The organism is Granulicatella sp. HMSC31F03 (assembly GCF_001807725.1).
Classification (GTDB): Bacteria; Bacillota; Bacilli; order Lactobacillales; family Aerococcaceae; genus Granulicatella; species Granulicatella adiacens.
Map to the genome: position 1 here is coordinate 57,672 of NZ_KV790866.1, position 57,671 is coordinate 115,342.

A 57,671-nucleotide genomic window follows, 5' to 3' on the forward strand; every position below is an offset into this window, starting at 1 on the left:
ATGGATACTACTAAACGAAGGTTGGCTTCAGCTAATTCTTGTTTAGCTTCTGTATCCCCTTCTTGAATTCGAAGAGCTAAAGCAACCTCTTCATCCGCACTAAGAAGTGGAACTCGTCCGATTTCTTTCAAATACATACGAACGGAGTCATTAATTTTTGTATTGGATGATAAAGCAGTATCATCTTCAACAGTTCCAACTTCAGCTTGTCGTTGACTTTCAACGGATAACTGATGACTTGTTGGTTCACCATTTGCATCAACAACACTAACCCCTGCATCCTCAAATTTTTGAATTAACTTATCCATTCCTTCCGCATCCAATTCAAATGGGATTGCGATTTGTGCAGATAAATCATCGTATAAAATTTGACCGAATAATTTTCGTTCTGCAAGAAGCATTGAAGTTGCTTCATTCAGTGTTTGACCTTTTTCATTTTTTTGAACTGTCATTCACCATTCCTCCATTCATTCTATTTCTTAATTGTCGTTGAATCTCCATTATTTCACGCATCAATTTCTGACGTAAAATATCATCTTTCATAAGAGCAGCACGATTCAACTCTTCTTTTTTATTAGCAAGCTGCTCTTTTAGCGAATTTTTTTTCGATAAAACATAAACTAAATCTTGAATTTCTTGTTCTGTACATTCCGGTGGAAAGTTAGACAGTTCAATTTCTGAAACAAGATTTCGGTTCAAAACATCTTTATCATCTAAAAAGAGGAAAAATTGTTGAACATCAACTTCATTCTCTTCATTCTTAAAAGATTGTAACAATAAATATAACTGTTCATAATGCGAATCAGGAAAAACGAATTCAGAATCAATTCTATTTAGATAAGTCCATGCCTGTTCATTATGAAGCAATCGATACATCAAATGTTTTTGGATATGCTCATTCTTCGTTGCAGGTTTAATCTCAACCTGGCGATTATAAGAAACTGACTCAGCGTTAGACTGCCTTTTTTGTTTTCCTAAGCGTAACCGTAATTGTTTTACCTGGTTTAAAACGGTTGAGAAATCTAAATCGAATTCATCAGCGAGAGATTTCATCGCCAAGTTCAGCTCAACTTCATTACTAATTTTAGAAAGTACTACAATCATTTCTTCGATATACTGAATTTTTTGGCTTTCTATTTGTAAAGAATATTTTTTAGAAAGAAATCTCTTCTTAAATTGGTATACCGTCTCTTGAGAATATTCTACTAAATCTTTAAACGCTTGAGTCCCTCGTTCTTTTATGAATTCATCAGGATCCAAGCCGTTATCAAAAGGAATAATCCCTATTTTAAAAGCATTAGTGTCTTGAATCATTTCTATGGCACGATTCGTTGCTTCTAACCCCGCCTTATCTCCATCATAAGCAATCAGAATTGTATCTGTAACTTTCTGTAAGCTTTGAATTTGTTCAGGAGTTAAAGAAGTCCCCATCGAAGCAACCCCAGTTTGAACACCTGCTTGCCAAGCAGAAATAACATCCATATACCCTTCAAACAAAATCACTTTATTCTGTTTTCGAATATTTTTCTTTGCCAAGTCGAAGTTGAAAAGAAAATTTCTTTTTGAAAAAAGGATTGTCTCTGGACTATTTAAATATTTTGCTTGAGATGCGAAATCATCAGAATAACCTGGTAAGACTCTTCCGGAAAAAGCAATAATTTGTCCATGTTCATTTCTAAGCGGAATCATTATTCGTTGATTAAAACGATCAAAGAAACCATTTTGTTTTTCAGAAAATAGACCTGAAGCTTCTTTTTCCTCATCCGTTAATTGTAATTCTTGAAGGACTAGTTCTAATTGTGTTCTGTCTTTTAAAGAAAAACCAAATCCGAATTCTTTTAAGGTTTCGACGGTATATCCACGATTTTCTAAATAATCAAGCGCTTCTTTCCCGCCTTTAGTGTTTAAAAGAACGTGAGAATAAAACTCAGCCGCTTTTTCATGAGCCTCATATAATTTCTTCTCTTTTCTCGGAATAATCATTTGCGTTGTTGGTAGCTCTACGTCTATATCGATGTTAGAGAGTTCAGCAACTCGAACCACGGATTCCGGAAAAGACAAGTTTTCAAGTTCTTGCATGAAATTAAAAACATTGCCACCTCTCCCGCAGCTAAAACAATGGAATAATTGTTTTTCTTCCGTCACAGTGAAAGATGGTGTCCTTTCATCGTGAAATGGACAGCGACCAAATAGACTTTTCCCTTGTTTTCGTAACTGTACAAACTGACCCACAATATCAAGAATATTCACTTGCGATTGTATGCTTTGAACCGTTTCTTTTGAAATTCTTTGACTCATAAAAAACACCCTCCATACAATACGCCTAATGATACAGCATATAATATAACATAATTCTAAAATGAATGCAATGTAATCAATTCTATTTTTCGCTCAAAACATTGTTATTATCATCTTTATAGTATATCCTTTTAACTTTCAATATACCTTATAAGTTATATTGATAAAAAGAAAAGAGCAAAGCTACTAAGCAATGCTCTCTTTTTTAATAAATTGTTCAATGAAATCCCAAGCTTTCTCTACTCCTTCTCCAGTTTCTGAAGAAAAAGTTAGGAATAAATCTTCTGGAGGTTTTCCAAATGCTTTACGGATTACACTTACATGTTTATTCCATTTTCCTCTAGGAATCTTATCACATTTTGTCATCACAATTCGATAAGGAATATTATAGTATTCAAGAAACTCTCTCATTTGAACATCTTCTTGACTCGGCTCATGTCTAAAGTCTACCAAAATAAGAACTAGTCTTAATGATTGACGAGTAGTAATATATTCCTCAATCATTTTTCCCCACTTTTCACGTTCTTTCTTTGAAACCTTTGCATAACCATATCCTGGTACATCCACAAAGTAAAACAGCTCATTGATATGATAAAAATTTAGTGTTTGCGTTTTACCAGGTTTACTAGAAGTTCTAGCAAGACTCTTTCTTTGAATCAACTTATTGATAAAGGATGATTTTCCAACATTCGAACGACCAGACAAAGCAATTTCAGGAAGGTCTCCTGCAGGATATTGTGCTGGAGAAACTGCGCTAATTGTAAATTCCGCTTTATTAACCTTCATTTTCTAACCCTTTCTTTTCTGGTATTTTAACAAAGAATAACAAAATTGAACCGATTAAGAACAAGATAACTAATGAGAATACTCCATCTAATGATTTTCCTGTCAATTGAGCAGTAATCCCTAACAATGTAGTCCCAAGAATAGATGAGAATTTTCCAAAAATGTTATAAAATCCGAAAAATTCATTTGACTGATTCGCTGGAATCAGTTGACCAAATAACGATCGACTTAAAGACTGTACCCCACCTTGAGCAGTACCAATTAAGATGGCAAGAAATAAGAAATCATTATACGTTTTAAGACCTAAAGCTAAAATACAAATAGCTACATATGTACCAATTCCAATGAATAAAGTCATTTTGTTGCCAATTTTTTTGGATAAAAATCCATAGAACAAACTAAACGGAAAGGCCACAATTTGAACGATTAACAGAATTACAATTAAACTATTCCCATCAAGTCCCATATCTGCACCAATTGCAGTAGCCATTTTAATAATTGTTCCTACTCCATCAATATAGAAGAAATAAGCTAATAAGAAAAGAAATACTTGTTTGTGTTCTCCAATATGTTTAATGGTCTTCCACAAACGGATAAAACTATCTTTTACAGGATTTTTTGGTTTCTCAATAAATGATTTTTGTTTTACATATCTCCAATAAGGGATTGTAAACACAAACCACCAAGCCGCTGTAATAAAGAACCCTACCATTACGACTGCAGTGGAATTTAATCCACTAAACTGCATGACCATCATAAATAAGATAAATGGAAAAACACTACCTATATATCCGTAGCCATAACCTGCAGCAGAAATACTGTCCATTCTATCATAGGAAGTTACATCCATGATAGAACTATCGTAGAAAATATTTGAAGCAGAGTATCCGATTGCAGACAATGTATATAGAACAAGTAAAATCATCCATTGATCACTTTCTACAAACATCATACCAACTACCGAAAATACTCCTATCAACGTACTCCACGTAAACATAGGATTTCTATATCCTTTATAATCAGCCAATGCACCTAATACGGGTGCCATAATAGAAACAATAAAAGTTGCAATCGAGTTTGCATACCCCAAATAAGCAGTAGAATCCGCTGCCGAAACACCGGCGTTAGAAGTTACCGTTTTGAAAAATAAAGGAAATATTGCTGTTGTAATCATTAATGAATAAACAGAATTAGCCCAGTCTTGCATAATCCAAGCAAATTCTTCTTTAGAATATCTTTTTTTAATAAAGGATTTTAACCCTCTCATATATCTCTCCCTCAATTCATATAGTCAATAATAAAATAGAATGAAATACCGCTTATAATACCGCATCTCATTCTATCCTACCATATATTTGTGAAATTCCCTAGGATATCAGGCGATTATCTTCATCGTACAAATCAGGTTGTCCTGTCCCTGTAACAATTGATTCAGTTACTACAACTTTAGTAATATCATTTCGACTTGGAATCTCGAACATTAAATCCATCATAACAGATTCGATAATACTTCTTAATCCACGAGCTCCAGTTCTTCTTTCAATTGCTTTTGAGGCAATAGCATCAAGTGCTTTGGGTTCAAATTCCAATTCAACATCATCCATTGCAAAGAGTTTTTGATACTGTTTCACCAAAGCATTTCTTGGTTTCGTTAAAATATTAACCAAATCCTCTTTAGATAATGGTTCTAATGCAGCAGTAATCGGAAGACGACCGATAAATTCAGGAATCAACCCAAATTTCTGTAGATCTTCTGGAATAATAAGTTGCATTAGACTTTCATGACTTGATAAATTTTTATTAGAAGATCCAAATCCAATAACTTTAGCACCTAATCGTTCTTTTACAATGGTTTCTATACCATCAAAAGCACCACCCACAATGAATAAAATATTAGATGTATCAATTTGAATCAACTCTTGATGAGGATGTTTTCTTCCTCCTTGAGGTGGGACTGAGGCAATAGTTCCTTCAAGAATTTTTAATAAAGCTTGTTGAACCCCTTCCCCGCTCACATCACGGGTAATAGAAACATTCTCACTTTTTTTAGCAATTTTATCAATCTCATCAATATAAATGATTCCCTTTTCAGCACGTTCGATATCATAATCAGTTGCTTGCAGTAATTTTAGAAGAATGTTTTCCACATCTTCCCCTACATAACCCGCTTCTGTTAAAGTAGTCGCATCTGCAATAGCAAATGGAACATTTAGAATCCGCGCAAGAGATTGAGCTAAGTATGTTTTCCCAGAACCAGTTGGTCCAATTAAACAAATATTACTTTTTTGTAATTCTACTTCGTCCTCGTCTTCATTTAATAAATGATTAATCCGTTTATAGTGATTATACACTGCTACCGCTAATGATTTCTTTGCATGTTCTTGACCAACAACATATTCATCTAACACTTTACGAATTTCTTGCGGTTTCAAGACATCAATCATTTCATCCATACTTATAGATGAAAATTCTTCATCAATGATTTCTTTACATAAATCAACACATTCATTACAAATAAATACATCAGGACCAGCGATAATTTTTTTTACTTGTTCTTGCGATTTTCCACAAAAAGAACATCTTACTTGTTTTGTTTCATCTTTATACAATCTGAAACCCCCATTCTATTTCCTGATTTCTTCTACTAAGAGTACCATAAGTCTTAATTTTCAACAAGAAAAGTTGTTTCAAAAAAAGCGCTGATTTCATATTGAAACCAGCGCGATAAACTTTCATCTATTAAGCTTCTTTCGCAGACTCTGTAATCACAGCTAATGCTTTTTTCATTGCGATATCGTTTTTCAACATATCTACTGAAACTGCTGCACGAACTGCATCTTCTTCCATACCATATTGAGCAGCTAATTCTTTTACTTCGTTAGCTACATCTTCATCAGTTGCTTCGATGCCTTCTTCTTTAACGATTTGTTCTAATACTAAATTAGTCTTAGTACGAACGTCTGCGTCTTTTTCCATCATTTTGTGTAAATCTGCTTCTGTTGTACCAGTGATTTGGTAGTACATTTCAGGAGAGATTCCGTTACGACGCATATCGTTTAAGTAATGCTCCATTTGACGGTGAACTTCGTCATGAACCATTTCATGTGGCAATTCAACGATTTCAGCATTTTCTACTGCTTTACGTAAAGCTTCATCAGCTACTGCCTCGTCAGCTGCTGCTGCTTTAGCTTCTTCTAATTCTTTGCGGAATTTTTCTTTTAATTCAGCTAATGTTTCAACTGAGTCATCCACATCTTTAGCGAATTCATCAGTTAATTCAGGTAATTCTTTAGTTTTTACTTCGTGAACTTTAACTTTGAAAACTGCATCTTGACCTTTTAAGTTTTCTGCATGGTATTCTTCAGGGAAAGTCACTTTTACTTCAACTTCATCGCCTTCTTTAGCGCCAACTAATTGGTCCTCAAAACCTGGGATGAATGAACCAGAACCTAATTCTAATGAGTGGTTTTCACCTTTTCCGCCTTCAAAAGCTTCTTCACCTAAGAAACCTTCGAAGTCGATAACTACTGTGTCACCTAATTCAGCCGCTTCTTCTTTAACAACTAATTCAGCTGCACGAGCTTGTTCTTGTAATAGGCGATCTTCAACATCTTGTTCAGATACTGTACGATCTTGTTTTTCAACAGTTAAGCCTTTGTATTCACCTAATTTAACTTCAGGTTTTACAATTACTTCTGCTTTAATTACCCATGGTTTACCTTTTTCGATAGATTCGATATCGATTTTTGGTTGAGTTACTGGGAAGATTCCAGTTTCTTCAACTGCGTTATCGTATGCATCTGGTAAAAGAATGTTTAACGCATCTTGGTATAATGCTTCTTCACCGTACATTTTTTCAAATACTTGACGGCTTACTTTACCTTTACGGAAACCAGGAACGTTCACGTTCTTTTTAACGCGGTTAAACGCTTGGTCCAAACCTTTTTTAATATCTTCTTGAGAGATTTCAAATGTTAAAACAACTTTATTAGTTTCAACTTTTTCGAATTTTGCTGTCATATTATTCCTCCATAAATTCATTATTCATCTAAAAAGACGAATGGATTTACATACTCATTTATTTTACAATACTCTTCATCTTTTGTAAAACATAATTGACCTGAATAGAATGTTTATTTTATAGGTATTTTTCTACAATGTTAAAAAAAGGTAACAAAAGTAATTGTTTTTTTCATTTTACAATTAAAATGTTATAATAGTCGCCAAAGGAGGGATAAAATGATTCAATATCCAAAAGGACAAAAACACCTAGTACAAACTACTAATAAAGCTGAAAAGCAGACTATATACAGTAGTCGTGGAATGGGTTTAGAAAATATATTGAATCAAACTAATGAACTCTATCGTATTCAAAAAAGAGCCGTCATTCATAAGAAACCTACTCCAGTTCAAGTCGTTAAAGTAGACTATCCTGTCAGAAGTGCTGCCAAAATAACTGAAGCATATTATCGTCATGCTTCTACTACTGACTATAACGGAGTTTATAAAGGAAGATATATCGATTTTGAAGCGAAAGAAACTAAAAATAAAACTTCATTTCCTTTAAAGAATATCCATGAGCATCAGTTAACACATATGAAAGAATGCACCGAGCAAGGTGGAATTTCCTTTGTAATTTTTTACTTTTCAACTTTAAAAAAATACTATTTGCTCGAATACCCAAAAATTGATGAGTATATAAAGGATGTTCATTCTAAAAGACAATCAATCCCTTTATCCTATATTCAAGAAAATGGATATCAAATTCAACTTTCACTACAAATGACTCTAAATTATTTGGATGTAGTGGATGATTTATTATAAGGAGGTCAATAAATGACTGAAAACAATACCGGCCAGTCGCGTTCATCGCAACACCGCCAACCAAAAAAGAAAGCTTCATCTCCTTCTAATAAGAAAAAAATATTAAAAAAAGTTCTTATTGGTTTAGGAGCATTTATAGGAGTTGCACTGATAGCAATCATTGCAATTTTTGCATATTATGGTTCCACTGCTCCTGAAATTAAAGCAAGCGACCTTCAAGGAGCGACTGAAACAAAAATATATGATAAAGATGGCGAACTGATCTCTTCTCTGGGTGGAGAAAAAAGAGATGTCATTACTAGTGATCAAGTTCCTCAATTACTTAAAGATGCTGTAACTTCAATTGAAGATAAACGATTTTACTCTCATATGGGAATTGACCCCATTCGTATTTTAGGCTCCTTCTTTAGAAATGCCAAAGCTGGTCAAATAACTCAAGGTGGTAGTACGATTACTCAACAATTGATTAAGCTTTCTGTCTTTTCTACAAAGAAAGAAGATCAAACGTATCAACGTAAAATTCAAGAAGCGATTCTAGCGCTTAAACTCGAACGTGAGTTTTCTAAAGAGCAAATCCTTACTTTCTATTTAAATAAAGTATATATGGCGAATAGTGTCTACGGATTTGGTACAGCTTCACACTATTATTTTAACAAAGAATTATCGGAGTTATCTCTTCCTCAAGTAGCTTTACTTGCTGGAATGCCTCAAGCACCTAATTCCTATGATCCATATGCTCATCCTGAAGAGGCAAAAGAACGCCGAGATACAGTTTTATATACAATGAAAACAAATGGAAAAATTACTAATGAACAATACGAGCAAGCTTTAGCGACTCCAATTAATGATGGACTAATTGCTCATGACAATAATGTTGATAGTTCAGATAAAGCTTTAGTCTACGATTCTTTCGTAACGATGGTTTTAAAAGAAGTTCAAGATAAAACAGGTCTTGATCCTTATAATGACGGTCTAGTGATCGAAACCACCATTGATTCTAAAGCACAACAAAAACTGAATGATATTGTTAACACAAATGACTATATCAATTATATTAACGATAAAATTCAAAGTGCTTCTGTAATGTTAGATTCTAAAACAGGTGCCGTCAGAGCTGTCAGCGGTGGTCGTAAACAAACAACTCTATTCGCTTATAACCGAGCAACTGATAATCAGAGAAGTACAGGATCTACTATCAAACCAATTATCGACTACGGCCCTGCTATTGAATATTTAAACTATTCAACTGGTCAAACGCTATTGGATCAAAAGACAACATATTCAAATGGTGTTGAACTAAATAACTGGGACTTTAGACATAATGGACCAATGACATTACGTAGAGCTCTTGTGTATTCAAGAAATACAACGGCATTAGAAGCGTTCAAGGCTGTTGGTGAAACCAATATTAAATCATTCCTGAATAATTTAGATATTCAAATTAAAAATGATGGACAAGACTATTTAGTAGAAAGTAACGCTATTGGTGCAGAAATTTCTCCAATTAAAATGGCTGCCGCTTACGCAACTTTCTCTAACGCTGGAACTTACTCAAAACCATATACGGTGACTAAAATCACTACTCGTGATGGTCAAGTTTATGAGTTTAAACCAGAACAAAAACAAGCAATGAAAGATTCTACTGCATACATGATTACGAATGTCTTAAAAGATTCGTTCACATATGGTTTTGCCACTGAAGTAGCAATTCCTGGACTTTCAACTGCTGCTAAAACCGGGTCATCAAACTACAATATTGAACAAAAACGTGCAATGGGCGCTTCTGATTATGAAGATATTATCCCAGATTCATGGTTTATCGGATATTCACCTGATTATACAATCTCAGTATGGACTGGTTATGATAATCCATACGAAAAAGGTGGTGGCGTAGATACCACTGAACAAGGATATGCTAAGCTAATTTATTATCACTTAATGAAATATATGGCTCAATACTCTAGTGGAGAAGATTGGGTTCAACCAGATAGTGTTGTTCAACAACAAATTGAAGTAGGATCAATCCCACTAAGTCTGCCTGGACCTAGAACACCAGCAAATATGATTGCTACGGAGCTGTTTGTAAAAGGAAGTACTCCAACTCAACAATCTTCAAATTACGGTGTTACAATCGAAGGCCCAACAGGGTTAAAAGCAACATACAATAAGGAAAAGAAAGAGTTAACGGTGACATGGGATCGTTATAATAATACAGGACAAGGAACTCCACAATTCAAAGTGACTGCAAATGGTCAATCACAGACTGTAACTGGAAATTCCGTTAAATTCCAGAATATTACAGGACCAAGTGTTTCTGTCTCCATTGTAGTAACCGTAGGACGTAATAGTTCTGACCCTATTACTAACGAATTCCAAATTGAACAACCTACAACGACTCAAGAACAAACAACTCGTCAATCTGAAACCACGACAGAAAATAACCGTCGTAATGATTCAAATAATGAACAAACAACTCAAGAACGACGAAACCGTTAGAATTAAGACGCAGAGAATAAAGACGTTATCCATTTCATGGATAACGTCTTTATTTATAAAAAGCTCCCTATGAATAATCATAGGGAGCCTTCTTCTAATGTCCTTTTAAAATTAAAGTACACCAATTATTTAGCAAACTCAACTGCTCTTGTCTCACGAATAACTGTAACTTTAATATGTCCTGGATATTGGAGTTCTTCTTCAATTTGATTTTTGATGTCATGAGCTAAAATTATTGCCTTTTCATCACTAATTTTGTCTGGTTGTACCATTACACGTACTTCACGACCTGCTTGAATTGCAAAGCTTCTTTCTACACCTTCGTGTTCTGTTGCAATCGCCTCAAGTCTTTCTAGACGACGAATATAATTCTCAACTGATTCACGTCTTGCTCCTGGGCGAGCTGCTGATAAAGCATCGGCTGCTGCCACAAGAACGGCAATCGTTGAAGTCGCTTCAACATCTCCATGGTGTGAAGCAATGGCATTTACAACTACTTTGTTTTCTTTATATTTTTGAGCGATTTCAGCACCAATCTCAACGTGCGAACCTTCAATCTCATGATCCAGTGCTTTTCCTAAGTCATGAAGTAAACCTGCTCGTTTAGCAAGATTTACATCTTCCCCTAGTTCACCGGCCATCACACCAGCTAACTTAGCAACTTCGATACTATGGTTCAATACGTTTTGTCCGTAACTAGCTCTAAAGTATAAACGACCTAAAATCTTAATCAAATCTGGATGTAATGAGTGAATTCCGACTTCAAATGTCGCTTGTTCACCAAACGAACGAATACGCTCATCCATCTCTTTACGAGATTTTTCTACCATTTCTTCAATACGAGCGGGATGAATTCGACCATCAGAAATTAATTTCTCTAAGGTCATCTTAGCGATTTCTCGACGAATTGGATCGAAACCACTTAAAACTACCGCTTCTGGAGTTTCATCAATAATAACATCAATTCCCGTTAATGATTCAAGCGCACGAATATTACGACCTTCTCGTCCAATAATTCGCCCTTTCATTTCATCACTTGGTAAAGTCATAACTGTTACTGTATTTTCAGAAACTAAATCAGCTGCAGATCTTTGAATCGCTTGAAGAATGATATTCTTAGCATTTTTATCTGCTTCATCTTTTGCAAGTTGCTCAGACTCTTTAATCATGATGGCACGTTCCTTACTTAACTGTTCGGTCATGTCTTTCATAATTATTTCTTGCGCTTCTTCTTTACTAATTGTAGAAATACGTTCCAATTCTTCTTGCTGTTTTGCAACTAGAGCTTCTGCTTCCTGCTCTTTTTCTGTCACTCTTTCAAGTTTCTCTTGGATTTTAGTTTCCTTTGATTCAATGGATTGTTCACGTTTTTCTAAAATTTCATCCTTACGATCCAAATTCTTTTCACGTTGAATCATTCTCTTTTCTTGAAGAAGTACTTCATTTCGTCTTTCTTTTAACTCATTTTCAACTTCAGCACGATATTTATGATTTTCCTCTTTTGCCTCTAAAAGAACTTCTTTCTTTAATCGATCCGCATCTTTTTCAGCATCTTTGATAATCATATCAGCCGATTCGCGAGCTGCTATTAACTTTCTCTCATAATTTGATTTGAAACCAACATATCCAGCAACAATTCCAATTATTAAAGCTAAGATCGCGAGGCCACCTATTACTACTGAGTCCATTGAGTCACCTCCGTCTCTATTTAATTTTAATCAAAATAAATTGCATTGATATAATTTATGGTTAAATGTGATTTAACACATAATATCATTGTATTCTTGAAATCGTTATAAGTCAATTCATTTAAGAAGAATTTTAAAACAAAAAAGTCTTTTAGTACTTAAAATACTAAAAGACTAAAGTGATTGCTATTTATTCAAAAATTCTTTTGCTGAATCATTCAGTTCAGAGACAATTTGTTGCACTTCATCTAATGTACTCACTACAGCCCCAGAAGCAAGCGGGTGTCCACCGCCTCCGTGGTTTTGAGCAATTGTATTCACAATCGGACCTTTAGAACGAAGATTTACTCTATACGTTCCATCTGGTTGTTCCACAAAAAGACCCCAACAATGAATGCCCTCTACTGTACTTGGTAATGAGATTACTCCGTGTGTTTGGTCTTCTTCAATACCATAAGTTTTTAAATGTTCCTGAGTCAATACAGTTGCTGCAACTCCATTGTCAGAAATTTCCATATTTTGATAAATATATCCTGCTAAGCGACTAACTGAAACAGGATTTGTAATCATTTGGTACGCAATTCCTGAAATATCTACATCGAATTCTAATAATTTAGAAACCATTGAAAATGTAATGGTTGTCGTCGAAGGATACAAGAAACGTCCTGTATCACCAACAATACCAGCATAAAGTGCATTAGCTGCTTCTTTTGACATTGTCCAAGTACTTTCAGCATCAAAAGCAAAACGACACAACATCTCACTTGTACTGCTTGAATCAGTATCAACAAACGAAATAGCACCATACACATCTCTATCTGGATGGTGGTCAATTTTAATCACTTTCGATGGATCTACTTCAAATGGGCAGTCAATACGTGGTGTATTCGCACAGTCCAATACAATAACAAGTGAAGCGTCAAATTGCTCTTGTGTGATCTCGTCCATTTCTCCAATATAATTTAATGAGCTAGGCATTTCACCAAGTAAATACACTGTTTTCTCTGGATAAGTCGCGCGAATAATTTCTCTTAACCCTACTTGTGACCCAATTGCGTCTGGGTCTGGTGATTCATGACGTAAGATTACAATCGAATCCGCTTTTTTAATTTCTGCATCAATCTTTTTAAAAAACTCAGTATAATTCATTATATTATAATTCCTTTCATCCAATTATTGGACTAATTTTATTGTAAACACAACACTTTATAATACTCTTATTTGAGTGTTATTTCAATCTTTCTTAAAGTTTCTTACTACCTCTTTCAACTTAGCATCCACTTCTAAAATTTGGGCTTGCGTAACAGAAGGAATACCGCACGCGAGCGTATGTCCTCCGCCGCCGAACTCTTGCGCAATGTGATTTACTATTGGTCCTTTTGAACGTAAATGAACTCTAAAGGTAGCATCCTCTTGTTCCACATACAGACTCCAAGCCAAAATCCCTTCAACAGTTCCAGGAACTGAAACTACAAGAGAGGCTAACTGGTCATTAGCTTGGAAACGACGAAGTACTTCTTTCGTTAAAACAACACTTGCCATCCCTTCAGGAGATACTTCTAAATGGCTCATAAATATACCCTGTCATTCGATTCACATTCAGCGGTTTCGTAATCATCCTATCGGCAATCCCAGACAAATCTACATCGTGTTGTATCAATTTTGATACAAGCGCAAAAGTTTTCGAAGTAGTCGACGGATATAAGAATCGTCCTGTATCTCCGATAATTCCAGCGTAAATAACATTAGCGGCTTCTCTGTTCATTTGAAATGGTGTCGTTGTATCAAAAGCAAATTCTGCCATGATTTCACTAGCACTTGCGGCCGTTGTATCCACATAACAAACCTTTCCGTAAGGTGTCACATTTGGATGGTGATCAATCTTAATCACCTCATCTACCTTCACTTCAAACGGACAATTAATGAGTTGAGGTGTGGAACAGTCCACAACGATAACCAGCGATTTGTTGAACACCTTTTGAGTGATTTCATCCATATCACCGATATACTTCAAGTTTTCGGGCATATCTCCAATAACATAAACTGACTTTTCAGGATATGCCCCTTTTATCAGCTTACTAAGTCCTATTTGAGAACCCAAAGCATCTGGGTCTGGTTTTCTATGCCTTAAGATCACGATTGAATTGGCTTTTTCAATCTCAGTGATGATTTCTTTTAATAATTCCTTGTAATTCATCATTAGTTTCTTTCCATTAATTGATTTGACATAATTGCCTTGGCAACCACCGAGTTTTCAAGTAGCACAGAAATATCAATTTTAGATACTTTTCGGCCAATATCTAAAGTTTGAATTTGAATCGCAATTTTGCTTTCAATTGGAATCATCCTCAAATAATGCATTTCCAATTGTTCAATAACCGTATTGCGACGTTGGCTGCGATGAATAAATTCTTTCGAAGCAACTGAAACCACCTCACAAAGAACCCCAAAAGATAGCATCCCTAAATTATTGGTCATCTGAGGAGTGACTGTAAAACTAAATCTCGCATTTGTTGGGTTAACTTCTATGACTTCTAGATTCTCACTCACATCATCTTCGAAAGTATTCCCTACTTGTGGTTGTCTTTGTGTTAATTGCATAGCTTTCATAACGTCACGTCTGGAGATGATTCCAATGAGTTCCATGTTATCTTGAACAACAGGTAGCATCTCCAAACCATTCCATATCATCGAATGCGCAACGCTTGCCACACTCGCATGTAACTTAGATACAGAAGGATTTTTAGTCATGATTCTTTCAATAATTAAACTATCAGATTTTCCTAATATATCTTTAGCGGAAACAACCCCTACTAAGCGATTAGAGTGATTCATAACTGGAAAACGAGAATTTCCTGTCTTTTCACTCAACTCGCGATACTCTTTAACGGTTTGATCCATTCTTAAATAATTCGTATTTTCGATATCATTATAAATATCGGCAACAATCATGATTTTCTTCTTAATCAATTGATCGGTCATCGCACGGTTGATGAGGCTGGCAACCGTAAATGTATCGTACGTTGTTCCCATCAGCGGAATTTTAAGCTCATCCGCTTTTTGAATTAATTCAAATGTTGCTTGGAATCCCCCAGTAATTAACACAGCGGCTCCTTGATTCAAAGCGAGTAATTGCGCATCTTCACGGTTCCCGATAATTACAAGCGATTCCGGTTGAATATAACGTGTCATAGCGTCTAGTGTCATCGCACCTATAACGAAACGGTTTAAGATTTTATCTAATCCTTCACGACCACCGAATACTTCCCCTTCAATTATCTTAATAATTTCTCCAAAAGAAAGTTTTTCTAGATTATCCTTTGTTTTACGTTCAATACGAATTGTTCCAACTCGTTCAATGGTCGAAACAATCCCGATATTTTCAGCTTCCTTAATGGCACGATAAGCAGTACCTTCGCTCATTTCCATATTCTTTGCAATCGAACGTACTGAAATTTTTTCTCCAACTGGCAGTGATTCAATATAACGAATGATTTGTTGATGTTTTGATGTCATAATATCTCCTCTGTATTAAAAAAATGAAACACCTAACTTAAACTGTACTATTATTGTACTAAATTTTCTTCTTTAATACTAGAGACAAAATAAAAAAACTGGTCAAAAAAGACCAGTTTTATAACAATTTCATTCTGAATATGGAGGTATTTCTTCTCCATGAGGACAATGCGTTGGATTTCCTAAAAACTCCGCTAATCGCTCTGTCATTTCAACACTTGAAGCATGTTCAAGAATTTCTGCTTGATCATGAACAGACTCTCCACTAAATCCAAGAGAATTTACAAGAAAGACTTCCCAGATTTTATGCGAACGAATCAAACGTTCTGCAACTTTAATCCCTTTTTGAGTTAATTTTGCACCTTTATAACGAATGTATTCGACCGTACCATCATGTACTAGCTTGTTTAACATTTCTGTTGTGGAAGCTGCTGAAAGGTCCAACATTTGATTGATGGCTTTATTCGTTACAAATTCATCTTTACCACCTAATTTATAGATTGTTTTAATGTAATCTTCCTTATTTGGTGTCATAAGCCATCTCCTTTCATTTCGCTTTCAGTATAGCATATTTTGCAGCTGAAAAACAGAGCAAAGAAAGAGCCTTAGGAAACTCCTAAGACTCTTTAGATTTAAAATCAATTATTTGATACGACCTGGACGTTCTTTGTATCCAAAGTATGCATCCGCAAGAATTTCTTCCATATCAGCTACCATTGGTAAACGAGGGTTTGCAGGTGAGCATTGATCTTCATAAGCAAGCATTGCAATCTCATGGATTGTAGCTAACCATTCTTTGTGGTTAACACCTTGTGCTTTGAAGTTCATTTCGATACCCACAGCTTCCCCTAATTCGTATACAGCTTTAGCAAGTGCATCTACTGCTTCCTCAGGAGTTGAAGATGGTAATCCTAACATACGAGCGATGTCTTGGAATTTTTCATCTGCACGGTAGTAGTTGTATTTTGGCCATGTAGCTGCTTTAGCAGGACGAGTACCATTGTAACGGATTACGTATGGTAATAGGATTGCATTTGTACGTCCGTGAACTGTGTGGAAGAATCCACCAACCTTATGCGCCATTGAGTGGCTCATTCCAAGGAACGCGTTAGCAAATGCCATACCAGCCATTGTAGAAGCGTTATGCATTTTTTCGCGTGATACGAAATCAGCATTTTTCACACTGCTTACTAAGTTTTCAAATACTAATTTGATTGCTTGTAGTGCCAATCCATCAGTATAGTCATTTGCAAGTGTTGAAGTGTATGCTTCAATTGCGTGAGTTAATACGTCCATACCAGTATCAGCTGTTACAAAGTCTGGAACTGTCATCACTAATGCAGGGTCAACAATCGCAATTGTTGGTGTTAGTGAGTAGTCAGCTAATGGATATTTACGGTTGTTTGCTTTATCTGAAATTACCGCGAATGGTGTAACTTCAGAACCTGTACCAGATGTAGTTGGAATACCAACATATTTTGCACGTTCCCCTAATTCTGGGAATTTAAATGCACGTTTACGGATATCCATGAATTTTTGTACTAAGTCACGGAAGTCCACTTGTGGTTGTTCGTAGAACATCCACATTACTTTTGCAGCATCCATTACAGAACCACCACCAAGTGCAACGATTGTATCTGGCTCGAAGCTCTTCATGATTTCTGCACCACGGTTTACTGTTGTGATGTCTGGATCTGGTTCTACATCTGAGAATACTTCATAAATTACTTTGTTTGGACGTAATTCTAATTGTTCAATAACACGTTGTAAGAATCCTAATTTAACCATTGCTTGGTCAGTTACGATCATTACACGGCTTACATTTTTCATTTTTTGTAAGTATTGAATTGAATCGCGTTCGAAATAGATTTTTGATGGAACTTTAAACCATTGCATGTTATTTCTACGTCTCCCTACTTTTTTGATATTTAATAGATTTACAACACTTACGTTATCCCCAACTGAGTTACGTCCGTAAGAACCGCAACCGAGTGTTAATGATGGGATAAATGCGTTATAAACGTCCCCGATACCACCAAAAGTAGAAGGAGCATTCCAAATAACACGAATCGCACGAACAACACGTCCGAATTCTTTTGCTAATTCAGCATCTTCAGTATGAATTGCTGCTGAGTGTCCTAAACCGTTGAACTCAACCATTTGACGTGCCTTTTCAATACCGTCTTCACGTGATTCTGATTTAAGTACTGCAATGACAGGAGAAAGTTTTTCACGAGTTAAAGGTTCTTTTTCGCCAACTTCTTTACATTCTGCAGCAAGAATGTTTGTTCCTTCTGGAACTGAGAATCCAGCTTGTTCTGCGATCCATGCAGCTGGTTTACCAACGATGTTCGCATTTAATTTAGCACCAGCACAGTTCTTGCTGTTTGCTTTTACGCCAAAGCAGAATTCTTCTAATAAAGCTTTTTCTTTTTTGTTTACAAAGTAAGTGTGGTAGCTCTTTAATTCTTTAACGAAATCATCGTAAATTTCTTTATCAACAATTGCAGCTTGTTCAGAAGCACATACCATACCATTATCGAATGATTTACTCATTACGATATCGTGAGCAGCTTGACGAATGTTAGCTGATTTTTCAACATAAGCTGGTACGTTACCTGCACCAACCCCAAGAGCTGGTTTACCGCAAGAGTAAGCAGCTTTAACCATCGCGTTACCACCTGTTGCTAAGATAGTAGCAATACCGTCGTGGTTCATTAAAGCATTTGTTGCTTCAATAGATGGATGTTCAATCCATTGAATACAGTTTTCAGGAGCTCCTGCTGCAATTGCTGCATCACGAACGATTTGAGCTGCATGTGCAGAACTTTGTTGAGCTGATGGATGGAACGCAAACACGATTGGGTTACGTGTTTTTAATGCGATTAACGATTTGAAAATTGCAGTTGAAGTTGGGTTTGTTGTAGGTGTGATACCACAGATAACCCCTACTGGTTCTGCGATTAAAGTTAATCCAGTTACGTCATCATCTGAAATAACGCCAACTGTTTTCGTGTGACGCAAATTGTGCACCACGTGTTCACAGGCAAATAAGTTTTTCGTTGCTTTATCTTCGAAAACTCCACGTCCTGTTTCTTCAATTGCATGTTGTGCTAATACACCGTGTTGGTCTAACGCAGCAACTGATGCTTTTGCCACAATGTAGTCAACTTGTTCTTGATTTAACAAGCGGAATTCATCTAAAGCTTTTAATCCTTTCTCAACTAATAAGTCGATTTCTTGTTGTACTTGGTTGTTTTTTTGTTCACTCACTTGTGATTTCCCCCAGTGCTTGTTATTTTTATCACATTTATATCGTACACTATTTCACATTGTTTGTAAATAGTTTTCATAGAAAAATTTTCCTTATGAAAACATATTCATTTGTTTTCATATCCCTTTCATTTTAATGTCCTAACCTATACTTTTATTCTATCTATAATTCCGAAAATATCAATACTATTTCTAAAATATTTTGCAAACCTTTACATTTAATTATAAAAGAAAAAGCTGACATTTTTGCCAGCTTCTTTCTTTAAAACAATTCACTAAGATTGATATCTTCTAATGTTATTTCTTTATTTGTCTGCGCCTCTAGTGACTCAAAATCAAAATATTCATTAATACTTAGTTGATTGATTTGAAAAATTTGTTCAAAAAGATTTTCAGGAATTTTCTTCTTCCATTTATAATCCAAAAAATAATGTGAAAGATCTTCCTTGGAAATAGTCTCATAGCCAAGTTCGTTAAATTCCATTACTTTATAATGGAACCATGTTTTATGTCTATCTTTTAAACTTTCCTTGTTCATAGACTACTCTTCTTCAGTTGCTACTTCTTCCGTACGAACTTCAATATTTGTTGGAGCTGCTGTAGGAATAACATGATGAATAGCACGTTTTTCGAATACTAAAATAACGTCTTCACAGTTTAATTCAACCGTTTGATCTTCACTATTCACTTTTTCAATGACGCCATGTAAACCTCCGATGGTAACAACGCTATCACCTGGTTTAATGGCATCCATTCTTTCCTGCATCTCTTTAACTCTTTGACGTTGTTTACGTCCAAAGAACCAGAATGCTCCACCCGCTACTACTACGTATAAAATTAATAATGTTGTTTGATCCATAATCTTTCCTCATTTCCAATGTATATGTCTTTACTTTATCAAAAAAATTAATCTATTTCTATATTCTTTAGAAATTTCTAGCATTTTCCTTGTTGAAACCATATTCTTCAAAGAACGCTTCTCTAAACTCTAATAAGTTATCATCCATAATCGCTTGTCGAACTTGTTTCATTAAGTTTAATAAGAAGTACAAGTTATGATAACTTGTTAAGCGCAATCCGAATGTTTCGTCTGTCTTAAATAAATGACGAATATACGCACGTGTATAGTTACGACATGTGTAACAGTTACATTTCTCATCTAAAGGTCGGAAATCACGTTCGTACTTTGCATTTTTGACTACAAGACGTCCGCTACTAGTCATACATGTACCGTTACGCGCAATACGTGTTGGTAATACGCAGTCGAACATATCTACTCCACGAATGACACCATCGATTAATGAGTCGGGTGAACCTACTCCCATTAAATAGCGAGGTTTATTAGAAGGAATCAGTGGGGTTAAGTAATCCAACACTTCATTCATCTCTTGCTTTGTTTCGCCAACAGATAATCCACCAATTGAATACCCAGGGAAATCAAGAGAAATCATGTCTTTAGCATGAGCAATACGTAAATCTTTATAGCCTGCACCTTGTAAGATACCAAATAATGCTTGTGTGTCTGGTGACTTATGAGCTTTTAATCCACGCTCTGCCCAACGAGTGGTACGAGCAATCGAATTTTTCACGTAGTCATGTGTATGATGAAAATCAGGACACTCGTCAAAACTCATAATAATGTCCGCACCTAATTTATTTTGAACATCGATTGAAATTTCAGGCGATAAGAATAGTTTAGATCCATTTAGATGGTTTCTAAAATGAACCCCTTCCTCTTCAATTCTACGCATATCACTAAGTGAGAATACTTGGAAGCCACCTGAATCGGTAAGAATCCCTTTCTTCCAGTTCATGAAGTTATGCAGTTTTCCTGCCTCATCTACAATATCCGCTCCAGGACGTAACCATAAATGATAAGTGTTACTTAAAATGATATTGGCACCCATTTCATCTAATTCTTCAGGAGACATTGATTTCACGGTAGCTAATGTCCCAACTGGCATAAACATCGGTGTCGGAAAACTACCATGTGGTGTAATGATTTCTCCAAGACGAGCGCCTGTATGTTTTTCAGTTTTTAATAATCTATATTTTACTGCAGGTTCTGTCATTTCATAAATCCTTTCTTCATTTCATAACTATCTAACTGTACTCTACATAGACAAAAATGTCCAATAAAAACGGGAGTCACGTACTTAATGACTCCCTTTCTACTACCAACCTTAGTCGGCAATTTTTGTATAATTGTAGCTTGGCTCTTTCAATTTCTCATCAAAGGTTACTTCTAAATTATGTCCTTGGAAAAACCATTCATCTCCAGTTTCAACAAAGTATGTAATGCCATTTTCCTCAACACTCACATAAGGTTTACTTGGAGCATCAACTTCAACAGCTAAAGAGAACCCTTCATGAATTGGACTGCATCCGTATACTTTACCTAGGAAACGAACCCCACGTTCTTTAGATACACCCATTTCTTCTTCGAACCATGCTTGTGCTTTTTTATCAATTGTTAGTTGCATTGTATCCACTCTTTCCTTTAATTTACAATCTCATTCTAACATAAAACTATAAAAAGTTAGCAAACTTTGCTCACTCATTACCTGTATATATGAAAGAAACACAGTTTAGCGATGTTAAACTTGTGAACCCATTAGATTCATAAAAAGAAATCGTCTTCATTGAATTATCAGTAGTTAATTGAATTTGATACACATTCTTGTACTTTTCTAGAGTCTGTTGTAATAATTCTGTGCCGATTCCCTGGTGTTGATACTCAGGAGTTACCAAAATATCTTGAATAAAGAGAATAGAAGCTCCATCTCCAACGGCGCGCAGTACACCAACGAGTATTCCTTCTTCATTAAACGCTGCTAATACATGAAGTGAATTTTCGAAAGCTGCTTTAAGCATTTCTGGTTTAGTTGTGTAATTGGTCCATCCTACCGCTTCATATAAAGGAAGGACATCTTCTACAGTGACATCTGGATTCTCAACATAGTGGATCATAATATTCAGCCTCTCTATTTTATTTATCGTTTATAGACCTTTCATCAAAATTATAAATAAAAAAACTGGAATCCACAATAGTGAATTCCAGTTCTGAAATTGTCTAATAAGATTAGCCAAGTTTGTTATAGTACTCAACGACTAGTGATTCGTCAACTTCAGAAGTTAACTCGTCACGTAATGGTAGACGGTTTAATGAACCTTCTAATTTATCTTCGTCGAAAGTAACGAACTCTGGACGACCATATAAAGCTTCTAAAGCTTCTTTAATGATTGTTAAGTTACGTGATTTTTCACGAACACCCACAACATCGCCAACTTGTACTTGGAATGAAGGGATATCTACGCGTTTACCGTTCACAGTGATGTGACCGTGGTTCACTAATTGACGTGCTTGACGACGAGTAGTTGCTAAACCTAAACGGTATACTACGTTATCTAAACGTTGTTCAAGAAGAACCATGAAGTTTTCACCATGTTTACCTTCTTTAATTTTGCCAGCTTTTTTGAATAAAGTAGCAAATTGACGTTCGTTCATACCGTACATATGACGTAATTTTTGTTTTTCTTGTAATTGTTGACCATACTCAGATAATTTTTTACGGCTGTTTGGTCCGTGTTGACCTGGTGCGTATGGACGACGAGCGATTTCTTTTCCTGTTCCTGAAAGTGAAATGCCTAAACGACGAGATAACTTCCAGCTTGGTCCAGTGTAACGTGACATTGAACATTCCTCCAATAATTGTTTATTTTTTTGGAGTAAAATAATCGCGAAATCTTCGATTCGTGCAGTCACTACAAGGGTTCACCTTTGCAGCCGCGGTTACTACCTTACCCTAAAGGCTAGGACTGTTGACGAGCTTCTATATTTCTGCTGCATATTTTACACAAAAAGTATTGTACCCTATTTCCTATGAAAATACAAGGATTTTACTTCACTTCCCACTCGAGAGATAAGTGGCAACATTTTTGATTATCGGATTCCAATTGGTGCAATGTTTGAACTCCATTTCCAGTTTCACGAATTTCATAAAAACTCTTAACTGTAGCTTCAGGTAAAATTTCCTTATCATATTTTACTAGAACTGATTTTAAAGAATGAGTCTTAATAAAGTCCATGCCAAGGCTATCCATCACCCAATCGAAATACTTTGCATTATTCACATGGTGATTATAATCGATATCATTCAAGCGAACGCGATACGTTTGGACACTTGCATTATCCAAGTCGATTTTTGGAACTCTTGGATTCCGACGATTATCCTTTTTATTCTCAATTGGATATTCGTTAAGCACTTCTTCATCGAGTGAGATGAGTTTTCGCTCTTTGATATTAATCATCGAAAATGTTGTTAATGCATCGACTAAAACTTCTTCCTCTTGAGATAAGATGGTATAACGACGGAACGTAAAGAACTTGTTATATCCAACAGGCTCCGTTTCGACAATAATTTCTTCTTCTAATTTAGGAAGACGATTAACCGTTAATTGGTTTTGAATCACAATCCATGAAAGACCTTTTTGATAGATCAAATCAGGATGCGCTAGACTACGTTCTTGTTTGCGAGAAGCTAACATCATAATCCCAACAACATGACTTAGTGATAACTCTCCTTTCCAATTACACTCATACGCCTTCACAACATGATTCATACGACAAATTGATTCTACCATAGTACATCCTTTCGTTATTGACTAGTTCCATACATCTTCGCTATCTGTATTCAATACTGAAACAATGTCATGCCCCTTGAATAAGATAATATAGTCGGTTGGTAAATGCATTACTTCATATAATTCTGGGTAATCTGGAAAGATTTCATACGCTTGATTTCCTTCTAGTGGTTGAGGATCAATCGTTTGATCGATTGGAGCAATATACCAAGTTTCATCATCAAAACGGTGTGCATACCACTCATCCACTTCAAAAGTATGGTTAGCAATCACTAATGGTCCATCGAAACGGAATGGAATCAGACGGCCTAATGTTTTCGTACGTTTTCCATTTTGAATCGTTTTACGAATAATATCTAGGAAATAAGAGAAATCTTCCACCCATTCATCTAATAGTTTATGTTCGTAATTTTGAACGACTACTTGGAAATCTTCCCCTTTAGGAATGACTTTCACTTGTCCATAATGAATTGGAATTAAAGTGTCGACCTCGTCCCAATTCTCCTCAAAATATTCTTCTACGAAAGTAAGCATATCTTCTGCTTCTTTTTGGTACTCTTCATCCGCCACTAAAATCAGACGGCGACCATTCACTTCACGAATAAATTCCATAAAATCTCTCCTTTCACGTTTACTAGTGTACCTCATTTTTAAAAATTTTACCTGTATCATACCCGCAAACTCTAAAAATTTGTTATACTGAATGAAAGCATGAAAGGAGCACATTGATGCAAAACAACCCTTTTTACAAGTTTTATCTAAAATCTCTTGACGAAAGAAAAGAAATATTATTCAATCATCCTACTTTGACTAGTAAAGCTAAAGAGCAACTAAACAAAGGTCTAGCGCTACCTGAATCCATCGCAAACCAAATGGTCGAAAACCAAATTGAAATATACGGCCTACCCTATGGAATCGTTCCAGAATTAATCGTGAACGGAAAAAGTTATATCGTTCCAATGGTAACGGAAGAACCTTCTGTTATTGCTGCAGCGAGCTATGCTTCAAAATTAATCAACTTAGCTGGTGGAGCCACAACGTTACAAGAAAAGCGCGAAATGATTGGAGAAATTGCCATTGTTAAATCTCCTCTAACACTTGAAGAAGTAAAAACTAAACTAGAACAACAAAGAGAATCGCTCTTTTCGATTGCGAATAATGCTCATCCTTCTATCGTGAAACGTGGCGGAGGAATTCGAGAAATATGGGTCGAAGAAAAGTCTACTGACAAAGAAGGATTTTTCATTTTCTACGTATCAGTTGATACAAAAGAAGCAATGGGAGCAAATATGCTGAACACCATCCTTGAAGCACTCGTATCACCAATTGAAGCAATGACTTGCGGCGAAAGCATTATGGCCATTCTATCAAACCTTGCAACAAACTCCGTTGTCACTGCTAAATGCGTACTCTCTCCTAGAATCTTAGATACAAGAACGACTAAAGGCGAAGAAGTTATCAGCCGAATCGTTTTAGCAAGTGAATTTTCTAAAGCGGACCCTTACCGTGCAACTACGCATAACAAAGGAATTATGAACGGTATTGATTCTGTTGTCATCGCTACTGGAAATGACTGGCGAGCAATCGAGGCTGGTGCTCATGCTTATGCAAGTTTAAGCGGACAATATCAACCACTGACAAATTGGACAAAAGATGAGGCAGGGAACTTAGTGGGTACTATCACTCTTCCTCTTCCTGTTGGAACGGTCGGAGGTTCAATTGCAATTCATCCAGGTGCACAATTTGCACACGAGTTACTCGGTCATCCAAGTGCTGTTGAACTAGCGGGAATCATTGCATCGATTGGTTTAGCGCAAAACCTTGCTGCTGTAAGAGCTCTTGTAACAGATGGCATTCAAAAAGGACATATGAGACTACAAGCGAAATCCTTAGGACTAGCAGTTGGAGCAACAGAAGATGAACTTCCGCTTCTTATGAATTTACTCGCTAAAGCACCTCACTTAAATCAAGAAACTGCCAAAGCTCTATTAGAAAAAATAAGAAAATAAAAAATAGACTTCCCTAGCTTAATGCTAAGGAAGTCTTCTTTATTTTCATTATCTTTCGTCTTCAGTGTATTCCATTAATGTGAAGATGTCGTATTCGCTAATTTTTTCGCGACCTTTTAAGTCTGTTAATTCTACTAAGAACGCTAAACCAACAACTTCACCGCCAAGTTTTTCAACTAATTTTGCAGCGGCAGCCATTGTTCCACCTGTTGCTAATAAGTCATCACAGATAAGAACTTTTTGACCAGGTTTTACAGCATCTTTGTGTAAGTGTAATTCTGCTGATCCGTATTCTAAATCATATTCAACAGCTACTGTTTCACGAGGTAATTTTCCTTTTTTACGAGCTGGCGCAAATCCGATTCCTAATTCATACGCTACAGGACATCCAACGATAAATCCACGCGCTTCAGGACCAACAATCATATCAGCACCAATTTTACGTGCATAGTCAACAATTTGTTGAGTTGCGTATTGGTAAGCTTTTCCGTTTGCCATTAATGGAGAAATATCACGAAAAATAATACCCTCTTTAGGATAATTTGGAACGCTAGCAATATATTCTTTCAAGTTCATCAAGAACTCCTCCTTTTATTTATCCTATTGCGATTCAATCCAATTTTTCAATTCTTGAAACTGACTATAATTGAATTTTTTTTCAAGCAATAATTGTTCTTTTAACTTCTTTAATAAAACTGACTCTTCCAAGTCATTCGTTTTAGGACTTGTATGAATAAACAAATGTCCGTTTTCTATTTTAACAAATTCTAACTCAAAAAACACTTTTAATATCACTCGGAATTGTTCAACTGGAATTTTTAAGAAATTAGCGACTGAGACTAATTTTTCATTGTAAGGAAGTTGTCCATGGGATTGGATATATTTATACACACTACCAAACTTGGACTTATCTGGAATTCCTGTGGTCACAACTGAGTTCTTCGTATACGCGATGATATATAGCTTTTGAGGAAATTCCATTTTAAAGAAAGTTTCCACTTCCTCCACTTTTTCAGGTAAATCAAATAACACGATCGCATTTGCGGTTGGAATCTCATTTGAGGAAACAAAAGATGAAAAATCCATCACGCTTGAATTACTTGGAATTCTTGTTTGTAGTTCTTTTAAATACACTTCGTTTGAAGCTAAATAAAGGGCATTTTCAACATCAAGATGATCTTTAGTAATCTTCGAAGTCCGCCAGTCAATAACGATTCTACCTTTCACAGCGATATCTTTCACCATTAATTGAGGAAGACGATTATTTTGCCATTCATTTATCTCTAAAGTACCAGCAATGCTAATCTTGGTATCTGGTTGAAGAGAAGCTGCCCATTCCCCTTTACTAAAGGCCATTGCTTGTAGCGTATATGTAGAATTATCTTCTTTCAAATGAAGCTTCAAATGTTTTTTATCCGCTCCTAGCAATTGAGTAGACGCCACTTGGATTCCATCTATAGAAACAACTGGTTCTGGATTATCCGTACCAAATGGTTTCAGACTTGCTAATGACTCAATCCATTCAACCGTAATATCTTTTAATGGAAGAACTTCATCAATCGTTAACGTAGCCTTCGCATCTAATAAGTCTTGATGGTCTTTAGCATATTGTTCTAGCCCATCAATAATCGTTGGAAGCATAATTGTTTCAACTGTCAAACCAGCAGCCATGTGATGTCCACCGAATTTTAAAAGATGATCTTTTACACTGGTTAACGCATCATAGAGATTGAACTCTCCAAATGAACGTCCACTACCTTTAGCAGTTAATCCGTCATCACTAATGCCTAACACAAGAGTCGGTTTACCAGTCTGTTCAACAATTCGACTCGCTACAATTCCAAGTACGCCTTCATGCCAACCTGGTTGAGCTAACACAAGTATAGGTTGATTCATTTGTTCTTGAATAAGTGGGGTGGCCTCTTCGACAATTTGATTGACGATTGACTGACGTCTTTCATTCTCCGATTGCATGAAATCAACAATACTCTGTGCTTCTTCATCGTCAAACGTTGTCAACAACTGAACACCTGGAGTAGCATCTCCAAGGCGACCTAGCGCATTTAAGCGCGGTCCAATTTGGAAACCAATCGTCTTTTCATCTAATTTATCCATTTTAACTGATAGTTTTTCTAATAATGAAACAAGTCCAATTCGTTGCGTTTGTTTCATTTGAGCGATTCCTAGTTTAGCAATCGTTCTATTTTCATCTGTAAGACTGACTAAGTCCGCAATTGTTCCAATCGCTGCTAATTCTACCATTTCTTCTGGAAACTCTCCTAGAAGCGCGTGAGCAAGCTTAAAAGTCACACCAGCACCCGATAAATCTTTGCATGGATAATTAGCCTCTGGATGACGTGGATGGACAACTGCATAAGCTTCTGGAATTTCACTTGGAATTTCATGGTGGTCCGTTAAAATCACATCACAACCATTTTCCATCGCATAACGAATTGGTTCATGCGCTGCAATTCCACAGTCTACCGTAATAATGAGCGTATGGCCTTCTTCAAGTGCGCGTTCGAACGCTGGAATATTTGGACCATAACCATCTATAAAGCGATTTGGTAAATAGTACGATACTTGAGCTCCTAGCATTTCAAGCGTTTCGTAGAGAATCGTTGTACTCGTAATCCCGTCTGCATCATAGTCGCCATAAATATGAATTAATTCTCCATTTTCAATAGCTTCTTGAATACGCCCTACCGCTTTATCCATATCGTGTAAAAGGAATGGATCGTGGATTAGATGTGGTGTTGGCGAAAGAAACTCTTGCATCTCTTCTGCTGTTTGAATTCCACGTTCCACACATAAGCGGACGAGATTTTTGGATACAGCACTTTCACTCGAAAGAGATGTTACGAGTTCTTCATCCACATTCTCTTTTAACTTCCATGCATAATTTGCAAAACTCATCGTACACCTCCTCTACTTTTTATTGAAAATACTCCCTAATAGTTTGTCTCCTATTTTCGGGAATAACACATTTAATTTACTTGCAAAGTTCATTGCTTTTGGCAAATTCACTTCACGTTTTTCTTTTGCAATTCCTTTAACAACTTCTCCTGCTACCTTCGCTGGATCTAATACTACAGCGCCTAATTGCTCTAAGTATTTTCCAGTTGGCTCAGCTTTATCAAAGAAGTCTGTCGCAATCGGTCCAGGATTCACAGTCATCACATGAATACCATATGGTTTTAATTCTAAACGCAGTGCATTCGAATACCCTAACACTCCAAATTTGGTTGCTGAATACACGGATGATTTTACTGTTGCCGATTTTCCAGCTTGAGAAGCGATATTCACAATTACTCCGCTCTTATCTTCAATAAACCTAGGTACAAAATGCTGAGTGATTTTAATTAATGTATTCAAGTTTAACTGAAGCATTTGATTAATCTCAGATTCACTTAAGTCTTTAGCATATTTAAGGTAGCCAAGGCCAGCATTGTTGATGACCATCGTAATTTTGTATTTTTCATCAAGAGTTGATAATAAGTCTTGAACAGACGCATCATCGGTTAAATCACACGAATAAATATCGACAGGTTTTGTAGTGAACGATTGGCACTCCTTAGATACTTGCTCTAGTTTATCCATATTACGAGCTACAAGAATGAGTTGCACGTCTCTTTTAGCTAATTCAATTGCGATTTGTGCACCTAATCCACCACTTGCTCCAGTGACAAGAGCCACTTGATTCGTAAACCATTTAGCATCCTTCATGATGTTTAATCCTTTCAACGGTCACAATGTCGAAGTCTTTTACAACTTGAACATTTTCAAAGATAGTTTTTGCTTCGTCTTCTAACTCTTGGGATTGTTTTCCAATATAGCGAGCACTAATATGCGTTAACAAGAGTCGTTTTACTTCAGCGTTTTTAGCTACTTCAGCTGCTTGAAGACTTGTTGAATGGAAATGACGATAGGCTTGTTGGCCTTTATCTCCTTCATACGTTGCCTCATGGACCAGTACATCCGAACGATAAGCTAAGATTTCACTAGCTTCACATTTACGAGTATCCCCGCAAATAGTTACCACACGACCTTTAATATCTGGTGAAATATAATCTTGTCCATTCACGATTGTTCCATCTTCTAGAGTAATCGTCTCCCCTTTTTTCAACTTGCCATAGAGTGGACCAAAAGGAATTCCTAACTCTTTTAGACGGTCTGCTTGAAGTTCGCCTGGTTGATCTTTTTCAGTGACACGGAATCCATAAGAAGGAATTCCATGTTCGAGCCGCTTCATTTCTACTTTAAAATGCTTATCCTCAAAAAGAAGACCTTCCTTTTCATATTCAACAACTTTTAAAGGATATCCCAATTTAGAACAAGAAGCCTGAATCGTTGTGTCGATAAAGTTCTTAATTCCTTTAGGACCAAAGAGGGTTAAATCATCTTCTCCGCCTTGGAAAGAACGACTAGTAAGTAGTCCTGGTAAACCAAAGATATGATCCCCATGCATATGTGTGATGAAAATCTTCTTGATTTTTCCTGGACGAATATTTGTATTTAAAATCTGTTGCTGTGTAGCTTCTCCGCAATCGAATAACCACACTTCATTAATCTCATCGAGAAGCTTTAATGCAATTGAAGTGACGTTTCTCATTTTAGAAGGTACGCCAGCACCTGTTCCTAGAAATTGCAATTCCATTTTAATTTCCTCTCAATGTTTCATATATTTTTTTCGCAAAGAATAGCGCTTCTTCATGAGCACCAACTTCCGTTACATACGATTTATGTGAATAGAACCAATCTTGGTCTTTGGAATACTCATTCCAGTCAAGAACATGGACATTCGAATACTTCTCACTTACAGAAGCGTACACGTTATTGACATCCTCTCTCCATGTTTTAGACGTTGTTGTCGTAACAAGGAAGATTTGTTTTTCCATACCAATTCGTTTCAATTCACGTTCCAATTGTCCTTTTGTAAAAGCACTATTAGCACCAAACATTAATACAACGATGTCATTTAATTGATTCTTCGATTTTAATTCGTTAATCGTTGAAGATAAGTCTGTTACTTGTGCAATCGTTGTTGCATGCATCACGGCATTAGGGTAAATGGTCGTGAGTTCATTGGCAATTGCAAGAAGGGATTGGTCTCCGATAAAGGTAATTGAACTATTACTACTAAAGACGGTTTCTTCACGAGTTAAACCAACCACGTTATTAATGGTTTTCAGTAATTTTTTATCCGTTTGTTGTGTATTATCCACAATTGTTTGGTTTGTATGGATTAATTCTGTAAGAGTGGCCTCTTGTTCAGACAGTTTACTTGTAGACTGTACTAAACCAACTGCTAAAATGATGAGTGGCACCGCACAGATTCCAAAGAAAATTTGTTTTCCAAAAGCTGTTTTTTCATTCAACAGCCCCATTATTTTACGGGCCATTTGAAGATAACGTCTTTTCTCAAACACTTGATACCAAACTTCTCCAAAGAAGAGAATCAGTACTAATTGGATGATGCCGTGAATTAAACTACTTGAACCAATAATGCCCATTTTTGCTTGGTATAAGACAATAATCGGTAAGAACCATAAATAATACGATAAACTCCTACGACCAATCACTGTTAATGGTTTGAAACGGAATAAAATCCCTGTTCCTACTTTTGGATGTAGGCTCATCAAAATCACAGCAGCAACTGTTAAATCAAAAAGCAACATTCCACCACGATACGTAATATCTTCGTTACGTCCGAGCGTAAATAATAAAATGAACATTAACACAATTGGGATTAAGCGTAAATATTGCTCATACGGCAATCTAGATTTATGTTCCTTTTGGAAACGATCTAAAGGATATAACAATGCCGTACATGAACCAATAAGCATTGAAAACAATCGGGTCCAAGTGCTCATCGTGACATACGTTAATGAGTCTGCTCCTTTATAACTAAAGAGCATTAATCCAAATGAAGCTGTAGCTAACACAACGATAGCCACAAACAATGTATTATGCTTCTTAACGAATAAACTTAAGAATGCAAACACAATCGGCCACAATAAGTAAAATTGAAAGGCCAATGAGATATACCATAAGTGTTCAAATGGATTTTCCGTTAATAAGTTTGGAATAAACGTTTGAGCTCTAAGAATCTGCCACCAGTTATTTAAAAACACTAAACTGGAAGTAAATGATCCTCTTAAGTTCACCAACATCTCATTTTGAAACAACGTAATATAAATGAACACTAAAACGAGCATTGCGATTAAAGGCAGTGCAATACGCGCTAATCGTTTTAGTAAAAACTGCTTCAAAGGAATCTTTCCATCGTTCATCAAACTTGTCATTAAGCGGTTTGTCATAAAGTATCCCGCTAAAATGAGGAAGATGTCCAATCCAAGAAATCCACCCGGTAAGCGATAAGAATACAAGTGATAAATAATAATACTAAGAATTCCTATCGCTCTTAGGCCGTCAAAGGAAGATACGTAAAAACGTTTTTCCATCTCACTTCTATCAATCATATTCAAAACTCCTTAATCTACGAACTCGAATGAGAAGTTTAGAATGCGTACTAAATCGCCATTTTCAGCGCCTTTTTCACGTAAAGTGCTATCTACACCCATTCCACGTAATTGACGTGAGAATCGCATAACAGACTCATCATGTTCCATATTAGTCATCTTGAATAGTTTTTCAATCTTGTCACCATAGAGTACCCAAGTTCCATCTGGATCTCTTGTCACTTTGAATGGTGCTTCCTCTTCTTCTAATCCATAAACGATATGTGTTTCCACTACTTCTTCGTTTAATGGGAAGAATTCTGTTTCTTCTAACACTTCAGCAGTTCTAGCAAGCAATGCTTGAAGGCCTTCACGACGATATGCAGAAATTGGGAAAATTTCTGGCATTTCTTCACCTTCAGCCAAGCTATCCGCTAAATCTTTCTTGAACTTCTCTAAGTTTTCTTCCGCTTGTGGTTGGTCCATTTTGTTAGCTACGATTAGCATTGGACGTTCCAATAAGCGTAGGTGATAACTTCCTAATTCCTCTTGAATAATCTTGTAATCTTCAAAAGGATCACGGCCTTCCATTGCGGCCATATCGATCACATGAAGTAATACTTTTGTACGTTCGATATGTTTTAAGAAATGAATTCCAAGCCCTACACCTGTATGAGCTCCTTCAATTAATCCAGGTAAGTCTGCAACAACGAATTGCTCGCCATTTGGAGACTGCGCCATTCCTAATTGAGGATTCAATGTTGTAAAGTGATAGTCCGCAATTTTTGGTTTTGCGCTTGAAATCACGGATAGTAAAGTGGACTTCCCTACAGATGGGAATCCAACTAAACCAACGTCAGCTAAAACTTTTAATTCTAAATCGAGTTCAAACTCTTCCCCTGGTTCACCGTTCTCAGCAATGTCTGGTGCAGGGTTTTTATGCGTTGCAAAACGGATATTTCCTCTACCACCACGGCCACCTTTAGCAACTACTACTTCTTGCCCATCTTCCACTAAGTCAGCAATCAGCGCTTTCGTCTCAGCATTTCTAACGATTGTTCCTGGTGGAACTTTAACGATTAAGTCTTCTGCTCCACGGCCATACATACTCTTACTCATGCCGTTTTCACCAGGTTTTGCTTTGAAATGACGTTTGTGACGGAAATCTAATAAAGTTCTAAGTCCTGAATCGACTTTAAAAATGACACTTCCTCCTTTACCGCCGTCTCCACCAGCCGGGCCTCCGTCTGGTACGTATTTTTCACGACGAAACGCAACCATTCCGTCTCCACCTTTTCCGGCTTTGACTTGAATCGTGGCACGATCATAAAATACTGCCATTTCATTCACTCTCCTTTCTGTGTGAGGGGTCTTATTTAACAATTAATGATGTGAAATCTGCTAAATCTAAAATGATTTCAGATAGCAATCCTAAGAATCTTAGACGGTTACGACGAGTCGCTTCATCGTCCACCATTACCATATTTTCATTGAAGAAATCATTGATTTTTGGTGCCATTGCTTCTAAATGACTATAAAGTTCTTCAGGAGTTAATGTTTGTACTTTTGAATGAAGTTCTTTAATAGCTTTTACTAAAGTTCGTTCACTTTCTGTTTCAAGACGATCTTCTAAAATTGCGCCACTCGCATCATCCTGAGCTTTTGCACTAATATTGATAACACGATTTAAGGCCTCTGTAATTCCTTTAAATTCTTCAGATTCAGAAACGGCTGAAAGAACTTTTGCAGCTTTTAATTGTTCAGGAACTGATGAAGTATGACTGTTTACAACCGCATCGATAATATCATGACGTTTTGTAATTGTAGCAATACGTTGTGCTACACGTTCACGAATAAAGCTTAAGATAAACGTTTCGACTTCTTCCTCTTTACCTGATAGGAATTCAGCATAATCAAGACCTAATAACAATTTAGTAAAGTCTTCAATTTCAATATTCCAATCAAAGGCTGCAAGGATTTGTACTAGCCCCATTACTTGACGGCGAAGCGCATAAGGGTCATTTGAACCTGTTGGAAGCATTCCTGCAGCTGTAAAGCTTAAGAAAGTATCTAATTTATCTGCAACCGCAAGTAAAGCACCTGGTACAGAAGAAGGCAATTCACCATCTGCACTTGTTGGCATATAGTGTTCACGGATAGCTTGGGCAACTTCTTGCGTTTCTCCTTGTTTCAAGGCATAGATTTCACCCATGATTCCTTGTAATTCAGGGAATTCACCAACCATGTTTGTTACTAAGTCGAATTTGTAAATAGAAGCGGCACGTTGAGCTGTGACAACGACATCACTTGGTACGTTCAATTCTTTTGCAATACGTCCCACAAGTAATTGCACGCGGTCCATTTTCTCTGTCATAGAACCAATCTTGGCATGAAAGTTCAATGTTTCTAGTTTCTTCAAGAAAGTTGTCATAGGAATCTTTAAGTCTTCTTCGTAGAAGAATAACGCATCTTCTAGACGAGCTGTTAACACTTTTTGATTTCCTTTTGCGACATTTTCAATCATGTAATCATTCCCGTTACGTACTGAAACGAAGAATGGTAATAATTGTTTTTCCTGGTTATACACGACAAAATAACGTTGGTGTTCTTTCATTGACGTCACTAATACTGGTTCTGGAACGACTAAGTATTTTTCATCAAAAGTACCCGCAAATGCTGTTGGGTATTCAAGGATTGAACTTACTTCCTCTAACAAGTCTTCATCGATTGGAATAATCCAGTTGTTTTTAGCAGCTAATTCTTCAATTTGCTTGCGAACTAATGCTTTACGTTCATCTTGGTTCACGATGACAAATTGTTCAGCCAATGCTTTTTCATAGCTTTCTGGATTTTCAATCGTTGCTTCTTTTCCAAGGAATCGATGTCCTCTTGAAATGCGTCCAGCTTTGACATCTAATACGCCGATTTCTTCGATGACTTCATTGCCGTATAACGCAACAATCCAGTGAATTGGACGTAAGTATTCAAATGTATGAGCTGCCCAACGCATGGTTACTGGGAATTTCATATCTGTAATCACAGAAGATAAGTTTTTAACCACTTCTTTTGTTGATTTACCAGCGATATGTTGTTTCACATGAATGTATTCAACGCCATTCACTTCTTCAACGTAAATATCATCTGTTGTTAACCCTTTCCCACGAACAAATCCTTCAGCTGCCTTTGTCCAAGCTCCATCTTTTTGAGCGATTGCAAGCGATGGTCCTTTAAAGATTTCTTCTCGGTCAGCTTGTTCTTCGACTAAGCCATTTACTCGAACTGCTAATCTTCTAGGAGTGGCAAATGCTTCTACGGATTCAAATTCTAAGTTTTCATCTTTGAAGAAGTCTTCTACACGTTTTGATAATTGTTCAGAGCTTGTTCGAACATATTGAGCAGGTAATTCTTCTAAACCGATTTCTAATAATAATGATTGTGTCATTCTTTCTCCTCCAAACTCTCTTATTTCTCTTTCAATAATGGGAATCCTAATGCTTCACGTTCAGCCACGAAAGTTTTCGCGATTGTACGAGCCATTTTACGAATACGGCCAAGGAATCCAGCACGGTCTGTTGCAGAAATTATTCCGCGAGCATCCATTAAGTTAAATGCATGAGAGCATTTCAATACATAGTCATAAGCTGGGTGAACTAAGCCTTTTTCCATTAATACAGTGGCTTCTTTTTCAAAGTCTGTAAATAATTGCATTAATAATTCTGCATTGCTTTCTTCAAAAGCGTATTTAGAATGTTCATATTCTGGTTGAGTGAAGATATCCCCATATTTAACATCTCCAGTCCATACTAAATCATAAACACTCTCTACTTCTTGAATGTATGAAGCAAGACGTTCTAAACCATAAGTGATCTCACTTGTTACAGGGTGACATTCTAGTCCACCTACTTGTTGGAAGTACGTAAATTGAGTCACTTCCATTCCGTCAAGCCATACTTCCCATCCTAAACCAGCGCAGCCTAGAGATGGATTTTCCCAGTTATCTTCTACGAAACGAATATCGTGTTCTAACGGGTTAATTCCAAGAGCTTCTAAGCTTCCTAAATATAATTCTTGAATATTTTCAGGAGATGGTTTCATCACCACTTGGAATTGGTGGTGTTGGAATAAACGGTTTGGATTTTCCCCGTAACGACCATCTGCTGGACGACGTGAAGGTTCCACGTACGCGGCATTCCATGGTTCTGGTCCAATCGCACGAAGGAATGTATAAGGACTCATTGTCCCCGCCCCTTTTTCAGTATCGTATGCTTGAAGAAGCAAGCATCCTTGGTTAGACCAATAATTTTGTAATGTTAAAATAATTTCTTGAATACTTAATTTTTTTGCCATAATTGTTCTCCTTTCTATTGTGCATTCACTACTGGATAGAATTCATAAATCACTCCAGGAATCACTTCACATTTAACTTCTTTAATCGCTTCATTCTTTGTTTTAAAGCCGTACATTGAATAGTTTGCACTTGTTTGGAATTCTTCCAACACTTCATCTTCATGGCCAATCACACTGACTTTAATTGGTGCTAAAGAAACCACCTTCAATTGAAAATCTTTGAATTCTGAAGCTGGAATGACCATTGTAAAATCCATATTATTTCCTCCTTTGGCTAAATAAAAAAAGTCCCTATGTACACAAAAAGCATACATAGGGACGACTAATCGCGGTTCCACCCTAATTTCTTGGTTTAAAACCAAGCTTCATTGTTGATAGACTCAAGTGCGCCACTTTTAATGACCCATGATATGGATTCCACCAGCCCATACTCTCTTTGACATTTTATCATTAAAAATCTCACTGTCAACGTCCTATTAATCTTCCACTATAGTACCGATAATTGCTTAAAAAGTCAAGTAAAGACAGCGTTTTGCGCTACTCTTAATCTTGTCCTCTTTTCTGCATTAACGTTTCCCATTCGACCATCTGATCTAAGAATTTTTTGCTCTTCAAACGTATGCCCACATACTCATCCATAATGGTGTCAAACAACCGTCTTAATTCACTTGTAGTCTCACCCGATAACTGAATAGACCCTATTTGTTTTGGAGTATTCACAAGCGCTAATTGCCTTGCTACGTACAATGCCTTTCTAGACAGTTGCATGCGATACTCATCTTCGTCTAAATGATTCTTACACAGGCATCCATGCTTTTGAATCGAAAAATCAACTAAGTCCGTATCCCTATTACAAATAACACAATGTTGCCACTCCACTTCGACTCCAAAGTAACGTAGAATCTTGATTTCAAAGAACCTCAAAATTACTTCTGCATCGATTCCATTATTAATGGCTTCAATAGAGTCCCACAGCAGTTGAAATACCGTCTTATTCACTATATGGTCATCCATCACCGCATCTGTTAATTGTGTTAAATACGCTAAAACTGCTTGTGCCTTTACATCTTGTAAGACAATCGTTGCAGGCTTAATATCGTGACTATCCTTTAGGAAACTAAACCCATTTTGATGAATATGCCCCAGGAAAGTCGCTCTTGTAAACACCTGTGTTGCAGCCGTTAATGGATGATTGCTTTGCTGTGCATTTCGTAAAAAGAACATCAACTTTCCGTGGTCTCTCGTCAAAATTTTTACGAGCATATCTTTTTCTCGGTACGTCTGTCTCATTATGACAATCCCATCAAAATAGTGGTAATAATCCATTTGATTTCATCCTAATCTCTATAGTCTGTCTCTTTATATCCGTATTCTTGTAGATTACTTTTACGTTTACGCCAATCTTTTTCGACTTTTACCCACAATTCAAGATAAACCTTATTTCCGAGTAATTGTTGAATATCTCGTCTAGCTCTCGTCCCAATTTCTTTCAAGAGACGTCCACCTTTACCGATAATAATACCTTTTTGTGATTTTCGCTCCACGATAATATTTGCATAGACATGAACCTTATCAAATTCATCTTTTTGCATCTTATCCACTGTTACAGCCACCGAGTGAGGAATTTCTTCCTGCGTTAACTGTAAAATCTTCTCACGAATTAATTCTGAAACCACAAAGTATTCAGGATGATCAGTGATTTGGTCTGCTGGATAATATTGTGGACCTTCAGGAAGAGCTTCTATAAGTGCTTCCATTAATTCGTTCACATTATTTCCTTGTAATACTGAAATTGGGAATACTCCCGCAAAATCAAGAGCATCTTTATAACTTTCAACACGCTCTAATAACACTTCTGGTGTAACAAGGTCAATCTTATTTAACACTAAAAAAATCGGTGTCTTAATTCCTTTTAGCTTTTCAATAATGAAGTCGTCTCCTGGCCCACGTTTTTCACTGACATTGACCATAAATAAGACTGCATCCACTTCTTTTAAAGCAGAATAGGCACTCTTCACCATGAATTCACCAAGCTCATGTTTTGGTTTATGAATTCCAGGCGTATCTAAAAAGACAATCTGAGCGTTATCTTTAGTATAGACTCCTTGAATTTTATTTCTTGTGGTTTGTGCTTTATCAGACATAATGGCAATCTTCTGACCTAACACATAGTTCATAAATGTTGATTTGCCGACGTTAGGTCGCCCCACAATCGCTACAAATCCTGATTTAAATGATTTTGTCATACTCTCTCCTTAAAAATGAAACCATTTTGGCAAAATTATAATTATCGCAATAACGACTGTAAAACCTGCGCTTAACAATACTCCATCTGCTGCAATATCTTTTGCCTTTTTAGCTTCAATATGATATTCCTTTTTCACTAATAAATCTACCAAATTTTCAACAACTGTGTTTAATATCTCCATGACTAATACTAAAAATATACAAAGTAATATAAAACACCATTCGAGTGCAGTTAGTCCAGAAATGAAACTTATCAATATGGCCAACGCCGCCATGGACAAATGAGCTTTCATATTCCGTTCTTCATGAATAACTGTTTTGATTCCGTGTAGTGCATGTTTCATTGAAGTCAAAAAGGTTGAATTTTTTCCCGTTTGTCTATCCGTCATTTCTAGTTAACCCATAAGCTTCTAAGATTTCTTGTTGCAATCCTGTCATTTCAGCTTCCTCTTCTTCAGTTTGATGGTCATAGCCATTTAAATGTAAAAATCCGTGAAGTGCTAAAAATCCAAGTTCTCTTTCAAGCGAATGACCATAATCTTCTGCTTGTTCTTTTGCACGGTCTAAAGAGATGACAATATCTCCAATTGAAGTCACGAAACTATCATCTTCCTCCATAATTGACTGCATGCTTGCCAAATCATCATCGTCATCATCCAATGCAAAACTGATAACATCCGTTACTTTATCGATATTTCTAAAATCACGATTGATTTCTCGAATCCGTTCACTAGATACGAAAGAAATACTACATTCTTTTGTTTGAGGTATTTTTAGAAAATCTGCTGCAAAAGATACCACCTTATGAACCAGTTCTTGATGACTTTCTGGAACTACTTCTGTTTCATCAATAATTTCAATAATCATTTTAAAATCTCCTTTATTCATGTCACTATTATTTTAACAAACTCCCTACATTATTGGAACTTTGACGAATGTTGAACTAAACATTAAATAAAAATGATCCTTTCCCCCAAAATTGTTCATTAAACAATCTTAAAGGAAAGGATACTAACTCTTAACTAGGTTTTTTTACAATTTTTGGATACTCTATTCGCGAATGGAATGTTCCGTTTAGAGAAGCCACAATATTTTTTTCTATAATGGACAACTCTTTCATCGTAATATCACATTCTACAAACTGACCATCTTCCAAGCGATTCATAATGATAGAATGAACCAAATTCTGAACTTTTTCTAAAGTAGGCTCTTTCATCGCTCGAGTTGCAGCTTCTGCACTATCTACAATATTAATGACCGCCGACTCTTTGGTCTGAGGTTTTGGACCAGGATATCTGAAATCCTCTTCGATTGCATCCGGATTTTCTTTTAGGGCTTCTGCATAAAAGTATTTCATCAAAGTAGTTCCATGATGTTCTGCACAAATATCAATTACTGATTTTGGTAATTGATGTTCTTTTAAGATTTCTACTCCTTTACGAACATGATCAAAAATGATTTCTTTTGATTCATAAGGTCCAATCATTTTATGCGGACTTTCCATATGAGCAGGCAAGTTTTCAATAAAGAAGAACGGGTGCTCAGTTTTTCCAATATCATGATAATAACTTGCTACTCGTGCTAATTGAGAATCTCCCCCAATTGCCTCAACACAGTTTGCTGAAATATTAGCCACCATTAGACTGTGGTGATAAGTCCCTGGTGCTTTTGTAATTAAATCTTTTAACAGAGGTTGATTTGGATTAGATAACTCTGCCCATAAAAGAACTGAACTATCTTCAAAAAGATAAGTTAAATATGGCATTAAAATGACTGGAATTACATATGATAAAAATCCACTAATCGCAGCAAATGCAAATAACCAACCAGATTGAGTAGAAACGAGTTCATAATTACTAAAAAATACAAACGGAATCATTAACGAAACAGGAATTACAATTTGTAGAAGTAATTGTTTAAACCAAGATAATTTTTTCCAATAAACTTCTTGAACAACTCCTAACCAAGCCGCAAGAGAAAAATAAACAGTTGTTAATGCTATTTCAGTATTGATATTGTCACTACCAAACATAAACCAGACTAAAATTGGATAAACTAACATCGCAATAATTGTAAAGAAAAATTTTGAGGTTAATTTATAAATAAGATAGATTAATCCAGCAATTGGAAAAGCAACACCAATGTAATCAATCCCTCTATTTTGCAAGAACGATAAAATTTTCAACAGTACAGCGCCCATTGAAAAAACAAAACTAAATACTGTTAATTCATTCAACCGGGTATCCCAGTCTTTACTTGAAACTCCCACTTTATATCGAAGCGAGAATACTAGTAGACTAACGATAAAGATTCCAAGGAAAATCAAGTAACTATAGAGTTGATGATAATTGTTTGTTGTCCCATTAATACCGAGTAATTCAAGAATACGTAAATCTTCTTGAGTAATAATATGCCCTTCTTGGATAAGCACTTGACCTTGAAGAATTCTAACGGTTGAGACGCTTTGCTTCGCATTCTCTTTTGCACTGTTGGTTGCATCTTTATCCACTACATTATTAGCAACAATGCTATTGGTTAACAATTGTCCTAATAATTCACGTTCTGAATCAGAGAATCCACCATTAAACAAAGATCTTTTTGCAACTTCTTGCGCTTGCAACAGATTAGAATCTGTAATAGAAGAAGCCATTTGTTCCTTCGTTGCGTCTTCTACAGCCTTCTCATAGCTCTCTATTTTTTCAGAACTAGCCGATAAAAGCTGAACAATAACACTATCTTTAATATACAAAGCAAAATCTCGAATGGCTTTATTTTCCCTATCTAAACTTTTCTTAAAATAGCTTAATCTATCTTGAATTGTAGCTACTTTTGTAGATGTTTCTCCAGTCGTTGTGGTAGTTGAATCTCCCCCAAATATTTCGCTTGATGATTTGGCCGCAACAGTTTTAATCGCTTGGAAAAACTGCTTTACTTTATCAATTTGTTGTTGTTGTTTGGTTTGGTCAAAAACATAAATATCTCCAATACCATCCATCGCCATTTGTTGATTTTTTGCGGTTTGCTCTTTATCCTCAATTGTTCTTGGAGAACGAATTGTTTCTTTAGCAACTTGATTTAACTCTAAAGAATAAGAAGTTGGTTGTACATTACTCCATCCTAAAATGAGTAACACTAAAAATGTCATCCCTAATAAAGCAGGTAGATAGAGCATTCCTAAAGTTTCTTGAAACTTACGGAGCTTTTGTCTCACTTTCTTCACCTCGTTCCTTTTCAGTTTCCGTTGGTGCTGAATATGCATTAATAATTTCAGATACGATTGGATGACGTACAACGTCTCCTGCATCAAATTCTACAAACGCAATTCCATTTATTCCTTTTAGCTTGCGTTCAGCATCTAAAAGACCACTGGCTTGATGTCCTTTTGGCAAGTCAATTTGAGACTTATCTCCATTGACAATCATTTTTGAACCAAAACCTAAACGAGTTAAGAACATTTTCATTTGCGCTCTAGTTGTATTTTGAGCTTCATCTAAAATGATAAATGAATCTTCTAGAGTACGCCCACGCATATACGCTAACGGCGCCACTTCAATGACTCCTCGTTCTAAGAGTCGATTCGTATGTTCCATACCGTATACGGTATAAAGAGCATCGTATAACGGACGTAAATATGGATCTACTTTTTCTTTTAAGTCTCCTGGTAGGAAACCTAAATTTTCACCGGCTTCAACGGCTGGACGAGTCAAGATTATTTTCTTCACTTCGCCTTTTTTTAATGCTTGAACAGCCATCACAACGGCAACGAACGTTTTACCCGTTCCGGCAGGTCCAATCCCAAAGACCACATCAGTCTTTTTAATGGCATGAATGTATTGTTGTTGCCCATATGTTTTGGCACGAATCGCTTTTCCTGCAAATGTACGGCCAATTTCTTCGTTATATAAATTAACAAAGTAATCCAAAGTACCACGTTTAGCCATCTTCACCGCAGTGATGATATCTGTTTTAGAAATACTAATCCCACGTGCAATCAAGTCTTGAAGCTGGTTTAGTAGTTCTTTAACTTGAGTAACATTCTCTTCTTCACCAGTAATAAAGAGTTGCTCCCCACGATGAGTGATTTGTACTTGGAATGAATCTTCAATAAAACGAATATTCTGATCTTGAGAACCAAATAATTGAATTAGTTGAGGATTATCGCTTAATTCAACACTTGCTTTTACGGTTTCTTTTTCCAATCAGTTATCCTCCAATCCACACTTATTTATTTAAGTGTGCTTTTACTTGTTCTTTAATGACATTACCGTCTGCTTGTCCTTTTAGAGCTTGCATTACGGCACCCATTAATTTACCGAATTCTTTTTGTGTTGTCGCTCCTACTTGTTCAGCGATTTCAGCAATTTTTGCTTGTACTTCTTCTAAAGAAAGTTGTGCTGGCAAATATTTTTCAACAATCACTAATTCACCTTGTGTTTTTTCAACTAGTTCTGGTCGATTTGCTTTTTCAAATTCAACAATTGAATCACGACGTTGTTTTGCTTCACGTGATAAAATTGTTAATTCTTCTTCAGCTGTTAGCTCTGATTTTTTGTCAATTTCAGCTGCCTGAATTGCTGTTTTAATCATACGTAAAACTGCTAACGTTTCTTTATCCTTTGCTTTCATCGCTGTTTTAATATCGTTGTTAATCGTTTCTTTTAATGACATTGTTCTCTCTCCATTCTTGTATTTCGTTTGATTGATAAAAAAAGACTGGGACCTATAGCCCCAGCCTGACATAGTCATATGATACACAGAGTTGACTAGAACTTGCGTTTACGAGCTGCCTCTGATTTTTTCTTACGTCTTACACTTGGTTTTTCATAAAACTCACGTTTGCGAGCCTCTTGTAAAGTTCCGGTTTTAGAAACAGTACGTTTGAAGCGACGAAGAGCATCATCAAGTGATTCGTTTTTACGAACAACTGTTTTTGACATATCCTATTCCCTCCCTCCGAGCATTTAAAAGTAACTGTTTTCTTTTGAATAGAATAACCAAACAAACGAAATGTCCTTTTTTTATTATAGGAAAGGTTCGCTAAAATGTCAATCAACTTCTATACTGCCTATGAACTTTTTTAGGAAAACCTTAATTTATGCTTTAGTTGCGCATTTTTCGCAAAGTCCAAAAATCTCGAATCGATGAGAGTGAATTTCACAACCTTCTAATTGATCTTGGAAGAAGTCCATTGGGCACATATCTATTTCTTTTGTACTACCACACTTTTCACAAATGAAATGATGATGATGCCCATGTGTTTGGCACCGGAATCTAAATAATTTCTCACCATTTAGTTCTGTTTCTTCTAAAATATTCAATTGTACAAAGGTATATAAATTACGATAAATTGTATCATAACTTAATTGTGGAAACTCTGAAGCAATTAACTCTTGCACCTGTTTTGCTGACAAGTAACGATTCGCATCATTTAAAATTTCAACCAATCGTTGGCGTTTATTCGTGTGCTTGTAGCCTGCTTCTTTTAGAATCTCTAATGCTTCTTCCACATGATTATGTGAGTGGTTATGATGATGTTCATGATGGTGCTCACAATGTTCGTGACCACAGCAATGATCGTGTGAATGCATATTATTTCCTTCTTTCTTGATTTAATAACTCTTCAATCCAATGTGAATCAAATTTTCCAGAACGAATCATTTCAATCTCTTTCTTGTATGGCGCAATCTGAACTTTATCTTCCACTTTAATCCATGGAGTTTCAAGAATTTTAGGGAGATTTTTAAATTCTGGGACTTGAATAACATTCATTAACGCATCAAACCCAATTTCTCCAAACCCAAAATTTTCGTGTCTATCTTTATGGGCACCCACAGGATTTTTAGAATCGTTGATATGAAGAACTTTAATGCGATCAAGTCCTACCGTTTTATCGAATTGTGTCAATACTCCTGATAAATCGTTTTTAATATCGTATCCAGCATCATGAACATGACAAGTATCAAATGTAACCGATAAGTGTTCATTGTACGTCACTCCATCAATAATACGAGCTAGTTCTTCAAACGTACGAGCTAACTCTGTTCCTTTTCCGGCCATTGTTTCCAAAGCGATTTGAACTGTTTGGTCTTTTGTAATTACTTGGTTTAGACCATAAATTATTTGATTCAATCCAACGTCAACACCAGCACCTACATGAGAGCCTGGATGTAAAACAACTTGTGTAGCTCCGACTGCTTCAGCACGTCTCAATTCTTCTTTCAAAAAATCAATTGCAAAATCAATATATCCTTCTTTTGTTGTATTGGCTAAGTTAATAATATAGGGAGCGTGAACGACTACTTCCTTGATTCCGTTTTCAGTCATAAATTTCTTGCCTATTTCAGCATTTAATTCTTCTATTGGTTTTCTTCTGGTGTTTTGAGGAGCTCCCGTATACACCATCATAACATTTGCCCCGTAACTAAAGGCTTCTTTAGCAGATCCTAATAGCATATCTTTACCGCTCATTGAAACATGAGATCCAATTAACATGTCAAACCTCCAATTTGCTCTTATTCTTTTTTATTGTACCTAATAAATTCGACTACAATCAAGTTCAAAGCAACTTTTTATACACAAATAAGGGTTTTATTGGTATAATGAATTAGAAATACTTAATTTTAAAGGAGTCTCTATGGATTCATTATTGCATTTATTTAAAAAGAAAAATACACAACAATTCATAGCTTTCATTTTTATATTATTAACACTTTGGTTAATTGCCTATCCATTAGTCAGTGAAAAAACTGCATCTACAAATGAAAACAATTCGCGTCAAACGGTCGTAGAGAATTCAAATACAAACTCTACCACACAGACATCCTCAAGAGTAAAAAATAAAATTGTTCAGTTTGCTGTAAATACTGGTTCTTCGAACGTGCAGGTTTATCAAAAGATGGATTCAAAGTCAATCCCAATAGGTGAAATCTCTCAAGGACAGTATTTATTGTCTCTACATAAACTAGACAACGGGTGGATACAAGTTCAGTATAATGAACAAGTTGGATATGTGGAAGAAAATGACAACATCTTACTAACAACCTTAATGAAAGGTTATGCAAATGGAGGTTTGAAGATTTATCAAACTGCCGAAAAAAACACTAAAGAAATTGGGATGATTCCCGATGGTGAGATTTTCTATCTTCTTGAAGATGTTTCCGATAAAACTTTAAAAATCCGCTATAAAGAGACTGAAGGATATGTAGATAGCGATTCTTCGAACTATACCATTGAATTAATACAAGAAATATTGAACAAACAAGCTGGGCTTCCAACGACTATTGATTCCAATAAAATGTTTGTAACGAAGCTAAAAGAAACTCCAATCTACTCTCAATCATCTATCACTTCAGATTTAATTGGAACGGTAGATAAAGGAACGCAATTTGTATATGAAGATAGAGAGGGAGATTTCTATAAAGTTTCTGTAGGCAATGGAAAATATGGATATATACCATATTGGTTAGTCACCGCAAACTTCGCAGGGATAGAAACAGATGACGCCCTCCCACAAGGAATTAAAAATGCAACTATTGTCATTGACCCTGGTCACGGCGGAGATGATCCTGGTGCTGTTGTAAACTTTAGTGAAAAACATGAAGCTGATCACACACTTTCGACTGCTTTCTTAGTTAAGAAAGAATTAGAAGCGTTAGGCGCAAAAGTTATTTTGACTAGAACTGACGATAGTTCCGTTTCCTTAGCAGATCGTGCTGAAATTAGTAATAAAAATAATGCCAATGCATTTATCAGTATTCACTTTGATTCTGCGGAAGTCGATAGCGCTAGTGGAACTACAACCTATTATTATAGCGATAAAAGTGAAAATCTCAGTCAAACCATTAATAAGTATTTATCACGTAACTTACCTCTTAAAAACCAAGGAAGCAGATTCCAAAACTTCATGGTATTAAGAGACAATGCTCGTCCATCTATTCTTCTAGAGCTTGGATACTTAAACAACCAAGGTGATAATAAAGTGATTTCTTCTCAAGAATATCAAGAAAATATCGCAAAAAGTATAGCAAACGCCCTAAAAGAATACTTCCAATAAACCAAAGAAGCGATGCTACTCCCTGTGGAATAGCATCGCTTCTTTTTATTTTAAAATAAATCATCAATCTCTTGTTGAGCCGTTTCAACGGCGGTTGTGTAATTGGCAGTAATTTCCTCAATCACTGTTCCTTCAACGGCTTCTCTAATTAACCCTTCTACATCAAGACGCGCTTCGTACTGACGAGCTTTTTCAAGTTTCGGTTTTGTCTTAGGACTTGGCGGTGCAAATACCGTACAACAATCCTCAAACGGTTGAATTGATAACTCGAATGTATCAATTTCTTCTGCAACTTTAATAATATCAAGTTTATCCATTGTAGCTACTGGACGAATAATTGGTGTATTTGTAACATCATTAATCGCCACCATGCTCTCTAATGTTTGAGAAGCCACTTGCCCCACCGATTCCCCATTAGCAATCGCAAGAGCTTTCGCATTTTTACGAAGCTCATCAGTAATTCGAAGCATAAAACGACGCATAATCGTCATTAAATACGCTTCCGGCACACTCTTCTTGATTTCCTCTTGAATTCTTGAAAATGGTACCGTTAAAAATTGAATACTTCCTCCAAAACGAGCAATTTTTGCTGCTAAAAGTTTTGTTTTCTCAAGCGCCTGTGGACTCGTATAAGGTGGGCTTGCAAAGTGCACGCATTGAATTTCCATCCCACGTTTCATTGCAAGATACCCAGCTACTGGAGAATCAATCCCCCCAGATAACATGAGCATCACTCGACCACTTGTTCCAACAGGAAGTCCGCCTGCCCCTGGGATGGTCTTAAGACTCACCATTAAGTGTTCACGGCGCACATCGATACGAACTGTAATATCTGGTTGTTTTAATTGAACTTTGATATCTGGAAATGCTTCAAGAACAGCATCTCCTAAGAATAGATTGATTTGATTCGTATCCATCTCGAATGTGTGATCCGAGCGTTTTGTCATAATTTTAAACGTCTTACCTTCAAGATCTTCTTGACTCAATAAGTCAAGAACTACTTTTTTAGCCACTTCCATATCTTTTTCAACAATATAGACTGGCGAAATAGATTGAATCCCAAAAATTGGTTTTACCTTTTCGATGACTGCTTCTTCAGGTGCTTCATGTAAATCTAAATACATAAAGTCATAATCAGGAATCACCTTTACCTGAGGAAAGTCTACTAAGGCTTTTTTAATATTTGACGCTAATTTTTGAGTGAACATTTTCTTGTTTCTACCCTTTGTAGAAAGTTCACCATAGCGAATCAAAATTCTAGTTTTCAAAGGTTTCCTCCTTTTATTTTAAAAACGAAAATTGTTTCATTAACTGATGCAGAACATTGATAAACTGTTCGACTTCTTCTTTTGTGTTGTCGTTTGAGAAGCTTACACGAACGGCACCTGTTGCCCATTCAGTTGGAACATCCATCGCATAAAGAGTGCTTGATGAATCTACTTTTTTACTTGAACAAGCAGAAGTCGTAGAAATATAAATGCCATGATTTTCAAAAGCATGGACAACCACCTCTCCACGAACGCCTTTAATAGCAAAGCATAATACATGACTTGCTCCATCTTCAGGTGAAAAGATGCGAATCTCTGGTTTTGTAGCAAGCTCTTTCCATAGTTTGCTACGAAGGTCTCCCGTAACTGACTTTTCTTCTTGAGCCATTCGCAGAGCTTTTGTTGTAGCTACAATTCCTGGAAGGTTTTCCGTTGTACTACGTTCTCCTTTTTCTTGTCCGCCACCTGTTAAGAGCGCTTGAATCTTACGTCCAAATTTCTTATACATAATCCCAACGCCTCTTGGTCCATGGAATTTATGCGCAGAAAGGCTCAACAAATCAATACGTCCAATGGCTAGCAGCTGACTTGCGCGTTCTACTGCTTGAACAGCGTCCACATGAAAATGAATCGATGGGTATTCTTCTAACACTTGTGCAATTTCCGTAATTGGCTGGATTGCACCAACTTCATTATTGACAGCCATTACACTCACTAGAATCGTATCTTTACGAAGGTTCTCTTTTAATTGGTCAACACTAACAATCCCTTTAGAATCGACATCTAAATAAGTCACTTCAAACCCGAAGCGCTCTAATTGCTTACACGTTTGAAGGACAGACGGATGTTCAATCTTTGTCGTGATGATATGCTTCCCAAATACGGATTTTTCTAAAGCTGTTCCTTTTATAGCCCAGTTATTCGATTCAGTTCCGCCTGAGGTGAAGAAAATCTCCTCAGGTAGAACGGATAATAAACTAGCCACTTGTGCTCTAGCTTTTGTCAACACTTGATAGGCATCGACTCCTAATTGGTGTAAGCTTGATGGATTTCCAAAGAACTTTTGGCTAACTTGAACATAGCTCGTTAATGCATCATCATAAATTTTCGTTGTTGCTGCATTATCAAAATAAATCATTCTACTATCCTTTCAGAATCTATTAGTTCGCAACGATGTTTACTAAACGCCCTGGAACAGCAATTACTTTACGGATTGTTTTTCCTTCGATGGCTGATTTCACTGCATCATGTTCTTTAGCTAGTGCTTCAAGAGCTTCAGCATCTGCATTCGTTGGAACCATTACGCGTGCTTTAATTTTTCCATTGACTTGGAAAATCACTTCTACTTCATCTTCCACTAATTTAGATTCATCGTAAGTTGGCCATGGTTCGTAACTAATTGATTCAGTAAATCCGAATTTACTCCAGATTTCTTCAGCCATATGTGGTGCTAATGGCGCAATCAATTGTACTAGACCTTTCATAAAGTCAAATGGTAATGCATCTGCTTTGTATGCTTCGTTGACGAAAATCATCATTTGAGAAATTGCGGTGTTGAAATGCAACTCTTCGAAGTCTTCTGTTACTTTCTTCACTGTTTGATGGTACACTTTATCCAATTTACCATCATTTAGTTTTGTAATACGGTCGCGCATTTTACCGTTGTCGTCGATCATCAATCTCCAGAAGCGATCTAGGAACTTACGGCTACCCTCAAGTCCTTTTTCACTCCAAGCAATCGATGCATCCAGTGGTCCCATGAACATTTCATAGACACGTAATGTATCCGCACCATATTCGCGAACAACATCATCAGGGTTTACAACATTCCCTTTAGATTTAGACATTTTCTCATTACCTTCACCTAGAATCATTCCTTGGTTAAATAATTTTTGGAATGGTTCTTTGTTAGGAACAACGCCTAAATCGTATAACACTTTATACCAGAAACGAGCATATAGTAAGTGAAGAACGGCATGCTCTGCACCACCAATATATAAATCAACTGGTAACCATTGTTTTACTTTTTCCGGATCCGCAATTCTTTCTTTGTTATGTGGGTCAACATAACGTACAAAGTACCATGAACTACCTGCCCATTGTGGCATTGTATTTGTTTCACGGCGACCTTTTTTACCTGTTACAGGGTCTGTTACATACAGCCAGTCTTCAATTGCAGCCAGTGGTGACTCACCTGTACCACTAGGACGAATTTTATCTGTTTTTGGCAATACTAATGGCAATTCAGATTCAGGAACAGTTGTCATTGTGCCATCTTCCCAATGGATCACTGGAATTGGTTCACCCCAGTAACGTTGACGAGAGAACAACCAGTCACGTAGACGATAGCTTACTTTTGCTGCTCCTACGCCATTTTCTTCAAGCCATGCATTCATTTTTGCGATGGCGTCCGCTTTATTCAATCCATCCAGGAAATCTGAATGAATATGTACACCATCACCAGTGTATGCTTCTTCTTCAACATTTCCGCCTTCAATTACTGGAATAATGTCTAATCCAAATACTTTTGCAAATTCATAGTCACGCTCATCATGAGCTGGAACGGCCATAATGGCACCTGTACCATAAGTACTTAATACATAGTCTGCAATCCAGATTGGGATTTCTTTTCCATTCACTGGGTTAATCGCATACGCTCCAGTGAATACCCCTGTTTTTTCTTTAGAAAGTTCTGTACGTTCTAAGTCGGATTTCGTAGAAACGGCTGCAATATAAGCATCCACTGCTTCTTTTTGTTCAGGAGTGACAATCTTTTGAACCAATTCGTGTTCTGGCGCTAATACATTGTAAGTCGCTCCAAATAATGTGTCCGGACGTGTCGTGAACACTTCAAAACTTTCGTCTGTTCCTTTTATATTGAAACGAACTTGAGCCCCTTCTGAACGGCCAATCCAGTTACGTTGCATATCTTTAATACTTTCAGGCCAATCTAGATCATCCAAATCTTCTAATAGGCGGTCTGCATATGCTGTAATTTTCAACATCCATTGTTTCATTGGTTTACGGTAAACTGGATGTCCTCCACGTTCACTCTTACCATCGATAACTTCTTCGTTAGCAAGTACTGTTCCAAGCGCTGGACACCAGTTCACTGGAATTTCAGCTTCATATGCAAGTCCCATTTCCACTAATTTAGTGAAAATCCATTGTGTCCATTTATAGTACTCTGGATCTGTTGTGTTAATTTCACGGTCCCAGTCATAACTAAAACCTAATTCATTAATTTGACGTTTGAAGTTTGCTACGTTTACTTTCGTGAATTCTGCCGGATCATTTCCTGTGTCCAGAGCATATTGCTCTGCAGGAAGTCCAAACGCATCCCATCCCATTGGATGAAGAACATTGTACCCTTGTGCACGTTTCATACGAGAAACGGCATCTGTTGCTGTATAACCTTCTGGGTGACCTACGTGAAGTCCTTGTCCTGATGGATACGGGAACATATCTAATGCATAGAAGTTTTTCTTAGAAGAATCTTCTGTTGTTTTGAATGTATGATGTTCTTTCCAATATTTTTGCCATTTTGGCTCTATTTCAAGATGATTAAATGTCATCTGATTCACTCCTTTCAAAACAAAAAACGCCCCACCTGTCACTGACAGATAGGACGCAATACGTGTTACCACCTAAACATTTTACTCTTCTTACCTGTAACGCTGGCGAAGCGGAAACTCTTACTAATCCTTCAGAGTTCGGCTAAAAAGGCGAGTTCAGTTTATCGAATTGATGCATTTTCACCAACCATGCACTCTCTACAACTTTCAAAGAAACTTACTATTCCTCTTTCTGCTTTTGTGAGTATTATTCTAGCAGATTATTTTGAAACTTTCAACACTTGACCAACTCGGATAACATTTGAAGTTAAGCCGTTTAGAGCTTTTAATTGTTCTAATGAAAGTCCGTAAGTTCTAGCAATACGCCATAACCCTTCTCCTGCTTTAACTGTATGAGTTTTAGCACCAGAAGAAACGGATTGTGTTGATGAATATGAAGTAGTTGCTTGTGCTGAACCTGACAATACTAATTGTTGACCTGGACGAATCGTACTAGTTTCTGATAATCCATTCACTGAAAGTAATGTTCTTAATGAAATTCCATGGTTATGTGCAATACGATATAAAGTATCTCCTGCTTTTACAGTATAGGTCCCTGAAGTTGAAGTTGCTTGACTAGCGGTACTTACTGGAGTAGCAACTGTTGTACTTGAAGTTCCTGAAACGTTTAGTGTTTGACCAGGACGAATCACTGAAGATTGAGATAGTCCATTTAATGATAATAACGAACTCAAGCTCACACCTGAACGACGAGCAATACTATATAATGTATCCCCTGCTTTTACAGTATAGGTCCCTGAAGTTGATACTACTGAAGATGCGCTATTTGTTTTAGTACTTACTGGAGTTGAGAAGTTTCCTTCTGATTGACTCACTGTTAAACTTTGACCAGGATAAATGATAGATGTTTGAGATAAACCATTTAAGGTTAATAATGAATTTAAACTCATTCCTGAACGACGAGCGATACTGTATAAAGTGTCTCCCGCTTGGACAACATAGTTTCCACCGCTTGTACGAGCTGTAGAAGTAGATGTTCTAACTACTGTAGAAGAAGCTTCACCACCAACTACACGTAATGTTTGTCCTGGGCGAATGATACTTGATGTAGAAATTCCATTGGATGAAATTAATTGCGATAAGCTCATCCCAAATTTACGGCTGATACCATATAGGGTATCACCAGCTTTTACGGTATAAGTACCATTTGCTTTTGAAACAGATGTAGTACTTACAGGAGTTGATACTACTGTATTAGTAGTTTGTTTTGTATTATTTCCTAATGATAAAGATTGTCCTGGACGAATCACTGAATTTAATGATAATCCATTTAAAGACAATAATTGATTTACACTAACACCCGATTTACGGCTGATAGCATATAATGTATCCCCTGCTTGAACAGTATATTGTCCTCCAATTGAAGATTTCTCTTCAATTGACGCTGCGATAGCCGTAGCAGTTCCATTATCATATTTTGTCAATCCAAATTGTTCAATAATGCGGTTTAATTTAGCATAATACGCAGTGTCCGTTGCATAACGGCCAGTTAAATAACGTGTAGCATCTTGATAGCTATTTGTACGGCTCTTCCATGCACCAGAATAGAACATTGGAGCTCCTTTAATCCCATTAACAATTTTATCTACATAATCATCCATTGATTCTTTGTATGATGGATATTTTCTAAAATTATCATGAATACCGTAGTAGTTTTGCGCTCCGGCATCTTCTAAAGTATACATATTGACAGATTGACCATTATAGTTCCCTTTTACACCAAATAAGTTATGGTTTGGTTCAGAAGCTAACGCACTTGTTCCCCATGCAGATTCTAGAGCTGCCTGTGCGATCATTACTGAAGTATAGACATCTTTACCTTCAGTAGCTTGTTGAGCTGCTGGAATAATCTTATTTAAGAATCGTTGTGCAGGAGTTTGTACTTGATTCGTAGGTACAGTATATGCATGAGATTTTGGCGCTAATGCTAAACCTGCTACTGTAGTTGCTCCAACGACAGCAACTGTCTTTTGTAAATTTTTATTAGCAGCTTTTAAAGCCTTCATTTGATTTTCTTTTTTTAAACGTAAATATCTTTCGTGTTTTGTTTCTGTCATCCTTTTATCCTCCATCTAAAAACTAATTCGTAATCCATTATAGTAGGATAAAATTGAATGTGTAGGGGAACGTTGCGCGAACACGCAAAACGTCGTATACTCTTAATATCCGTAAAAAATATGTAACAAATTGTAAAATTTTACTTAAGAGGTGTTTATTTTGAAGAACGCTCAACAATTTAGCCACGAAATGATACTTTCCGCAAATTTAGAAAATGGACTATTTATCGACGCAACCGCAGGAAATGGACATGACACACTTTTTTTGGCACAACATATAGATTCGACTTCAAAAATTTTATCTTTTGATATTCAAGAAACAGCTATTTTACAAACAAGACAATTATTACAAAAATATGACTTAGCCCCAAAAGTGACTTGTATTCTAGACTCTCACGCGAACATTTCAAACTATTTAGAACCAGAGGAGCGTGTTAGATTAGCTATTTTTAATCTTGGTTATTTACCTGGAAGTGATAAAAAAATCATCACAATTCCCTCTTCCACTCTTGAAGCCATCCAAATTTTGCTTGGACGACTAGAGAAAAATGGAAAAATAATCATCGTTTCCTACTATGGTCATGACGGTGGGTTAGAAGAAAAGGATGCTGTTGAAGAACTCATTTCAGCTCTTTCTCAAAAGGAATGGTCCGTTTTAAAATATCAATTTATCAATCAAATCAACTGCCCACCAATTTGTTATGTCATAGAAAAAAAGTAGAAAATTATCATATATGATAATTTTCTACTTTAAATGAAAAGCCAACCTCATTGAGGTTGGCTTTCTTCATGATCGTTTAAGCAAAATAAGCTTTTAACTCTTCTACTTTATTCAGTTGTTCCCATGGAAGTTCAATATCTGTTCTACCAAAATGACCATAAGCTGCAGTTTGTTGATAGATAGGTCTACGTAAGTTTAGTGTTTCAATAATTCCTTTTGGAGTTAAGCGGAACTCTTTACGAATGACTTCAATGATTTTATCTTCTGGTACGTAGTTAGTTCCAAAAGTATCTACAGCAATCGAAACTGGTTGTGCTACTCCAATCGCATACGCTAATTGAATTTCACATTTTTCAGCAAGACCTGCTGCAACAACATTTTTTGCGATATAACGTGCTGCATAACTTGCAGAACGGTCTACCTTTGTAGAATCCTTACCAGAGAAAGCTCCACCACCATGACGTGCATAACCACCGTAAGTATCTACGATAATTTTACGTCCAGTTAATCCTGAGTCTCCAACAGGTCCACCAATAACGAATTTACCAGTCGGATTAATGAAGTAACGTGTTTCATCGTCAAGTAATTCAGAAGGTACGACTGGTTTTACAACATACTCAAGTACGTCCTTTCTGATTTGCTCTTGAGAAATCTCTTCATCATGTTGTGTACTTACAACAATTGTATCAATACGTTTTACTTTATGTTCAGGAGTATATTCAATTGTTACTTGAACTTTTCCATCTGGACCTAAGTAATCTAATTGTTTCTCTTTACGAACTTTTGCCAGTTGATAAGCTAACTTATGACTTAAATCAATTGGCAGTGGCATATAAGACTTCGTTTCATTTGTAGCGTAACCAAACATTAAACCTTGGTCCCCTGCTCCAAACTCTTCAGATTGTCCACGAGTTTCTAATGCATCGTCAACCCCCATTGCAATATCTGGTGATTGCTTGTCTAAAGAAACCATAACCGCAACTGCATCAGCATCGTATCCATACTTGCGGTCAGTGTATCCTATTTTACGAATCGTATCACGAGCAACTTGTTGGTAATCAACTACCGCACTCGTTGTGATTTCTCCTACTAAAACGACTAAACCAGTATTTACTACTGTCTCACAAGCTACACGAGCAGTTGGATCTTGAGCAAGAATGGCATCTAAAATACCATCACTAATTTGGTCTGCAACTTTATCGGGATGTCCTTCTGTTACGGATTCCGATGTAAATAAAATTTTTTCCATTTCTTTTTCCCCCATTCAATTCCGGTTACAAGGCATCTACACATGGTGCATCCTTTCGGGAATATCATTTTTAACTTTTCCTATTATAGCACTTTTAAAAAAAAATGATAGTAAAATCAATTATCATTAAGAACTGAATGGAAATTTGTAATCGACTTAAATACAAATTTTAAACTTAATAAAAAAGCCTAAGTATAGACCTAGGCTTTACATATTAAATCATCATTAATTTGTTTCTTTACGAATCACTACAAATGAAGTCACTAAGAATAAACCAGCTATTAAAACTAGAATATTATAATTCGAAGTACCAGTATTTGGCAATTCTGGTTTTTCTTCGGTTGTTGTAGTGTTCTCTGTCGTTTCAACAGTACTTGGGACTTCTGTTGTCGTTGAAGGAGACTCTGTTGTAGTCGTTACTGTTGTAGACTCTTCAGTTGTCGTGGTTGACGTTGTAGTTGTAGAAGTCGTAGTAGTTGTTGTGGTTGTTGTAGTCGTCGTTGTTGTTTGTTCTTTTGGATTCACAATTGTTTTTGTAACTGTTCTATCAGCTGCAAAATCAGCAATATTTACATCTGTTTCAGGTGTTTCAATTTTATATCCTGGAAGTGTTTCAACTTCTGTAAGTGTATATTTATCTTTTAATAATGAAGGTACCGTGATATTTCCATTAGAATCAGTGACATATTCTCCTATTACTTGATTATTTCTTAATCGAGTCAGTTTAAACTTTACTCCAGCTAATGGTTTATTTTCATCATCTACTTTATGAACATTAATGGTGAATACATAACCTATTCCAGAACCTCCAGCTACTTGCACAGCAGAAGCATTTGTAACTTCTTTTTGAACAATTCCCTTCGCTTTTAATTTCGCATCATTTTTCAACAGTTCTCCGTCTAAAGGAGAATAGTTTAATCTGACATCATATGATATACGATATTGATCTGTTTCACTAATATCTCCTAGTTCAGCAACAAAAGACTTTCCATCTGCACCAAAAGTAACTTTATGTTGACTTGTGACATCTGTTCTGTCTGTGAATTGCCATTCACCATTTACGTAATTAAATTTTCCTTTATAAATTCGAAAACTATCTTTCACATAAGAAGCATTATGGTATTGTAATTGATCTTCTATTGTAACTTCTTTTAAATTCTGCTTTGTTCGGTTAATAGAAATATTGTAGGAAACAGTTTTATAGTCTGTATTGTTTACCCAACTAGTTTTTGTGAAAAGTGTTGGATTTCCATCTCCAATGCCTTTAAATTTGATTTTTCCAGCGACTTTTGTTTCTTTGTTTACACTTAGATCTATCGAAATCTCTCCAGCTTGTGGATGTTTTTTGAAATCTACTCTAGCATAGAAGAAGAATTTACCGTTTGTATCTGAATGCTTTTCTACATAATCTGTATACTCTAAGGTTAAAGTTTTATTATTGGCATCCACCGTTGCATGTGCAATCACTTCTTTTGTATTAACATCTCGAATTTCAAAGCTAGTTGAAGTAATAATCAATGCATCAGGAACTGTTAAAATCGTTTTGTCTCCTGCTTTAACATCCTTATCGCTTAAATCAAATGTAGCATTAATTCTAAAAGTAGCCCATTGTGCTAAATCCCAGTCCAACTTTCCGCCTTCATTATTAGAGATACTTAAACTAGTTATGGCATCAGCTAAATTACCAGTAACTGTCGGAGAGGTATCCGCAGAAGCATTTCGTGAAGTTAAGGAGAAGAGTGCTGCTAAAAATACTAATAAGAACGATAAAAAGGTGATTTTTCTGGTTTTTTTCATATTTAATCCTCTTTTCTTGATTTGCTGGTAATAAATCAATGATTTATATGTTCATATTATCACATTAACACAACAATTAACATAGTATAATTGTTAAATATTCGATATATTCACATTTTCATCAAATGAAAAATTGAACAAAAATAGAAAAAGTTTTCATTGATTTCATATAAAGAAATAGTTTTCTTTTCAAAAGACGTAAAAACGCCTTTAAATCCCCTCATCTTGACAAGAACGGCATTATTCCATATCATTAAACTATAATTAAGAATGAGGTATTTTTATGAACAACGAACCACAGT

52 protein-coding genes, 1 riboswitch and 1 other annotated feature (2 of these 54 cut by a window edge) are annotated in these 57,671 nt (G+C 36.3%); of the genes, 6 read left to right on the forward strand and 46 right to left on the reverse strand.

Features of this window, described 5'->3' with window-relative positions; translation table 11 throughout:
• From rpoD to tig, 6 genes are all read right to left on the reverse strand, one after another.
• Positions 1-401 carry the start of an RNA polymerase sigma factor RpoD gene (gene rpoD, locus HMPREF3106_RS06745; protein ID WP_070445415.1) on the reverse strand. Its footprint begins 673 nt before the window's first position, so the window shows 401 of its 1,074 coding nt (coding positions 1-401); its start codon is at positions 399-401; the stop codon falls past the left edge of the window.
• Positions 402-432: 31 nt separating this feature from the next.
• Positions 433-2,298, reverse strand: coding sequence for a DNA primase (gene dnaG, locus HMPREF3106_RS06750; protein WP_070445294.1), 1,866 nt, complete (start codon positions 2,296-2,298; stop codon positions 433-435).
• A 186-nt stretch (positions 2,299-2,484) separates the two neighbouring features.
• On the reverse strand, positions 2,485-3,084 hold the full coding sequence (gene yihA, locus HMPREF3106_RS06755) for a ribosome biogenesis GTP-binding protein YihA/YsxC (RefSeq protein ID WP_049555480.1): 600 nt from the start codon (positions 3,082-3,084) through the stop codon (positions 2,485-2,487).
• Positions 3,074-4,351, reverse strand: a complete 1,278-nt coding sequence (locus tag HMPREF3106_RS06760) for an MFS transporter (RefSeq protein ID WP_049555479.1) — start codon at positions 4,349-4,351, stop codon at positions 3,074-3,076. The genes yihA and HMPREF3106_RS06760 overlap by 11 nt, the downstream gene beginning before the upstream one ends.
• A 100-nt stretch (positions 4,352-4,451) precedes the next feature.
• On the reverse strand, positions 4,452-5,693 hold the full coding sequence (clpX, locus tag HMPREF3106_RS06765) for an ATP-dependent Clp protease ATP-binding subunit ClpX (RefSeq protein WP_070445297.1): 1,242 nt from the start codon (positions 5,691-5,693) through the stop codon (positions 4,452-4,454).
• A gap of 130 nt (positions 5,694-5,823) precedes the next feature.
• Complete coding sequence (tig, locus tag HMPREF3106_RS06770) at positions 5,824-7,104, reverse strand: trigger factor (protein WP_070445300.1); 1,281 nt, start codon at positions 7,102-7,104, stop codon at positions 5,824-5,826.
• 219 nt (positions 7,105-7,323) lie between these two features.
• On the opposite strand from tig, the gene recU reads away from it, so the two are divergent.
• Positions 7,324-7,908 (forward strand): Holliday junction resolvase RecU, encoded by a 585-nt coding sequence (recU, locus tag HMPREF3106_RS06775; RefSeq protein WP_049555477.1) that lies wholly within the window; start codon positions 7,324-7,326, stop codon positions 7,906-7,908.
• Between the two features lie 12 nt (positions 7,909-7,920).
• Positions 7,921-10,404 carry a transglycosylase domain-containing protein gene (locus tag HMPREF3106_RS06780; RefSeq protein WP_070445303.1) on the forward strand — a complete coding sequence of 828 codons (2,484 nt, stop codon included), beginning with the start codon at positions 7,921-7,923 and terminating at the stop codon, positions 10,402-10,404.
• Positions 10,405-10,529: 125 nt separating this feature from the next.
• Here the strand turns inward: HMPREF3106_RS06780 and rny are convergent, their stop codons facing one another.
• From rny to HMPREF3106_RS06850, 15 genes are all read right to left on the reverse strand, one after another.
• Positions 10,530-12,092, reverse strand: coding sequence for a ribonuclease Y (rny, locus tag HMPREF3106_RS06785; protein WP_070445306.1), 1,563 nt, complete (start codon positions 12,090-12,092; stop codon positions 10,530-10,532).
• A 186-nt stretch (positions 12,093-12,278) separates the two neighbouring features.
• On the reverse strand, positions 12,279-13,241 hold the full coding sequence (locus HMPREF3106_RS06790) for a DHH family phosphoesterase (RefSeq protein ID WP_070445309.1): 963 nt from the start codon (positions 13,239-13,241) through the stop codon (positions 12,279-12,281).
• An 84-nt stretch (positions 13,242-13,325) separates the two neighbouring features.
• Entirely contained in the window at positions 13,326-13,664 is a 339-nt protein-coding gene (locus tag HMPREF3106_RS09670) for a DHH family phosphoesterase (protein ID WP_246827542.1), read from the reverse strand.
• Entirely contained in the window at positions 13,639-14,292 is a 654-nt protein-coding gene (locus HMPREF3106_RS06795; protein WP_246827544.1) for a DHH family phosphoesterase, read from the reverse strand. Before HMPREF3106_RS06795 ends, HMPREF3106_RS09670 begins: the two co-directional genes overlap by 26 nt.
• A complete protein-coding gene (locus tag HMPREF3106_RS06800; RefSeq protein ID WP_070445313.1) occupies positions 14,292-15,608 on the reverse strand; it encodes a DRTGG domain-containing protein in 1,317 nt (438 codons plus the stop codon). The genes HMPREF3106_RS06795 and HMPREF3106_RS06800 overlap by 1 nt, the downstream gene beginning before the upstream one ends.
• A 129-nt stretch (positions 15,609-15,737) precedes the next feature.
• Positions 15,738-16,142, reverse strand: coding sequence for a metal-dependent transcriptional regulator (locus HMPREF3106_RS06805; RefSeq protein ID WP_005605605.1), 405 nt, complete (start codon positions 16,140-16,142; stop codon positions 15,738-15,740).
• Between the two features lie 108 nt (positions 16,143-16,250).
• On the reverse strand, positions 16,251-18,881 hold the full coding sequence (gene adhE, locus HMPREF3106_RS06810) for a bifunctional acetaldehyde-CoA/alcohol dehydrogenase (RefSeq protein WP_070445316.1): 2,631 nt from the start codon (positions 18,879-18,881) through the stop codon (positions 16,251-16,253).
• Positions 18,882-19,143: 262 nt separating this feature from the next.
• Positions 19,144-19,419, reverse strand: coding sequence for a post-transcriptional regulator (locus HMPREF3106_RS06815; protein ID WP_005605609.1), 276 nt, complete (start codon positions 19,417-19,419; stop codon positions 19,144-19,146).
• Between the two features lie 3 nt (positions 19,420-19,422).
• A complete protein-coding gene (gene yajC, locus HMPREF3106_RS06820; protein WP_005605610.1) occupies positions 19,423-19,740 on the reverse strand; it encodes a preprotein translocase subunit YajC in 318 nt (105 codons plus the stop codon).
• A gap of 67 nt (positions 19,741-19,807) precedes the next feature.
• Entirely contained in the window at positions 19,808-20,953 is a 1,146-nt protein-coding gene (gene tgt, locus HMPREF3106_RS06825) for a tRNA guanosine(34) transglycosylase Tgt (protein ID WP_070445319.1), read from the reverse strand.
• Positions 20,954-21,064: 111 nt separating this feature from the next.
• Positions 21,065-21,364 (reverse strand): HesB/YadR/YfhF family protein, encoded by a 300-nt coding sequence (locus HMPREF3106_RS06830; RefSeq protein ID WP_070445323.1) that lies wholly within the window; start codon positions 21,362-21,364, stop codon positions 21,065-21,067.
• Between the two features lie 70 nt (positions 21,365-21,434).
• Positions 21,435-21,851 carry a GNAT family N-acetyltransferase gene (locus HMPREF3106_RS06835; RefSeq protein ID WP_070445326.1) on the reverse strand — a complete coding sequence of 139 codons (417 nt, stop codon included), beginning with the start codon at positions 21,849-21,851 and terminating at the stop codon, positions 21,435-21,437.
• Positions 21,852-21,963: 112 nt separating this feature from the next.
• The gene (rpsD, locus tag HMPREF3106_RS06840) at positions 21,964-22,575 is read right to left on the reverse strand and encodes a 30S ribosomal protein S4 (protein ID WP_070445329.1); all 612 of its coding nucleotides are present in this window, start codon (positions 22,573-22,575) and stop codon (positions 21,964-21,966) included.
• 206 nt (positions 22,576-22,781) lie between these two features.
• Positions 22,782-23,525, reverse strand: coding sequence for an acyl-[acyl-carrier-protein] thioesterase (locus HMPREF3106_RS06845; protein WP_246827546.1), 744 nt, complete (start codon positions 23,523-23,525; stop codon positions 22,782-22,784).
• A gap of 21 nt (positions 23,526-23,546) precedes the next feature.
• A complete protein-coding gene (locus tag HMPREF3106_RS06850; protein WP_246827547.1) occupies positions 23,547-24,137 on the reverse strand; it encodes an immunity protein Imm33 domain-containing protein in 591 nt (196 codons plus the stop codon).
• Positions 24,138-24,253: 116 nt separating this feature from the next.
• On the opposite strand from HMPREF3106_RS06850, the gene HMPREF3106_RS06855 reads away from it, so the two are divergent.
• Positions 24,254-25,534: a hydroxymethylglutaryl-CoA reductase, degradative gene (locus tag HMPREF3106_RS06855; protein ID WP_070445335.1), complete on the forward strand. Its 1,281-nt coding sequence runs from the start codon at positions 24,254-24,256 to the stop codon at positions 25,532-25,534.
• Positions 25,535-25,582: 48 nt separating this feature from the next.
• On the opposite strand, the gene HMPREF3106_RS06860 is transcribed toward HMPREF3106_RS06855, so the two are convergent.
• From HMPREF3106_RS06860 to HMPREF3106_RS06950, 19 genes are all read right to left on the reverse strand, one after another.
• On the reverse strand, positions 25,583-26,110 hold the full coding sequence (locus HMPREF3106_RS06860) for an adenine phosphoribosyltransferase (RefSeq protein ID WP_049555465.1): 528 nt from the start codon (positions 26,108-26,110) through the stop codon (positions 25,583-25,585).
• 24 nt (positions 26,111-26,134) lie between these two features.
• A complete protein-coding gene (recJ, locus tag HMPREF3106_RS06865) occupies positions 26,135-28,450 on the reverse strand; it encodes a single-stranded-DNA-specific exonuclease RecJ (protein WP_070445338.1) in 2,316 nt (771 codons plus the stop codon).
• 12 nt (positions 28,451-28,462) lie between these two features.
• Positions 28,463-29,260, reverse strand: coding sequence for an SDR family NAD(P)-dependent oxidoreductase (locus HMPREF3106_RS06870; protein ID WP_070445341.1), 798 nt, complete (start codon positions 29,258-29,260; stop codon positions 28,463-28,465).
• On the reverse strand, positions 29,247-30,191 hold the full coding sequence (gene rnz / locus HMPREF3106_RS06875; protein WP_070445344.1) for a ribonuclease Z: 945 nt from the start codon (positions 30,189-30,191) through the stop codon (positions 29,247-29,249). The genes HMPREF3106_RS06870 and rnz overlap by 14 nt, the downstream gene beginning before the upstream one ends.
• A 1-nt stretch (position 30,192) precedes the next feature.
• A complete protein-coding gene (locus HMPREF3106_RS06880) occupies positions 30,193-32,016 on the reverse strand; it encodes an acyltransferase family protein (RefSeq protein ID WP_070445347.1) in 1,824 nt (607 codons plus the stop codon).
• A gap of 12 nt (positions 32,017-32,028) precedes the next feature.
• Positions 32,029-33,336 carry a GTPase ObgE gene (gene obgE / locus HMPREF3106_RS06885; protein ID WP_039848793.1) on the reverse strand — a complete coding sequence of 436 codons (1,308 nt, stop codon included), beginning with the start codon at positions 33,334-33,336 and terminating at the stop codon, positions 32,029-32,031.
• Between the two features lie 31 nt (positions 33,337-33,367).
• The gene (glyS, locus tag HMPREF3106_RS06890) at positions 33,368-35,437 is read right to left on the reverse strand and encodes a glycine--tRNA ligase subunit beta (protein ID WP_070445350.1); all 2,070 of its coding nucleotides are present in this window, start codon (positions 35,435-35,437) and stop codon (positions 33,368-33,370) included.
• Between the two features lie 20 nt (positions 35,438-35,457).
• Positions 35,458-36,342 carry a glycine--tRNA ligase subunit alpha gene (gene glyQ / locus HMPREF3106_RS06895; RefSeq protein ID WP_070445353.1) on the reverse strand — a complete coding sequence of 295 codons (885 nt, stop codon included), beginning with the start codon at positions 36,340-36,342 and terminating at the stop codon, positions 35,458-35,460.
• 14 nt (positions 36,343-36,356) lie between these two features.
• Complete coding sequence (locus HMPREF3106_RS06900) at positions 36,357-36,599, reverse strand: hypothetical protein (protein WP_039848794.1); 243 nt, start codon at positions 36,597-36,599, stop codon at positions 36,357-36,359.
• A 286-nt stretch (positions 36,600-36,885) separates the two neighbouring features.
• Complete coding sequence (gene recO, locus HMPREF3106_RS06905) at positions 36,886-37,668, reverse strand: DNA repair protein RecO (protein ID WP_005605639.1); 783 nt, start codon at positions 37,666-37,668, stop codon at positions 36,886-36,888.
• A gap of 11 nt (positions 37,669-37,679) precedes the next feature.
• A complete protein-coding gene (era, locus tag HMPREF3106_RS06910) occupies positions 37,680-38,588 on the reverse strand; it encodes a GTPase Era (RefSeq protein ID WP_005605640.1) in 909 nt (302 codons plus the stop codon).
• Positions 38,589-38,597: 9 nt separating this feature from the next.
• The gene (locus HMPREF3106_RS06915; RefSeq protein ID WP_070445355.1) at positions 38,598-38,978 is read right to left on the reverse strand and encodes a diacylglycerol kinase family protein; all 381 of its coding nucleotides are present in this window, start codon (positions 38,976-38,978) and stop codon (positions 38,598-38,600) included.
• Positions 38,968-39,456 (reverse strand): rRNA maturation RNase YbeY, encoded by a 489-nt coding sequence (gene ybeY / locus HMPREF3106_RS06920; protein ID WP_039848795.1) that lies wholly within the window; start codon positions 39,454-39,456, stop codon positions 38,968-38,970. The genes HMPREF3106_RS06915 and ybeY overlap by 11 nt, the downstream gene beginning before the upstream one ends.
• A gap of 151 nt (positions 39,457-39,607) precedes the next feature.
• Positions 39,608-41,800 (reverse strand): HD family phosphohydrolase, encoded by a 2,193-nt coding sequence (locus tag HMPREF3106_RS06925; protein ID WP_246827550.1) that lies wholly within the window; start codon positions 41,798-41,800, stop codon positions 39,608-39,610.
• A complete protein-coding gene (locus tag HMPREF3106_RS06930; RefSeq protein ID WP_070445362.1) occupies positions 41,781-42,788 on the reverse strand; it encodes a PhoH family protein in 1,008 nt (335 codons plus the stop codon). The genes HMPREF3106_RS06925 and HMPREF3106_RS06930 overlap by 20 nt, the downstream gene beginning before the upstream one ends.
• A gap of 22 nt (positions 42,789-42,810) precedes the next feature.
• Positions 42,811-43,257 (reverse strand): GatB/YqeY domain-containing protein, encoded by a 447-nt coding sequence (locus tag HMPREF3106_RS06935; protein WP_070437111.1) that lies wholly within the window; start codon positions 43,255-43,257, stop codon positions 42,811-42,813.
• A gap of 95 nt (positions 43,258-43,352) precedes the next feature.
• The gene (gene rpsU / locus HMPREF3106_RS06940) at positions 43,353-43,526 is read right to left on the reverse strand and encodes a 30S ribosomal protein S21 (protein ID WP_005605651.1); all 174 of its coding nucleotides are present in this window, start codon (positions 43,524-43,526) and stop codon (positions 43,353-43,355) included.
• A 156-nt stretch (positions 43,527-43,682) separates the two neighbouring features.
• On the reverse strand, positions 43,683-44,096 hold the full coding sequence (locus HMPREF3106_RS06945; RefSeq protein ID WP_070445421.1) for a Fur family transcriptional regulator: 414 nt from the start codon (positions 44,094-44,096) through the stop codon (positions 43,683-43,685).
• Positions 44,097-44,178: 82 nt separating this feature from the next.
• Positions 44,179-45,081 (reverse strand): deoxyribonuclease IV, encoded by a 903-nt coding sequence (locus HMPREF3106_RS06950; protein ID WP_070445365.1) that lies wholly within the window; start codon positions 45,079-45,081, stop codon positions 44,179-44,181.
• Positions 45,082-45,223: 142 nt separating this feature from the next.
• On the opposite strand from HMPREF3106_RS06950, the gene HMPREF3106_RS06955 reads away from it, so the two are divergent.
• Complete coding sequence (locus HMPREF3106_RS06955) at positions 45,224-46,642, forward strand: N-acetylmuramoyl-L-alanine amidase (RefSeq protein WP_070445368.1); 1,419 nt, start codon at positions 45,224-45,226, stop codon at positions 46,640-46,642.
• Between the two features lie 50 nt (positions 46,643-46,692).
• On the opposite strand, the gene thiI is transcribed toward HMPREF3106_RS06955, so the two are convergent.
• The 4 genes from thiI to HMPREF3106_RS06975 form a co-directional block, all read right to left on the reverse strand.
• Entirely contained in the window at positions 46,693-47,910 is a 1,218-nt protein-coding gene (thiI, locus tag HMPREF3106_RS06960; protein ID WP_070445371.1) for a tRNA uracil 4-sulfurtransferase ThiI, read from the reverse strand.
• A gap of 13 nt (positions 47,911-47,923) precedes the next feature.
• Positions 47,924-49,048, reverse strand: coding sequence for a cysteine desulfurase family protein (locus HMPREF3106_RS06965; protein ID WP_070445374.1), 1,125 nt, complete (start codon positions 49,046-49,048; stop codon positions 47,924-47,926).
• A 22-nt stretch (positions 49,049-49,070) separates the two neighbouring features.
• The gene (gene leuS, locus HMPREF3106_RS06970) at positions 49,071-51,485 is read right to left on the reverse strand and encodes a leucine--tRNA ligase (RefSeq protein ID WP_070445377.1); all 2,415 of its coding nucleotides are present in this window, start codon (positions 51,483-51,485) and stop codon (positions 49,071-49,073) included.
• A gap of 46 nt (positions 51,486-51,531) precedes the next feature.
• Positions 51,532-51,727, reverse strand: a binding site (T-box leader).
• An 18-nt stretch (positions 51,728-51,745) separates the two neighbouring features.
• Positions 51,746-53,602 carry a LysM peptidoglycan-binding domain-containing protein gene (locus tag HMPREF3106_RS06975; RefSeq protein WP_246827552.1) on the reverse strand — a complete coding sequence of 619 codons (1,857 nt, stop codon included), beginning with the start codon at positions 53,600-53,602 and terminating at the stop codon, positions 51,746-51,748.
• A 151-nt stretch (positions 53,603-53,753) separates the two neighbouring features.
• Here HMPREF3106_RS06975 and HMPREF3106_RS06980 point away from each other — a divergent pair, with 151 nt between their 5' ends.
• A complete protein-coding gene (locus tag HMPREF3106_RS06980) occupies positions 53,754-54,323 on the forward strand; it encodes a tRNA 5-(aminomethyl)-2-thiouridylate-methyltransferase MnmM (protein ID WP_083281627.1) in 570 nt (189 codons plus the stop codon).
• Positions 54,324-54,399: 76 nt separating this feature from the next.
• On the opposite strand, the gene metK is transcribed toward HMPREF3106_RS06980, so the two are convergent.
• Together metK and HMPREF3106_RS06990 are read right to left on the reverse strand one after the other, a co-directional pair.
• A complete protein-coding gene (metK, locus tag HMPREF3106_RS06985) occupies positions 54,400-55,572 on the reverse strand; it encodes a methionine adenosyltransferase (protein ID WP_070445427.1) in 1,173 nt (390 codons plus the stop codon).
• Positions 55,570-55,651, reverse strand: a riboswitch (SMK box riboswitch). (Overlaps the previous gene by 3 nt.)
• A 146-nt stretch (positions 55,652-55,797) precedes the next feature.
• Entirely contained in the window at positions 55,798-57,369 is a 1,572-nt protein-coding gene (locus tag HMPREF3106_RS06990) for an LPXTG cell wall anchor domain-containing protein (RefSeq protein WP_070445383.1), read from the reverse strand.
• Positions 57,370-57,652: 283 nt separating this feature from the next.
• Here HMPREF3106_RS06990 and HMPREF3106_RS06995 point away from each other — a divergent pair, with 283 nt between their 5' ends.
• Positions 57,653-57,671, forward strand: partial view of a hypothetical protein gene (locus tag HMPREF3106_RS06995; RefSeq protein WP_070445386.1) — the beginning only. It continues 803 nt past the right edge of the window; only the first 19 of its 822 coding nucleotides appear in the window; it begins with the start codon at positions 57,653-57,655; its stop codon lies off the right edge, out of view.

Excerpts from the sequence above, each read along its gene's own strand:
- dnaG (WP_070445294.1), bottom strand. The coding sequence starts at position 2,298 with ATGAGTCAAAGAATTTCAAAAGAAACGGTTCAAAGCATACAATCGCAA.
- yihA (WP_049555480.1), bottom strand. The coding sequence starts at position 3,084 with ATGAAGGTTAATAAAGCGGAATTTACAATTAGCGCAGTTTCTCCAGCA.
- HMPREF3106_RS06760 (WP_049555479.1), bottom strand. The coding sequence starts at position 4,351 with ATGAGAGGGTTAAAATCCTTTATTAAAAAAAGATATTCTAAAGAAGAA.
- tig (WP_070445300.1), bottom strand. The coding sequence starts at position 7,104 with ATGACAGCAAAATTCGAAAAAGTTGAAACTAATAAAGTTGTTTTAACA.
- recU (WP_049555477.1), top strand. The coding sequence starts at position 7,324 with ATGATTCAATATCCAAAAGGACAAAAACACCTAGTACAAACTACTAAT.
- HMPREF3106_RS06780 (WP_070445303.1), top strand. The coding sequence starts at position 7,921 with ATGACTGAAAACAATACCGGCCAGTCGCGTTCATCGCAACACCGCCAA.
- rny (WP_070445306.1), bottom strand. The coding sequence starts at position 12,092 with ATGGACTCAGTAGTAATAGGTGGCCTCGCGATCTTAGCTTTAATAATT.
- HMPREF3106_RS06790 (WP_070445309.1), bottom strand. The coding sequence starts at position 13,241 with ATGAATTATACTGAGTTTTTTAAAAAGATTGATGCAGAAATTAAAAAA.
- HMPREF3106_RS09670 (WP_246827542.1), bottom strand. The coding sequence starts at position 13,664 with ATGAGCCATTTAGAAGTATCTCCTGAAGGGATGGCAAGTGTTGTTTTA.
- HMPREF3106_RS06795 (WP_246827544.1), bottom strand. The coding sequence starts at position 14,292 with ATGATGAATTACAAGGAATTATTAAAAGAAATCATCACTGAGATTGAA.
- HMPREF3106_RS06800 (WP_070445313.1), bottom strand. The coding sequence starts at position 15,608 with ATGACATCAAAACATCAACAAATCATTCGTTATATTGAATCACTGCCA.
- HMPREF3106_RS06805 (WP_005605605.1), bottom strand. The coding sequence starts at position 16,142 with ATGACACCAAATAAGGAAGATTACATTAAAACAATCTATAAATTAGGT.
- HMPREF3106_RS06815 (WP_005605609.1), bottom strand. The coding sequence starts at position 19,419 with ATGAACAAGGAAAGTTTAAAAGATAGACATAAAACATGGTTCCATTAT.
- yajC (WP_005605610.1), bottom strand. The coding sequence starts at position 19,740 with ATGGATCAAACAACATTATTAATTTTATACGTAGTAGTAGCGGGTGGA.
- tgt (WP_070445319.1), bottom strand. The coding sequence starts at position 20,953 with ATGACAGAACCTGCAGTAAAATATAGATTATTAAAAACTGAAAAACAT.
- HMPREF3106_RS06830 (WP_070445323.1), bottom strand. The coding sequence starts at position 21,364 with ATGCAACTAACAATTGATAAAAAAGCACAAGCATGGTTCGAAGAAGAA.
- HMPREF3106_RS06835 (WP_070445326.1), bottom strand. The coding sequence starts at position 21,851 with ATGATCCACTATGTTGAGAATCCAGATGTCACTGTAGAAGATGTCCTT.
- rpsD (WP_070445329.1), bottom strand. The coding sequence starts at position 22,575 with ATGTCACGTTACACTGGACCAAGCTGGAAGTTATCTCGTCGTTTAGGC.
- HMPREF3106_RS06845 (WP_246827546.1), bottom strand. The coding sequence starts at position 23,525 with ATGGTAGAATCAATTTGTCGTATGAATCATGTTGTGAAGGCGTATGAG.
- HMPREF3106_RS06850 (WP_246827547.1), bottom strand. The coding sequence starts at position 24,137 with ATGGAATTTATTCGTGAAGTGAATGGTCGCCGTCTGATTTTAGTGGCG.
- HMPREF3106_RS06855 (WP_070445335.1), top strand. The coding sequence starts at position 24,254 with ATGCAAAACAACCCTTTTTACAAGTTTTATCTAAAATCTCTTGACGAA.
- HMPREF3106_RS06860 (WP_049555465.1), bottom strand. The coding sequence starts at position 26,110 with ATGAACTTGAAAGAATATATTGCTAGCGTTCCAAATTATCCTAAAGAG.
- recJ (WP_070445338.1), bottom strand. The coding sequence starts at position 28,450 with ATGAGTTTTGCAAATTATGCATGGAAGTTAAAAGAGAATGTGGATGAA.
- HMPREF3106_RS06870 (WP_070445341.1), bottom strand. The coding sequence starts at position 29,260 with ATGAAGGATGCTAAATGGTTTACGAATCAAGTGGCTCTTGTCACTGGA.
- rnz (WP_070445344.1), bottom strand. The coding sequence starts at position 30,191 with ATGGAATTGCAATTTCTAGGAACAGGTGCTGGCGTACCTTCTAAAATG.
- HMPREF3106_RS06880 (WP_070445347.1), bottom strand. The coding sequence starts at position 32,016 with ATGATTGATAGAAGTGAGATGGAAAAACGTTTTTACGTATCTTCCTTT.
- obgE (WP_039848793.1), bottom strand. The coding sequence starts at position 33,336 with ATGGCAGTATTTTATGATCGTGCCACGATTCAAGTCAAAGCCGGAAAA.
- glyS (WP_070445350.1), bottom strand. The coding sequence starts at position 35,437 with ATGACACAATCATTATTATTAGAAATCGGTTTAGAAGAATTACCTGCT.
- glyQ (WP_070445353.1), bottom strand. The coding sequence starts at position 36,342 with ATGGCAAAAAAATTAAGTATTCAAGAAATTATTTTAACATTACAAAAT.
- HMPREF3106_RS06900 (WP_039848794.1), bottom strand. The coding sequence starts at position 36,599 with ATGGATTTTACAATGGTCATTCCAGCTTCAGAATTCAAAGATTTTCAA.
- recO (WP_005605639.1), bottom strand. The coding sequence starts at position 37,668 with ATGGATTATTACCACTATTTTGATGGGATTGTCATAATGAGACAGACG.
- era (WP_005605640.1), bottom strand. The coding sequence starts at position 38,588 with ATGACAAAATCATTTAAATCAGGATTTGTAGCGATTGTGGGGCGACCT.
- HMPREF3106_RS06915 (WP_070445355.1), bottom strand. The coding sequence starts at position 38,978 with ATGACGGATAGACAAACGGGAAAAAATTCAACCTTTTTGACTTCAATG.
- ybeY (WP_039848795.1), bottom strand. The coding sequence starts at position 39,456 with ATGATTATTGAAATTATTGATGAAACAGAAGTAGTTCCAGAAAGTCAT.
- HMPREF3106_RS06935 (WP_070437111.1), bottom strand. The coding sequence starts at position 43,257 with ATGTCATTAAAAGAAACGATTAACAACGATATTAAAACAGCGATGAAA.
- rpsU (WP_005605651.1), bottom strand. The coding sequence starts at position 43,526 with ATGTCAAAAACAGTTGTTCGTAAAAACGAATCACTTGATGATGCTCTT.
- HMPREF3106_RS06950 (WP_070445365.1), bottom strand. The coding sequence starts at position 45,081 with ATGTTAATTGGATCTCATGTTTCAATGAGCGGTAAAGATATGCTATTA.
- HMPREF3106_RS06955 (WP_070445368.1), top strand. The coding sequence starts at position 45,224 with ATGGATTCATTATTGCATTTATTTAAAAAGAAAAATACACAACAATTC.
- HMPREF3106_RS06965 (WP_070445374.1), bottom strand. The coding sequence starts at position 49,048 with ATGATTTATTTTGATAATGCAGCAACAACGAAAATTTATGATGATGCA.
- leuS (WP_070445377.1), bottom strand. The coding sequence starts at position 51,485 with ATGACATTTAATCATCTTGAAATAGAGCCAAAATGGCAAAAATATTGG.
- HMPREF3106_RS06975 (WP_246827552.1), bottom strand. The coding sequence starts at position 53,602 with ATGACAGAAACAAAACACGAAAGATATTTACGTTTAAAAAAAGAAAAT.
- metK (WP_070445427.1), bottom strand. The coding sequence starts at position 55,572 with ATGGAAAAAATTTTATTTACATCGGAATCCGTAACAGAAGGACATCCC.
- HMPREF3106_RS06990 (WP_070445383.1), bottom strand. The coding sequence starts at position 57,369 with ATGAAAAAAACCAGAAAAATCACCTTTTTATCGTTCTTATTAGTATTT.